This is a genomic window from Kribbella alba (genome assembly GCF_039529635.1).
Lineage (GTDB): Bacteria > Actinomycetota > Actinomycetes > Propionibacteriales > Kribbellaceae > Kribbella > Kribbella alba.
This window is the reverse complement of record NZ_BAAANE010000010.1, coordinates 1-56,249: the sequence shown is the minus strand read 5'-3', so window position 1 is coordinate 56,249 and position 56,249 is coordinate 1. Positions and strand designations below refer to the sequence as shown.

At 68.2% G+C, this 56,249-nt stretch carries 52 protein-coding genes (1 of these 52 running past the window's edge); 37 read left to right on the top strand and 15 right to left on the bottom strand.

The window, feature by feature from the left end; all coding sequences use genetic code 11:
• The 3 genes in view from pnuC to ribH are tightly spaced (at most 1 nt apart) and all read left to right on the top strand, a layout consistent with a single transcriptional unit that may run on beyond the window.
• On the top strand, nt 1–545 hold the 3' portion of the coding sequence (gene pnuC, locus ABD210_RS27420) for a nicotinamide riboside transporter PnuC (protein ID WP_344115200.1). It extends 136 nt beyond the left edge of the window; the window shows 545 of its 681 coding nt (coding positions 137–681); its start codon lies off the left edge, out of view; the stop codon is at nt 543–545.
• A 1-nt stretch (nt 546) separates the two neighbouring features.
• The gene (locus ABD210_RS27415; protein ID WP_344115198.1) at nt 547–1,785 is read left to right on the top strand and encodes a bifunctional 3,4-dihydroxy-2-butanone-4-phosphate synthase/GTP cyclohydrolase II; all 1,239 of its coding nucleotides are present in this window, start codon (nt 547–549) and stop codon (nt 1,783–1,785) included.
• Nucleotides 1,785–2,255, top strand: coding sequence for a 6,7-dimethyl-8-ribityllumazine synthase (ribH, locus tag ABD210_RS27410; protein ID WP_344115197.1), 471 nt, complete (start codon nt 1,785–1,787; stop codon nt 2,253–2,255). Before ABD210_RS27415 ends, ribH begins: the two co-directional genes overlap by 1 nt.
• A gap of 46 nt (nt 2,256–2,301) precedes the next feature.
• Here ribH and ABD210_RS27405 read toward each other — a convergent pair whose 3' ends face one another.
• Entirely contained in the window at nt 2,302–3,258 is a 957-nt protein-coding gene (locus ABD210_RS27405) for a hypothetical protein (protein ID WP_344115195.1), read from the bottom strand.
• 61 nt (nt 3,259–3,319) lie between these two features.
• Between ABD210_RS27405 and ABD210_RS27400 the strand changes: the two genes are divergently transcribed.
• Complete coding sequence (locus tag ABD210_RS27400; RefSeq protein ID WP_344115193.1) at nt 3,320–4,294, top strand: helix-turn-helix transcriptional regulator; 975 nt, start codon at nt 3,320–3,322, stop codon at nt 4,292–4,294.
• Here the strand turns inward: ABD210_RS27400 and ABD210_RS27395 are convergent.
• The gene (locus tag ABD210_RS27395) at nt 4,282–4,716 is read right to left on the bottom strand and encodes a MarR family transcriptional regulator (protein WP_344115191.1); all 435 of its coding nucleotides are present in this window, start codon (nt 4,714–4,716) and stop codon (nt 4,282–4,284) included. The genes ABD210_RS27400 and ABD210_RS27395 overlap by 13 nt on opposite strands.
• Nucleotides 4,717–4,857: 141 nt before the next feature.
• On the opposite strand from ABD210_RS27395, the gene ABD210_RS27390 reads away from it, so the two are divergent.
• Nucleotides 4,858–5,685 (top strand): NAD(P)H-binding protein, encoded by an 828-nt coding sequence (locus tag ABD210_RS27390; RefSeq protein WP_344115188.1) that lies wholly within the window; start codon nt 4,858–4,860, stop codon nt 5,683–5,685.
• Nucleotides 5,682–6,227 carry an anthrone oxygenase family protein gene (locus tag ABD210_RS27385; protein ID WP_344115187.1) on the top strand — a complete coding sequence of 182 codons (546 nt, stop codon included), beginning with the start codon at nt 5,682–5,684 and terminating at the stop codon, nt 6,225–6,227. The genes ABD210_RS27390 and ABD210_RS27385 overlap by 4 nt, the downstream gene beginning before the upstream one ends.
• On the opposite strand, the gene ABD210_RS27380 is transcribed toward ABD210_RS27385, so the two are convergent.
• Nucleotides 6,193–7,290 (bottom strand): P1 family peptidase, encoded by a 1,098-nt coding sequence (locus tag ABD210_RS27380; protein WP_344115186.1) that lies wholly within the window; start codon nt 7,288–7,290, stop codon nt 6,193–6,195. The genes ABD210_RS27385 and ABD210_RS27380 overlap by 35 nt on opposite strands.
• Nucleotides 7,291–7,565: 275 nt before the next feature.
• Here ABD210_RS27380 and ABD210_RS27375 point away from each other — a divergent pair, with 275 nt between their 5' ends.
• Genes ABD210_RS27375 through ABD210_RS27365 form a run of 3 tightly spaced genes read left to right on the top strand, consistent with a single transcriptional unit; the run spans nt 7,566 to nt 9,180 of the window.
• Nucleotides 7,566–7,829 (top strand): phosphoribosyl-ATP diphosphatase, encoded by a 264-nt coding sequence (locus tag ABD210_RS27375; RefSeq protein ID WP_344115184.1) that lies wholly within the window; start codon nt 7,566–7,568, stop codon nt 7,827–7,829.
• Between the two features lie 47 nt (nt 7,830–7,876).
• On the top strand, nt 7,877–8,725 hold the full coding sequence (gene hisG, locus ABD210_RS27370) for an ATP phosphoribosyltransferase (RefSeq protein ID WP_344115182.1): 849 nt from the start codon (nt 7,877–7,879) through the stop codon (nt 8,723–8,725).
• Nucleotides 8,713–9,180, top strand: a complete 468-nt coding sequence (locus ABD210_RS27365; RefSeq protein WP_344115181.1) for a PH domain-containing protein — start codon at nt 8,713–8,715, stop codon at nt 9,178–9,180. Before hisG ends, ABD210_RS27365 begins: the two co-directional genes overlap by 13 nt.
• Before the next feature lie 55 nt (nt 9,181–9,235).
• Here the strand turns inward: ABD210_RS27365 and ABD210_RS27360 are convergent, their stop codons facing one another.
• The 3 genes from ABD210_RS27360 to ABD210_RS27350 form a co-directional block, all read right to left on the bottom strand.
• Nucleotides 9,236–10,126, bottom strand: a complete 891-nt coding sequence (locus tag ABD210_RS27360) for an aldose 1-epimerase family protein (protein ID WP_344115180.1) — start codon at nt 10,124–10,126, stop codon at nt 9,236–9,238.
• Between the two features lie 113 nt (nt 10,127–10,239).
• A complete protein-coding gene (locus ABD210_RS27355; protein ID WP_344115179.1) occupies nt 10,240–10,890 on the bottom strand; it encodes a uridine kinase family protein in 651 nt (216 codons plus the stop codon).
• On the bottom strand, nt 10,877–11,377 hold the full coding sequence (locus tag ABD210_RS27350; RefSeq protein ID WP_344115177.1) for a hypothetical protein: 501 nt from the start codon (nt 11,375–11,377) through the stop codon (nt 10,877–10,879). Before ABD210_RS27350 ends, ABD210_RS27355 begins: the two co-directional genes overlap by 14 nt.
• A 231-nt stretch (nt 11,378–11,608) precedes the next feature.
• On the opposite strand from ABD210_RS27350, the gene ABD210_RS27345 reads away from it, so the two are divergent.
• The gene (locus ABD210_RS27345; protein ID WP_344115176.1) at nt 11,609–12,112 is read left to right on the top strand and encodes an SseB family protein; all 504 of its coding nucleotides are present in this window, start codon (nt 11,609–11,611) and stop codon (nt 12,110–12,112) included.
• A gap of 91 nt (nt 12,113–12,203) precedes the next feature.
• On the opposite strand, the gene ABD210_RS27340 is transcribed toward ABD210_RS27345, so the two are convergent.
• Nucleotides 12,204–12,641, bottom strand: a complete 438-nt coding sequence (locus ABD210_RS27340) for a DUF1707 SHOCT-like domain-containing protein (RefSeq protein ID WP_344115174.1) — start codon at nt 12,639–12,641, stop codon at nt 12,204–12,206.
• Nucleotides 12,642–12,799: 158 nt separating this feature from the next.
• On the opposite strand from ABD210_RS27340, the gene ABD210_RS27335 reads away from it, so the two are divergent.
• A complete protein-coding gene (locus ABD210_RS27335; RefSeq protein WP_344115172.1) occupies nt 12,800–13,522 on the top strand; it encodes a TetR/AcrR family transcriptional regulator in 723 nt (240 codons plus the stop codon).
• Between the two features lie 461 nt (nt 13,523–13,983).
• On the opposite strand, the gene ABD210_RS27330 is transcribed toward ABD210_RS27335, so the two are convergent.
• Both ABD210_RS27330 and ABD210_RS27325 read right to left on the bottom strand, forming a co-directional pair.
• Nucleotides 13,984–15,153, bottom strand: coding sequence for a glycoside hydrolase 5 family protein (locus ABD210_RS27330; RefSeq protein WP_344115170.1), 1,170 nt, complete (start codon nt 15,151–15,153; stop codon nt 13,984–13,986).
• Nucleotides 15,154–15,399: 246 nt separating this feature from the next.
• A complete protein-coding gene (locus tag ABD210_RS27325) occupies nt 15,400–16,419 on the bottom strand; it encodes a LacI family DNA-binding transcriptional regulator (protein WP_344115168.1) in 1,020 nt (339 codons plus the stop codon).
• Nucleotides 16,420–16,513: 94 nt separating this feature from the next.
• Here ABD210_RS27325 and ABD210_RS27320 point away from each other — a divergent pair, with 94 nt between their 5' ends.
• The 4 genes from ABD210_RS27320 to ABD210_RS27305 all read left to right on the top strand — a co-directional run bounded on the left by ABD210_RS27320 (nt 16,514) and on the right by ABD210_RS27305 (nt 21,095).
• Complete coding sequence (locus ABD210_RS27320; protein ID WP_344115166.1) at nt 16,514–17,806, top strand: ABC transporter substrate-binding protein; 1,293 nt, start codon at nt 16,514–16,516, stop codon at nt 17,804–17,806.
• 3 nt (nt 17,807–17,809) lie between these two features.
• Nucleotides 17,810–18,688, top strand: a complete 879-nt coding sequence (locus ABD210_RS27315) for a carbohydrate ABC transporter permease (protein WP_344115164.1) — start codon at nt 17,810–17,812, stop codon at nt 18,686–18,688.
• A gap of 76 nt (nt 18,689–18,764) precedes the next feature.
• Entirely contained in the window at nt 18,765–19,685 is a 921-nt protein-coding gene (locus ABD210_RS27310) for a carbohydrate ABC transporter permease (protein ID WP_344115163.1), read from the top strand.
• Between the two features lie 57 nt (nt 19,686–19,742).
• The gene (locus ABD210_RS27305) at nt 19,743–21,095 is read left to right on the top strand and encodes a galactose-binding domain-containing protein (protein WP_344115162.1); all 1,353 of its coding nucleotides are present in this window, start codon (nt 19,743–19,745) and stop codon (nt 21,093–21,095) included.
• 433 nt (nt 21,096–21,528) lie between these two features.
• On the opposite strand, the gene ABD210_RS27300 is transcribed toward ABD210_RS27305, so the two are convergent.
• Complete coding sequence (locus ABD210_RS27300; RefSeq protein WP_344115161.1) at nt 21,529–21,966, bottom strand: DUF1844 domain-containing protein; 438 nt, start codon at nt 21,964–21,966, stop codon at nt 21,529–21,531.
• 337 nt (nt 21,967–22,303) lie between these two features.
• Between ABD210_RS27300 and infC the strand changes: the two genes are divergently transcribed.
• The 10 genes from infC to ABD210_RS27250 all read left to right on the top strand — a co-directional run bounded on the left by infC (nt 22,304) and on the right by ABD210_RS27250 (nt 39,183).
• Nucleotides 22,304–22,993 carry a translation initiation factor IF-3 gene (gene infC, locus ABD210_RS27295; RefSeq protein WP_344115602.1) on the top strand — a complete coding sequence of 230 codons (690 nt, stop codon included), beginning with the start codon at nt 22,304–22,306 and terminating at the stop codon, nt 22,991–22,993.
• A 76-nt stretch (nt 22,994–23,069) separates the two neighbouring features.
• Entirely contained in the window at nt 23,070–23,264 is a 195-nt protein-coding gene (gene rpmI / locus ABD210_RS27290; protein WP_344115159.1) for a 50S ribosomal protein L35, read from the top strand.
• A gap of 79 nt (nt 23,265–23,343) precedes the next feature.
• Nucleotides 23,344–23,733, top strand: a complete 390-nt coding sequence (rplT, locus tag ABD210_RS27285) for a 50S ribosomal protein L20 (RefSeq protein ID WP_344115157.1) — start codon at nt 23,344–23,346, stop codon at nt 23,731–23,733.
• Nucleotides 23,734–23,768: 35 nt separating this feature from the next.
• Entirely contained in the window at nt 23,769–24,590 is an 822-nt protein-coding gene (locus ABD210_RS27280; RefSeq protein ID WP_344115155.1) for a TrmH family RNA methyltransferase, read from the top strand.
• 175 nt (nt 24,591–24,765) lie between these two features.
• On the top strand, nt 24,766–25,875 hold the full coding sequence (gene pheS, locus ABD210_RS27275; RefSeq protein ID WP_344115153.1) for a phenylalanine--tRNA ligase subunit alpha: 1,110 nt from the start codon (nt 24,766–24,768) through the stop codon (nt 25,873–25,875).
• Entirely contained in the window at nt 25,875–28,361 is a 2,487-nt protein-coding gene (gene pheT / locus ABD210_RS27270) for a phenylalanine--tRNA ligase subunit beta (protein ID WP_344115152.1), read from the top strand. Before pheS ends, pheT begins: the two co-directional genes overlap by 1 nt.
• A 7-nt stretch (nt 28,362–28,368) precedes the next feature.
• On the top strand, nt 28,369–29,718 hold the full coding sequence (locus ABD210_RS27265; RefSeq protein WP_344115150.1) for a gamma-glutamyltransferase: 1,350 nt from the start codon (nt 28,369–28,371) through the stop codon (nt 29,716–29,718).
• 168 nt (nt 29,719–29,886) lie between these two features.
• Nucleotides 29,887–30,867 carry a glycosyltransferase family 2 protein gene (locus tag ABD210_RS27260; RefSeq protein WP_344115148.1) on the top strand — a complete coding sequence of 327 codons (981 nt, stop codon included), beginning with the start codon at nt 29,887–29,889 and terminating at the stop codon, nt 30,865–30,867.
• Nucleotides 30,868–31,016: 149 nt separating this feature from the next.
• Nucleotides 31,017–33,257 carry a hypothetical protein gene (locus ABD210_RS27255; RefSeq protein WP_344115146.1) on the top strand — a complete coding sequence of 747 codons (2,241 nt, stop codon included), beginning with the start codon at nt 31,017–31,019 and terminating at the stop codon, nt 33,255–33,257.
• Nucleotides 33,258–33,357: 100 nt separating this feature from the next.
• On the top strand, nt 33,358–39,183 hold the full coding sequence (locus tag ABD210_RS27250) for an Ig-like domain-containing protein (RefSeq protein WP_344115144.1): 5,826 nt from the start codon (nt 33,358–33,360) through the stop codon (nt 39,181–39,183).
• 86 nt (nt 39,184–39,269) lie between these two features.
• Here the strand turns inward: ABD210_RS27250 and ABD210_RS27245 are convergent, their stop codons facing one another.
• The 4 genes from ABD210_RS27245 to ABD210_RS27230 form a co-directional block, all read right to left on the bottom strand.
• Nucleotides 39,270–39,794: a GNAT family N-acetyltransferase gene (locus tag ABD210_RS27245; RefSeq protein WP_344115142.1), complete on the bottom strand. Its 525-nt coding sequence runs from the start codon at nt 39,792–39,794 to the stop codon at nt 39,270–39,272.
• A 123-nt stretch (nt 39,795–39,917) separates the two neighbouring features.
• Complete coding sequence (gene sigJ / locus ABD210_RS27240) at nt 39,918–40,832, bottom strand: RNA polymerase sigma factor SigJ (RefSeq protein WP_344115140.1); 915 nt, start codon at nt 40,830–40,832, stop codon at nt 39,918–39,920.
• A complete protein-coding gene (locus ABD210_RS27235; protein ID WP_344115138.1) occupies nt 40,829–40,990 on the bottom strand; it encodes a carboxymuconolactone decarboxylase family protein in 162 nt (53 codons plus the stop codon). The genes sigJ and ABD210_RS27235 overlap by 4 nt, the downstream gene beginning before the upstream one ends.
• 76 nt (nt 40,991–41,066) lie before the next feature.
• Entirely contained in the window at nt 41,067–41,450 is a 384-nt protein-coding gene (locus ABD210_RS27230; RefSeq protein ID WP_344115137.1) for a hypothetical protein, read from the bottom strand.
• 600 nt (nt 41,451–42,050) lie between these two features.
• Here ABD210_RS27230 and ABD210_RS27225 point away from each other — a divergent pair.
• From ABD210_RS27225 to ABD210_RS27180, 10 genes are all read left to right on the top strand, one after another.
• Nucleotides 42,051–42,575 (top strand): hypothetical protein, encoded by a 525-nt coding sequence (locus ABD210_RS27225; RefSeq protein ID WP_344115136.1) that lies wholly within the window; start codon nt 42,051–42,053, stop codon nt 42,573–42,575.
• Nucleotides 42,576–42,723: 148 nt separating this feature from the next.
• Nucleotides 42,724–43,755, top strand: a complete 1,032-nt coding sequence (gene argC, locus ABD210_RS27220; RefSeq protein WP_344115134.1) for an N-acetyl-gamma-glutamyl-phosphate reductase — start codon at nt 42,724–42,726, stop codon at nt 43,753–43,755.
• On the top strand, nt 43,752–44,966 hold the full coding sequence (gene argJ / locus ABD210_RS27215; RefSeq protein WP_344115133.1) for a bifunctional glutamate N-acetyltransferase/amino-acid acetyltransferase ArgJ: 1,215 nt from the start codon (nt 43,752–43,754) through the stop codon (nt 44,964–44,966). Before argC ends, argJ begins: the two co-directional genes overlap by 4 nt.
• Nucleotides 44,963–45,940, top strand: a complete 978-nt coding sequence (argB, locus tag ABD210_RS27210; protein WP_344115132.1) for an acetylglutamate kinase — start codon at nt 44,963–44,965, stop codon at nt 45,938–45,940. The genes argJ and argB overlap by 4 nt, the downstream gene beginning before the upstream one ends.
• Nucleotides 45,937–47,193, top strand: coding sequence for an acetylornithine transaminase (locus tag ABD210_RS27205; protein WP_344115130.1), 1,257 nt, complete (start codon nt 45,937–45,939; stop codon nt 47,191–47,193). Before argB ends, ABD210_RS27205 begins: the two co-directional genes overlap by 4 nt.
• Entirely contained in the window at nt 47,190–48,122 is a 933-nt protein-coding gene (gene argF, locus ABD210_RS27200) for an ornithine carbamoyltransferase (protein WP_344115128.1), read from the top strand. The genes ABD210_RS27205 and argF overlap by 4 nt, the downstream gene beginning before the upstream one ends.
• Nucleotides 48,119–48,658, top strand: coding sequence for an arginine repressor (locus tag ABD210_RS27195; RefSeq protein WP_344115126.1), 540 nt, complete (start codon nt 48,119–48,121; stop codon nt 48,656–48,658). Before argF ends, ABD210_RS27195 begins: the two co-directional genes overlap by 4 nt.
• The gene (locus ABD210_RS27190; RefSeq protein WP_344115125.1) at nt 48,655–49,863 is read left to right on the top strand and encodes an argininosuccinate synthase; all 1,209 of its coding nucleotides are present in this window, start codon (nt 48,655–48,657) and stop codon (nt 49,861–49,863) included. The genes ABD210_RS27195 and ABD210_RS27190 overlap by 4 nt, the downstream gene beginning before the upstream one ends.
• 70 nt (nt 49,864–49,933) lie before the next feature.
• The gene (gene argH / locus ABD210_RS27185; RefSeq protein WP_344115123.1) at nt 49,934–51,370 is read left to right on the top strand and encodes an argininosuccinate lyase; all 1,437 of its coding nucleotides are present in this window, start codon (nt 49,934–49,936) and stop codon (nt 51,368–51,370) included.
• Between the two features lie 47 nt (nt 51,371–51,417).
• On the top strand, nt 51,418–52,095 hold the full coding sequence (locus ABD210_RS27180; protein WP_344115121.1) for a DNA-3-methyladenine glycosylase: 678 nt from the start codon (nt 51,418–51,420) through the stop codon (nt 52,093–52,095).
• A gap of 74 nt (nt 52,096–52,169) precedes the next feature.
• On the opposite strand, the gene ABD210_RS27175 is transcribed toward ABD210_RS27180, so the two are convergent.
• Entirely contained in the window at nt 52,170–53,129 is a 960-nt protein-coding gene (locus tag ABD210_RS27175; RefSeq protein WP_344115119.1) for an LLM class flavin-dependent oxidoreductase, read from the bottom strand.
• A 76-nt stretch (nt 53,130–53,205) separates the two neighbouring features.
• Here ABD210_RS27175 and ABD210_RS27170 point away from each other — a divergent pair, with 76 nt between their 5' ends.
• Together ABD210_RS27170 and tyrS are read left to right on the top strand one after the other, a co-directional pair.
• Nucleotides 53,206–54,243 carry an App1 family protein phosphatidate phosphatase gene (locus ABD210_RS27170; protein ID WP_344115117.1) on the top strand — a complete coding sequence of 346 codons (1,038 nt, stop codon included), beginning with the start codon at nt 53,206–53,208 and terminating at the stop codon, nt 54,241–54,243.
• 61 nt (nt 54,244–54,304) lie between these two features.
• A complete protein-coding gene (gene tyrS, locus ABD210_RS27165) occupies nt 54,305–55,609 on the top strand; it encodes a tyrosine--tRNA ligase (protein WP_344115116.1) in 1,305 nt (434 codons plus the stop codon).
• Nucleotides 55,610–56,249: the final 640 nt, after the last annotated feature.

Here is a 56,249-nt window from a genome sequence, read left to right as displayed (position 1 = left end):
CGGTCGGCATCATCGGCAACGTGCTGCTGTTCACGGTCTTCGTCGGCGGGCTGTTCGACACCCCGCAGGACAAGGATCTCTGGGGCCAGGCCGGGCGGCAGGTCTTCTTCGCCCTGGTCAGTCTCTACGGCTGGTACCGCTGGTACCAGACCCGCCACAGCGGCGCCGGCACCGGAGTACAGCCGCGTTGGGCGACGACAAGGGAGCGCCTGGAGTTGCTCGGCGTCGCAGTGGTCCTCTACGCGATCGCGTACCCCGTCCTGAAGGCGCTGGGCTCGTGGGGTCCGCAGTGGGACGCGTGGATCCTGACCGGCTCGATCCTGGCCACCTACGGGATGGCCCGGGGCTTCGTCGAGTTCTGGTTGATCTGGATCGCGGTCGACGTGGTCGGCGTACCGCTGCTCGTGCAGGCGAAGTTCTACCCGTCGGCCAGCATGTACGTCGTCTACGGGTTGTTCTGCGTCATCGGGTTCGCAACCTGGTCGCGGATCCAGAGCCGGGCAGCGGCGTCCGCGTCCACGCCCGAGCCAGTGGTGGTGGGCTGACATGGGCGAGGTGCTGAAGCTCGACACGATCGAGCACGCGATCGACGAGATCCGCGCGGGCCGTCCGGTCATCGTGGTGGACGACGAGGACCGGGAGAACGAGGGCGACCTGGTCTTCGCGGCCTCCAAGGCGACCCCGGAGCTGCTGGCCTTCCTGATCCGCTACAGCTCGGGAGTAGTCTGCGTGCCGATGGAGGCGGCCGAGCTCGACCGGCTCGGCATCCCCCTGATGACTCCGCACAACCGCGAGCGCCTGAGGACGGCGTACACGATCTCCGTGGATGCGCGGGACAAGGTGACCACCGGAATCTCGGCGGCGGACCGGGCCCGGACCATCCGGGTGCTCGCGGACTCAGCGTCCGAGTCCTACGACCTGGTCCAGCCGGGGCACATCTTCCCCCTCCGCGCGCGGGAGGGCGGCGTACTGGTGCGGCCCGGTCACACCGAGGCGTCCCTGGATCTGGCCAGAATGGCCGGGCTCAGGCCGTCCGCGGCGATCGCCGAACTGGTGAACGACGACGGCACGATGAAGCGTGGCGGAGATCTTCGGAAGTTCGCGGACGAGCACGGCCTGGTACTCATCTCGATCGAGGACCTGATCCGCTACCGGCGCCGGACCGAGAGCCAGATCAAGCGCGTCGCGACCACTACGCTGCCGACCCGGTACGGCGACTTCGTTGCCCACGGCTACCGGAACACCGTTGACGGCTCTGAGCAGCTGGCTCTGGTCCGTGGTGAGATCGGAGCCGGGCCGACGCTGGTACGGCTGCACTCCGAATGCCTGACCGGCGACGTGTTCGGATCGCTGCGGTGCGATTGCGGTCCCCAGCTGGACGAGGCGATGCGCCAGGTCGCGGCCGAGGGTGGCGTCGTGGTCTACCTGCGCGGACACGAGGGCCGGGGGATCGGCCTGCTGCACAAGCTGCAGGCGTACGAGTTGCAGGACGCGGGCCGCGACACGGTCGACGCGAACCTCGATCTCGGGTTGCCAGCGGATGCTCGTGACTACGGCACCGGCGCGCAGATCCTGGCCGACCTGGGGATCACCTCGGTGAAGCTGCTGACGAACAACCCGGACAAGCTGGCCGGCGTACAGGGCTATGGCATCGACGTGGTGGAGCGCCGGGGGATCTCGATCGATCCGACCGAACACAACCTGCGGTACCTGCGGACCAAGCGCGACCGGATGGGGCACCACCTGCCCGGCGGCGTACTGACTGACGAGAACGGAGCCGGCTGATGTCGGGTAGTGGAGCACCCACGATCGAGACTCCGCGCGCTGAAGGGGTCCGGGTCGCGGTCGTCGCCGCGCAGTGGCACCCGAAGGTGACCGATTCGCTGGTCGCCGGGGCCGAGCGGGCGTTGAGCGAGTCCGGAGTGACGGATTACAAGGTGATCCGGGTGCCCGGCTCGTTCGAGCTGCCGGTTGCGGCGTTGCACGCGGCCAAGGGTGGGTACGACGCGGTGGTCGCGCTGGGCGTGGTCATCCGCGGGGATACGCCGCACTTCGAGTACGTGTGCCAGGCGGCGACCGACGGCCTGATGCAGGTGTCGGTGACCACCGGCGTCCCGGTGGGATTCGGGTTGCTCACCTGTGACAACGACCCCCAGGCCCTCGACCGTGCCGGCCTTCCGGACAGCCGCGAGGACAAGGGCTACGAGTCCACCCAGGCGGCACTTTCCACCTTGCTTGCCACCCGCAACCTTTAGCGAGACCCCTGGCCCCTTCCTTCACGGACGGAAGGGGCCAGGAGGCTCAGGCGGTGCGGGTGTGGCTCATCTGCCAGTTGGAGATCCAGGTCTGGCCGCCGTCGGTGGAGAAGAGTTGCTCCCAGGAGGCCTTCTGGTCACCCGGGGTCCACACGAAGCGGACGTGGATGGGCTGACCCTCCCACTCGTCCGGACCCTCGAAGAATCCGACGCCGTCCGAACCGAACGCGCCGATCACCGGCGTCTCCAGGTTGCCGCGCAGGCTGTTGATCCAGTGGATCGACCACGTCTTCGCGACCGGGTCGTACAGCCGGAAGGTCGCGCCGCGGAAGCCCTCGGTCGGGAACCACCCCTCGTCGAAGCTGACCGCTCCGTCGAAGTAGGTGTAGCCCACCATCTTGGCGTCCATCTCGTACCACTCGGCGTTGTCGGCGAGTGCCGGCTTGCGGCGGCGGTTGTGGAAGTCCCACTCGCCGACCAGGAAGTCGAAGTCGCTCGTCGGCTTCGGTAGGTCGAGCCGTGGCGGGGCGGTCTTGCGACGGGTGAAGTCCATCGTCCAGTTGAGTTCCCAGGTCTCGCCGCCGTCGACCGAGAACGCCTGCACCCAGTGGGCCGTGCTGTCGGTGATGTCGCACCACCGGTAGCTCGCGAGGATCGGGCGACCTTCGTGCTCATCCTCGCCGACCAACCAGCATGATCCATCCGCCCAACGGCCGCGGACCGGCGGGAACAGCTCGTACGTCTTGCTGTTGATCCAGTAGATCGACCATTCCTTCTCCACCGGGTCGAACAGCCGCAGCGACATCCCGTAGAAGCCCTTGGCCGGGAACTGCATCTCGTCGATGCTGACAGCCCCGTCGAAGTGGGTCCGCGCGCTGCACGTGCCCAGATGCTCCTCCCACTCGTCGCTCCCGGTCAGCGGCTTGATGAGCTGCCGGTGCACCACGTCGAAGTGCCCGTTCAAGAAGTCGAAGTCAGCGGTTTCCTTGGTCCATGTGGTCATGTCCTGAGCCTGACCGGTAAACCTGACATCGAGTGGCAGTGTTCAGGGCTAACCTCGAACCATGCGTTCGAGTCGCTTGTTGTCGATCCTGCTCCTGCTGCAGACCCGCAGGCGGCTGAGCGCGCGCGAGCTGGCCGAAGAGTTGGAGGTCTCACTCCGCACGATCTATCGCGATGTCGAGGCGCTCGCCGCCGCCGGAGTGCCTGTGTACGCCGACCAGGGCCGCGCGGGCGGATACCGCCTGGTCGACGGCTACCGCACCAGGCTGACGGGGCTGACCGAGCAAGAAGCCGCCGCGCTGTTCATGGTCGGCATGCCTGGCCCCGCTGCCGCCCTCGGCCTCAGCGAGCAGACCAGTGGGGCTGAGCTCAAACTGCTGGCGGCCCTCGCGCCGGACCAACGCGACCGCGCCGGGCGCTTGAAGAACCGCTTCTACCTCGACATGCCGGCCTGGTATCGCGAGGCCGAGGACTCACCTCACCTCGCGGCGATCGCCGAGGCCGTGCTGCACGATCGCCGGATCAAGGTGCTCTACCGTCGCTGGGAGGCGCCACGCGAAGTCGAAAGACTCCTCGACCCGTACGGCCTCGTGCTGAAGAACGGCAGCTGGTACGTCGTAGCCGCCGCGCCCGGGGGGTTGCGGACGTATCGCGTCTCGAACGTCCTCGACCTGACCGCGACCGACGAGGTGTTCTCCAGACCACCGGCGTTCGACCTCGCGAAGCACTGGCAGGAACATCTCGACCAGTTCGAGGAGCGGCGATTCACCGCGCACGCCCTGGTCCGGATCTCGTCCGCGCTGGTGGCCCGGCTGACCGATCTGTCGGCCTCTCTGTTGCTGAAGGCAATTGCCGACGCCGCTGCCGAACCGGCCGAGGACGGCAGTATCACGGTCGCAGTACCGATCGAGTCCGTTGCCAACGCGGCGACGCAGCTTGTGCGCTACGGGAACGCGCTCGAAGTGCTGGAACCCCTTGAACTGCGGGCGGAACTCACCCGCCTGGCCCGCTCACTGGTCGAGCTCTACGAGTCCTGAGCCAGCTTGGCGGTCGACTCGCGACCAGCCTCGGCGCTGCGCTGGAGGAAGTCGGAGATCACCTCGAGCTCCTTCTCGCTGTAGTTCGCGCAGATCTCGTCCATCGCGCTGTTCATGCCCCGGTAGAGACGGAAGACCTCGACATTGCGGTCCGGCAGCGTCCGGATGCTGACGCTGCGGCGATCGGCCGGGTCGCGGTCGCGCGCGATCCAGCCGCCGCGCTCCAGGCGGTCCAGGATGCCGGTCAGCGTGGCCGGGTGCAGACCGACCTGACGAGCCAGCGCGCTCGGGGTCAGCGGCCCGTTCTTGCCGAGCACGTCCAGGCAGTCCAGGTCGATGTCCTTCAATGCGAGCCGACCGCCCACCTGGTGGTTCAGCAGCGCGAGCTGGATCCGCAGCTCACGCAGTGAGTCCTTGATCACGGTCGTCGCCCGGCGTCGGAGCCGCGCATCACTAGATTGTCTCGATTCCATATATTATGATTCCCATATTATACGACTTACGGAGCAGCTGATGCGGGAACCGTACCGCAGATCGGCCTGCGCCAGGAGAGAGAGCAACGGATGAAGATTCTGATCACCGGAGCGAGTGGAAAGGTCGGCCGTGAGCTGACGGACCTGCTGGTCGCCGGGGAGGTCGAGGTCACCGCGGTCACCCGCGACCCGGCGCGGGCCGCCCTACCCGAACCGGCACACGTGGTTTCCGCGCCGGTGTACGACGGCATCGACGCGATGTTCCTCAACCTCGCCGCTGTCGGAGCCGCGCTGCCTGACGTGCTGGCCGACGCCGCAGCTCACGGCGTACGGCGGGCTGTGCTGCTGTCCGCGATCACGGTCGAGTACGGCGGCGGATACCGCAGGTTCGCCGAGGCATTCCGGGCGGCGGAGGAGGTCGTGCGGTCCTCCGGGCTGGAGTGGACCTTCCTGCGACCGAGCCAGTTCGCCTCCAACGCGTTGGTGTGGGCGCCGCAGATCCGCGCGACCGGGAAGGTGCGCACGGCGTACGGCGAAGCGGCGTACTCGCCGATCCACCCCGTGGACGTCGCGGCGGTGGCAGCGCTGGCTCTGCAGGACGAGGAGTCTGCGGGGCAGGCCTATGCAATGACAGGGCCCGAGTCCCTGACGCAGCGGGACCAGGTCGAGCTGATCGGCAAGGCGCTCGGGCAGCCGGTGGAGTTCGAGGAGATCACCTTCGAGCAGGCGAAGCAGGCCATGCTCGACCAGGGAGTCCCGGCCGATATCCCGGACCGGATGTACGGATATCTGGCGGAGTGCCTGGCTCAGCCGGCGCCTTCCACGACGGCAGTCGCCGACCTGCTCGGCCGGCCGGCTCTCGACTTCGCGGACTGGGCTGTCGAACACTCGCCTGCCTTCCGGGCGGAGGTCTCGTGAGCATCAACAGCCCCCGTACTACGGCTGCCGGCGCTCAGGTGACAGTCAGGTCAGCGGGCGCCGGCGCCAAGTTGGTGCGTGGAGCGAGCCTCCTCTTTACGGGGCTGTTCTCGGGGTTCCTGCTTGGCGTGCTCGTCCTGGAGAAGTCGTTGCGGGCGGACGACGCCGCCGTCTACACGCAAGTGCGGCAGGTCGAGCTCGATTCGCTGGACAAGCTGGCGTCTGCCACCTTGATCCCGGCGCTGGTCTGCACCGCGATCGTCGCCGTCTTGACGATCAGGGCCAGAGGCAACGACCGGTGGTTCGTGCTGGCAGCAGTCGCGTTGCTGGTGCTGGTCTTCGCTACCTCGCTGGCGGTCAACCTGCCGATCAATGGGGATCAGGCGGACTGGTCGGTGCAGGCTCCGCCGGCGGACTGGGCGAGCGTGCGGGACCGGTGGCAGTTTGCCCATGCGGTCCGCACCGTCTCGGCAGTGCTGGCGTTCTGCTCGCTGATCTTCGGCCTGCTCAGGTCAGGACGCCGGCCGTCCTCAAACGACTGAGCAGTACGTCGTGGGGGAGTGCGTGGCGGGTGTTGCCGCGGAAGCCGGTGACGGTGTGAGCCATGGTCAACGAGTTCAACAAGGCCTCCTCGGTCGCCTCCATCACCGCCTGGAACAGACTGAACAACTCCCGCTCCGGCACTCCACCGCTCGCCGGAGCCGCACCGTTCGCCGGAGCCGCAGCGCTCGCCGGAGCCGCAGCGCTCGCCGGGGCAGCACCGCTCGCCGGGGCCGCAGCGCTCGCCGGGGCCCCGGCGGCGACCGACGGGGCCGTGCTGAAGGCAATGGCGTAGTCACCGCTGCCGGGCGCGAAGTCCGAGCCGACGCGGCCCATCGCGAAGACTGCCCGTCGCGCGATCCGGCCGAGTTGGCGGGCGTCGAGCGGCAGGTCGGTGGCGACGACGATCATGCACGAGTTTCCGGTTGGTACACCCAGCACATCCCGCGCCGGGATCGGTGTGCCGAGCACGGTCAGCGTCCCGGAGAAGTTGGCCTGCACCAACACTCCGACCACACCACCTGCGGCCTGGCGGGACGACGTACCGATGCCGGCCTTGAAACCGAGGGCTGTTGTGCCGGTGCCGGCGCCCACGCAACCTTCGGCCGGCAGGTCGGACGAGGCCGACTCGAGCGCGTCGAAGACGTGCTGCGGGCTGATCGGACGGCGACGGATGTCCGAGAGGAAGCCGTCGTTGGTCTCTCCGACGACCGGGTTCAAGCTGGTCGCCGTGGGGTCGCGGTCGAGCAGCCAGGTCAGCAGGGCGTCGGCGACCCGGAAGACCGACAACGTGCCCGTCAGCAGGATCGGTGTCTCCACCACGCCGAGCTCGTCGATCTGCGTGGAGCCGACCAGCTTCCCGTAGCCGTTGCCTACTGCAACCGCCGTGGGGAGACCGGTGGCGAACCCAGCCGGCACGATCGCCGTCACACCGGTGTGCAGCTCGTTCCCGTCGTCGATCGTCGTCTGGCCGACCCGTACTCCCGGTACGTCGGTGATCGCGTTGAGTGTGCCTGTGGCCAGCGTGCCTGGGATGACTCCCAGGTCGCGAACTCGTGATGGCACCTGACCGGGGTGGTGGGGTGGGGTCGGCATTCGCACAGTAGCCATCGTCTCCCGAATGGCGGTTCAAAGTGGTTCTCCCGCACCGCACCTTCGAGGTCAGCCTCGAGCCGGCGTTCGGCGTACAGCTGCGGCGTGACGCCTGATCAGGGAAGTCCGCGCCTGGTAGGTCGGCGCCCACTCGGCGTCCCGATCGCCCACAGCCGCGGCCGCCGATGGTCCGGAGAACGAGACCTGATCAAAACCTCCGAGCAGCCGACGTTTAGGCTGGTCGGGCGATGAAGACCTTTGACGAACTCTTCGCCGAGCTGGGCGAGAAGGCGCTGACCCGACCGGAGGGCTCCGGCACGGTGGCAGCGCTGGATGCCGGCGTGCACACGATCGGCAAGAAGCTGGTCGAGGAGGCCGCCGAGTCCTGGATGGCCGCCGAGTACGAGGGCAAGGAACGGGCCGCGGAGGAGCTGAGCCAGCTGCTCTACCACGCGCAGGTGATGATGCACGCGCTCGGCCTGAGCCTCGACGACGTGTACCGACATCTGTAGGAGCCCCTACAGATCCCTCGGTTCACACCTTCAGAAAGGCCGTTTCCATGCTGCGCGTCGCAGTACCCAACAAGGGCTCGCTGAGCGAGGCCGCCACCGACATCCTGACCGAAGCCGGCTACAAACAGCGCCGGAGCACCAAGGACCTCGCGCTCACCGACACCGCGAACGAGGTCGAGTTCTACTACCTGCGCCCGCGCGACATCGCCGTCTACGTCGGCGAGGGGACCCTCGACGTCGGCATCTCCGGCCGTGACCTGGTGCTCGACTCGCACGCGGACGCGGAGGTGATCGTGGAGCTCGGGTTCGGCGCGTCCACCTTCCGGTTCGCCGGGCCGCCCGGGATCGCGGACTCCGTGAAAGACCTGTCCGGCAAGCGGGTCGCCACGTCGTACGCGGGAGTCCTCAAGGACCACCTGGCCGAGAACGGCGTCGAGGCGAGCGTGGTCCGGCTGGACGGAGCCGTCGAGAGCGCGGTCCAGTTGGGCGTCGCCGATGTGATCGCGGACGTCGTCGAGACCGGTACGACGCTGCGGCAGGCCGGGCTCGAGGTGTTCGGCGACCCGATCCTCAGGTCCGAGGCGGTGCTGATCAAGCGGCAAGGGGTGGAGACGCCGCCGAACGGGCTCGACCAGCTGGTCCGCAGGTTGCAGGGCGTCCTGGTCGCGCGCAACTACGTGATGATGGACTACGACATCCGCGTCGAGGCGGTGGACGCCGCGAACGAGGTCGCCCCGGGCCTCGAGTCGCCGACGGTCTCGCCGCTTCATCGGGAAGGCTGGGTCGCCGTCCGCGTGATGGTGCCCCGAGCCGAAGCCCAGCGGATCATGGACCAGCTCTGGGACATCGGCGCCCGCGCGATCCTCACCACCGATATCCACGCGTGCCGGATCTGACCCTGATGACGCCGCGGGCCCCGAAGGCCTTGTGGAGCTTCCATCCGAGGATCGTGGCACTGATGACGACCGTGATGGGGTTGTCGCTGATCGCCGTCTTCGGGGTGATCTGGTTCCGGCTGTCGGCGGAGTCGCGGGACACCTTCACCTGGTTCCAGCGGCTCACCCTGCTGGCGTTCTTCGGGGTCATCCTGTGGTTGCTCTACCGGATGGCCACGGTCCGCGTCACGGCGTACGACGACGCTTTGTCGATCCGCAACGTGTTCAAGTCCTACCGGATGCAGTGGACCGACGTGAAGGCGTTGCGGTTCAACGCGGGTGATCCCTGGCTGCAGCTGTTCGATGCCGACGGCAACCGAGTCGGAGTACTCGCGGTGCAGGCCTCCGAAGGCGCCCGGGCAAGCCGAGCGGCCAAGGAACTCGCCGCGGTGGCTCGCGCACACGGTGCTGGTTGACCGGACCAAGGCCGAGGCCGCGGGGTCCCGAAGCTGCGGGGTCAGCCGGCGCTCGTCAGGCGCCGACTCTGAAGCTCGTGCTGTGCTCGTCGCCGGGCTTCAGGACGATCAGGTCCTCGCCGGTCTTGAAGGAATCAGGCGGGCAGGTCTGCGGCTCGACCGCCAGGCCGATGCGGCCGAGCGCGCCGGCGGTGTAGAGCACCATCCACGGAGCGTCGCTGATCAGCCTCGCCTGGTTGCCGGTGTCCGGATCGGTCAACGTGACTTCCCAGGGCGTCGGCAAGCCGGTGAACGGGTTGTCGATGTCGAGGTCTTGGATCTTCCGCCGTTCCCGGAAGTCGAACTGCGACCCCTCGACGGGCGCCAGACCGATGGGAGCCAGCCGGTCCGGCGTCAGCTCCATCCAGCTCTCCGCGGTGAACCGCAACTCACACTCGTCGAGCTTGCGGCCCACCGTGAGGTACGGATGCGTGCCATACCCGTACGGCGCGTCGTTCGCGCCGACGTTCTTCGCGTTCGCCGTGACCGTGAGCCCCTGCTCGGCATCGAGCTGATAGGTGATGCGCAGGTCCAGCTGGTGCGGATACCCCGGCTGTGCGTGCAAACGGTGCGCAACCTCGACCACCGCCTCATCGGACCTGTCGTCCACCCGGTCCCAGTTCGACCAACGGGTCAAGCCGTGGATCGCGTTGAACCGGGCCGGCTCGGTCAGATCCAGCTGCCGCTCCTCGCCCTGAAAGCGGTATTTGCCGTCGATGATCCGACCGGGCCACGGAACCAGTTGCTGCCCGATCCCCGCCCGCGCCGGCTCGTCCTCGGGAAACCCCACCAGCACGTCGCGTCCCGCGAAGGACAGCCCCCGAAGGCCACCCCCCACACTCACCACTGTCCCGGTATACTCCCCGGCCCGAATCGTCCACTGCTCACCAGACGGCAATACGCTCATGCGTCCAATCCTGCCGGTTGGTTCGCGGTGGTGAGTCGAGGGGGGATGTCGAGGGTTCCGGCCTCCCGAAGAGAACACGAGAGCCTCACGTTGACCGGGCTCAGACTCGGTCGTCAGGACGCGGCGGAGTCGTGCGGGACGAGGCGTACTGAGGTGGCGACGAGCTCTGTCTCGGGGTCGTGCGGCTGCGTCGGGCTGCCGTCGACTATCACGTCCGCGCGGCCTCGGGTGTTCTCCGCGGCGAAGTGGTCGCGTTCCCAGCGCATCCAGTCGAGCCAGTGGTCGCGGAGGGCTTCGCCGTCGCGGGCGATGCCGCGGTCCAGGCGGATCTCGTTGGTGGTCTCGATCCAGACGCGCAGGGACTGCCACGCGTCGGCGTCGCGGTCGGCCGAGGTGACTCCCTCGACGATGAGCAGGTCGAGCGTCACCGGGACGACGTGGAGCTCCGCATACGCACCGAGGTTCCAGTCGTACCGGCGGTACCGACCTTCCCGGCCGTCCGCCAGGCGCTTGAGGACGTGGTCGCGCAGCAGGCCGAATCCCCGGACGGCGCCGTTCCAGCCGTCGTACAGGTCGTCCATGTGCAGGACGAGGGTGTGCAGGCCGCGCGCCTCGGCGCGGGCGGCGATCCGCCCGGCCAGGCTGCTCTTGCCGGAGCCCGCGGGACCGTCGACGCTGATCAGCCGGGTCCGGCCGAGCCGGGCGGGGGCTGCCTGGACGTGGTCCAGCAGGCTGTCGATGGTCAGGGCGTCAGTTGATTCCATGGCGCTTCAGGATGTCCTCGATCTCGTCGAACTCCGACGACTCCTGCTTCGAGGCCTTCGCTGCCTTCTCGGCCTTGGCCGGCTTGGCGGCCGCGGAAGCGGGCGCGGGGCCGGTGCTGGTCAGCTCACCGATCGCAGCAGAAGCGGATTTGGTCTTCGGCGCCTTCTCCGGAGCGTCACCGCGACGTCCGCGGGCGACACCGGACACGACGTACAGCACGACTGAGACGCCGAACAGCGCGACGCCTGCCCAGACGGTCGGGGAGAAGATCAGGTGCGTGACCCAGCTGACGGTGGACTTCACCACGTTCCAGAGCAGCTCGAGCAGACCGGTCAGGTAGAGCGACACCGGCAGCAACGACCAGGCCACTCCGCGGATGCCGGTGGCCAGCCCGCGGCGCCGCCAGGCGACCCACGAACCGATCAGGCCGAGCAGCGTGAGACCGACACAGAGCGGCAGCAGCGTCAAATCGTTGAAGTCAGGCACATACCCAGGCTCGCACAGGTCACCGTGGAACCAAGGGGGAACAGCCCTGACACCACCCTGAAACCCCGCCCGCCAACCCGCACCGACCCACCCGCGAGTCGCACCGGCCCGGACGCCCAGCACTCACCAAGCCCCGCCTGCGCCCGCCCGGAGACGTCCGCTGAGCGTGCGGGTTCGCGTCGAGCGCTGGTTGATGAGTGCTGGAAGTCCGGGGTGCGCGAGAATGCCGATGTGCAACCAGAGCGACGTCTTGCTTTCACCGGGTTCGACAACGACGACGGGTCGGCCGATCCTGCGCTCAGCCGGGCGCTGGACGAGCAGGATCAGGGGGCGATCCTGCAATCGCTGACGAAGGCGCGGCTGCTGGTGCCGGTGGTGGCGATGCTTGGAGAGGTCGAGCACGACGAACGCGGGCTGGCGCACGACAAGACCTCAGATATGGCGGTGGCGCTGTTGCAGGGGCAGGACGGGCGGACCGCGTTGCTCGCGTTCACGAGCACGGAGAGTTTGGCCCGGTGGAGTCCCGAAGCCCGGCCGATGCCGGCGCAGGCGCAGTTGGTGGCGACCGCCGCGATCCAGGAAGGTGTCGCAGCCATCGTGCTCGACGTCGCCGGGCCAGCGCCCGCAGTACTGGAGACAGACGACGTAAAGCGCCTCGCAGCCGGCCTGCAGGTGGTTCGCCTGGAGGACGGCGGCTACGCCTGGATCACCACCGCCGACTCAACCGACGGGTGAGCTGACTCTGCGTCGGCAATCCGGCGGCGGTGTGCTCGGCGGGCAGTAGAAGGGACTCATACGCGGACGTCGATCAGCGCGACCGGCGCGCTCATCGGCCGACCGCGCTCAGCTGGGACTTGCGGTGGTAGGACTCGTTCGTCCACCACAGGACTGCCACGCCGAGGCCGAGCCCGAGGTCGGACCACAGCCACCACGGCCCGTCGAAATGACCGAAGACTGCCAGGATCACCCAGATCAGGAACTGCATCACGCAGACCAGCAGCCAGCCGGCGGAGACGATACGGAGCGCCAGGGTCAGGCCGGACGGCGGCACCGCGTCGTGCAGCCCGTGGAACACATTGCGAAGTTCGCCGCGGGTTCGAGCGGCACCCAGCTGGTCGTGGCGGTCGGTCGCCTGGTGGCTGGTCAGCGCGCCTTGATGGACGGCGCTGTCGAGCCTCGCGTGGGCGGTCTGCCTATCGGAGGCGGTGAGCGGCAGTTCGTCGGGCGAGAGCAGCGGGCCGAGGGTACTGGTCAGGGAGTTCATCGTCGTTTCCTTCGCTTCGGAGGAGTGCCTACGATGAATAGCGTATGGATTGAACAGTTTCTCCCGGCAGCGGTCCAGGACCCCTTCGCGGGGTGGTGCTAGCCCCACTCTTTGCCGTTGCGCGCCGGTGGGGAGGGGAATTGGGGAAGGATGTGGACATGAGCGAGGACCGCGTGCAACTGCCGCCGGGCCTCGCGCTGTCCTGGGGCGTTCAGCCAGTGCAGCGTCGTGGCCCGAAGCCCGCGTTCACCGTCGAGCAGATCGTGGCCACGGGGATCGAGTTCGGTGACAGCCAGGGGTTCGAGGCGATCTCGCTGCAGAAGATCGCCGCGCATCTCGGCGTCAGCACCAACGCGATGTACCGCTACGTCAGCTCGAAGGACGAGTTGCTCGTGCTGGTCGCTGATACCGCCTGGGGGACGGCTCCGCGCTCCATCCTGGAGGCCGATGGATGGCGCGCCGGCGCGCAGGCGTGGGTGCAGGCGCAGGTCGACCGGTACGCCGAGCGCCCGTGGTTGCTCGATCTACCCATCCGCGGGGCGCCGGTGACGCCGAACCTGCTGCACTGGCTTGAGATTCTGCTGCAGGTACTGGCCGGGACCGGACTGAGTCAGCACGACGCGCTCGGGTGTGCCGTGCTGTTCGACGGATATGTGCGCGGCTACGCGAACCTGATTCGGCAGTTGGCCGCTAGCGACACCGCGCCGGTGGAGTCGCCAGAGGTGTTCGGCTTCCTGGTGCCGCGCCTGCAGGCAGGCGACTACCCGATGCTGACGGCGATGTTCACCAACCAGGAGTACGAGGACACTGTCGACGACGACCTCGAGTTCGGCCTCACCCGCATCCTCGACGGCATCCAGGTCCTGATCGACACCCGCTGACCCCTCGCCGCTCGCCGAGCCCCCGCAGTACGGGTGTTTGCGTCCGAACGGCGGTGGGGCAGGGCCCTCGCCTCTTCGGACGCAGCCGTCGGGATCGCGGAGTGCGAGTGCTTGCGTCCGAACGGCCGTGGGGCAGGCCCCTCGCTGTTTCGGACGCAGTGGTCGGGCCGCGGAGTACGGGTGGTTGCGTCCGAGCGGCCGTGGGGCAGGGCCCTCGCTGTTTCGGACGCAGTGGTCGGGCCGCGGAGTACGGGTGGTTGTGTCCGAGCGGCCGTGGGGCCGGGCCCTCGCTTCTTCGGACGCAGCCGTCGGGATCGCGGAGTGCGAGTGCTTGCGTCCGAACGACCGTGGGGCCAGGGCCCTCGCTGTTTCGGACGCAGTGGTCGGGCCGCGTAGTGCGGGTGGTTGTGTCCGAGCGACCGTGGGGCAGGGCCCTCGCTTCTTCGGACGCAAGCGCGTTGTCAGGAAGGGAGGATGATCCGGACGGGGGCGTGAGAGCGGGCGGCGACCCAGGCCAGGTGGAAGGGGCTGCCTGGAGCGATCTCGGCGCGGCGGTGGGGCTCGGTTCGGAGGTTGACCGGGCTCACCAGGGTGGTCGCCGGCTGCGGCTGGACGCCCGCGGATCGCACCTCGGCGATCACCTCGGCCAAGGCGGCAGCGGCCGGTTTGCGCTGGTGGTCGACGGTGAACAGCCCGAGGTCGTACTCCCGGTCCGGGAAGTCGAGCAGCCGCCGATCGATGTCGTGCGACGACCACCAGGTGACGCCCCACAGCGCCGGGTTGTGGACGACCAACTCGACCGTGCGACGGGTGAACTCCGCCTGCAGGTCCACCGGAATGTCAGGACCCGGTACGCCGATCTCCTGCAGCCAGACGGGTCTCGCCGGATCCAGCGAGGTGGCTGCCGCCAGTTCGACCAGGTAGTCCGCGTGGGTCAGCGTCGCCGGGCCGAGCGGCCCGTCCACTCGGGAGACCCCGTTGAAAACCCACGAGTGGACGGTGCTCAGCTCACCCAGATCGACCACGTCGACCGGGTAGAAGGGGTGGTCCGGCTGGTACCAGACGTCGTCGAACACCGAGTGCAGAGCGAGCAGGTCCGGCGCCGCCTTCTTCACCGTGACCAGCAGGTCTTGCGCCCAGCCCGTAGAACTGTCGGGTGTCGTGGAACTGTCCGGCCACAGGTTGTTCACCTCGTTCCCGAGAGTGATCGCGAAGACGTTCGGGCGGGTGGAGACCGCGCGCGCCACAGCATCGACGTACGACGTCAGTCCGTCGCGGACGGCTGGATCCTCGAAGAGGCTGCGGCGGTGCCACGTGAGCACCCAGGACGGGAGGAAGTCGAAGCTGGAGAGGTGGCCTTGGATCAGGTCGACGGCAACGGTCAGGCCGTGCTCGGCGGCCGCGTCGATCAGATCCAGCAGGTCGTCGATCGCGGCCTCCCGGATGATCGCGCGGTTCGGCTGGATCCACGGCCAGACCGGGAACACGCGGACGTGGTCCAGGCCCAGGCCGGCCAGGTCCGCGAAGTCGCGGCGGACGGCTGCTCCGTCGTAGTCGAGCCAGCTGTAGAACCAGCCGGACGACGGGACGTAGTTCGCGCCGAACCGGGGCGTGGCGGGATCCGAGAGCATGACAGGGATGCTAAATCGGTTTAGTCAATTACGCCAACTGCCGCATTGTCGCCAGCCCCCGACTGCTCGCGAGCTGCCGGCCTTTCGCCCGCCGTCGACTCCTCGCGGGACGTCGGCCCCTCGCCGCCGTCGGCCCCTCGCGGGCCGCCGACCCTTCGTTACCCGCCGACTCCTCGCCAGCCGGCCGACCCACTCGCCGGGCGACCCCCTCGACGGCCGACGCCGTCGCCAGGCGGGACGGCGGCCCTAGTGTGACGGGGGAGCGGTGGACTCGCGGACGGTCAGGACCGGATCGGCGGTGCGGCGGTTGATGACGGCGGACGGATCGGCGATCACCTCGAGGAGAACCTCGGCCGCCTGCCGGCCGAAATCGAAGGTGTCGCGGGACAGGGCGGTCAGCGCCGGGTGCATCAGCTGGGTCAGGATCGAGTCGTCGAATGCCACGATCGACAGGTCTCCCGGCACCGAGACGCCCATCTCCATCGCGACCCCGAGCCCGGCCACCGCCATCACGTCGCTGTCGTAGATGATCGCCGTCGGCCGAACGGACTGGGAGAGCAGCTTCCGGGTGGTCGCGGCACCTTCCGCGTCGCTGAAGTCGGTCGGCAACGACGGCGCGTCGGTCAGTCCGAGCCGCGGCGCGGCATCGCGTAGAGCTTTGATCCGCCGCTGGGTGTGCTGGAAGTTCGGCGTGCCGGCCACGTGGGCGATGCGCCGGTGTCCGAGCGCGGCAAGGTATTCGACGATCGACAGCATCGCGTCGCGGTCGTCCGCCCAGACCGAGGCGAGCGCGTCCTTCCCGCCGCGTCCACCGACCACGACCGCGGGAAGTTCGAGGGCTTTGAGGGCGTCGACCCGCGGGTCGCGCACGGTGAGGTCGACCAGGATCACGCCGTCGACCCGGTGCTCCGAGGACCACCGCCGGTACACCTCGATCTCGGCCACGGTGTCCTCGACGATCAGCAGTTGCAGCGAGATCGACTGCGCGGACAGGCCCGACTGCAGGCCGGAGAACAGGTGCGCGAAGAACGGCTCGACGCCGAGCGTGCGGGCCGGGCGGGCGATCACCAGGCCGACCGAGTCCACCCGGGAGGCGCCCAGCGCGCGAGCGGCACTGTGCGGCCGCCAGCTCATCTGCTCGGCGATCTCGAGGATCCTGGCGCGGGTCGCGTCACTGACCCCGGGACGTCCGTTCAAAGCGAACGAGACGGCTCCCTTCGAGACGCCTGCGCGGTCCGCGATGTCGGCGATCGTCGGTCGTGCCATCGGCCCCTCCTGCTCTGTTCGTCCCCTTGACAGCGGATTCTACGATGTGGATAGTGCAGGAGCTATACCGGTTTATCACTTCAGGAGAAACCTTATGCGTAGTCGTCGTCTGACACCGGTGGCAGCTCTTGCCGTCGCGGTCCTCACCGTCGCAGGTTGCGGCCTCGGCTCCTCCGGCGATTCGTCGTCCGGCAGCCAGCCGACGGTCGATGCGAATGCCAAGGTGACGGGCGAGGTCAGTTTCCAGACCTGGGCGCTGAAGCCTAAGTTCACCTCGTACGTCGAAGGGGTGATCAAGGCGTTCGAGGCGAAGTACCCGGGCACCAAGGTGACCTGGCTGGACCAGCCGGGTGACGGCTACGACAAGAAGGTGCTGAGCCAGGCGTCCGCCGGCCAACTGCCAGACGTGACGAACCTGCCGCCGGAGTTCGCGCTGCCGCTGGCCAAGCAGAACCTGCTGCTCGACGTCGCCGCCGCCGACCCGGCCGTGAAGACCGACTACGTCGAGGGCGGCCTCACGGCGTACCAGTACCAGGGGCTGAGCGGCACTTTCGGCTACCCGTGGTACCTGAACACCGACATCGACTACTGGAACGCGACCAAGTTCGCCGCGGCCGGGTTGGACGTCAAGAACCCGCCGAAGACCTTCGACGAGCTGCTCGCGGCCGCCAAGGTGTTGCACGACAAGTCCGGCGGCAAGGAATACCTGATGAGCCGGCTGCCCGGCATCGGCGACTTCACCAACGCGGGCGTCAAGATCGTCTCGGACGACGGCAAGAAGTTCGTCTTCAACACCCCCGAGGCGGCCGCGCTGCTGGACAAGTACCGCGAGGCCTACAAGAACGGCTACCTGCCGCGCGACATCCTCACCCAGGAATACCTGGGCAACTCCAAACTCTTCACCCAGGGCAAGGTGGCCTGGACCACCGGCGGTGGCAACGCGATCGTCGACTTCCAGAAGGACAACCCGTCGCTGAAGGGCAAGGTCGTCCCGTCGCCCGCGCTGGACACTCCGCCGCTGTACGTGCAGGGTCTGTCGGTCTCGGCGAAGAGCAAGAACCAGGCCGCCGCGATCGCACTGGCCCGGTTCGTCACCAACGCCGAGAACCAGGCCGCGTTCGCCAAGATCGTGAACATCTTCCCGTCCACCAAGGCGTCGGCCGACGACCCGTACTTCTCCAAGAGCGACGGCACGGTCGAGAGTGACGCGAAGGTGCTCGCCTTCGAGTCGCTCGCCAAGGCCAAGTCGCTGCAGCCGGCCGTCATCAGCGGCGCCACCAACGACTTCATCAACCAGCAGATCTCGCTCGCCATCTCGGGCAAGATCACCTCGCAGCAGGCCCTCGACGCAGCCGTCGCGAAGGCCGACCAGCTGCTGGCCCAGTAGTCGATGCGCTACCACCGCTGGTTCTCCCCGTGGGTGCTGGTCATCCCGGCACTCGCCTGGTTGCTGGTGTTCAACCTGTGGCCGTCGATCAACACCGTGATCCTGTCGTTCACCAACGCCAGGCCGATCGGCGGCGGGACCTTCGTCGGGCTGAAGAACTTCGAGGCCCTGCTGCACGACGAACAGCTCCGCTACGCGTTGCTGAACAGCGTCATCTACATGCTCGTCTGCCTTCCGCTGCTGACGATCCTGCCGTTGGCCCTGGCGGTCCTGGTCGAGAAGAAGGTGCCCGGCATCACGTTCTTCCGGACCGCCTTCTACACGCCGGTGGTGGCGTCAGCCGTCGTGGTCGCGCTGATCTGGCAGTGGATCCTGGACGATCGCGGTCTGGTCAACGGCCTGGCCGAGAAGCTCGGCGTGATCTCCGGACCGCTGCCGTTCCTCAGTGACCAGTGGCTGCTGCTGTTCAGCGCGATCAGCCTGACCGTGTGGAAGGGCATCGGCTACTACATGATCATCTACCTGGCCGCGCTCGGGAACGTCGGCCGCGAGTTGCACGAGGCCGCGGCCGTCGACGGTGCGTCCGCGTTCCGCCGGTTCACCAACATCACCATTCCCGGGGTGCGCGGCACGATGATCCTGGTCTCGATCCTCATCTCGGTATCGGCCCTGCGGGTCTTCTCCGAGCTCTACATCCTCAGCGGCGGCAACGGCGGCCCGGGCGGCCGGGACAGTTCCGTGGTGATGCTGATCCAGCAGTACAGCCAGGGCTTCGAGGGCAACCTCGGTTACGCGTCCGCGCTGTCGATCGTGCTGTTCTTCGTCACCGTCGTACCGATGCTGGCGCTGGCCCGGCTGAACCGGAAGGCGGCGGACGCATGAACGAGCGGATCGAGTTCATCATCAAGCACGGTCTGGCCGGCGCCTCATCCGCGCCCGGAGCGAAGCGAGGACGCGGATGACTGTGGTGACCGACCCTGCGCGGCCTGTCGCAGTACCGGACGAACCCGGTACTGCGCCGCCTCGGCGGAAGCGTGGTTCGTTCGGGTTCAACTCGATCTCGCCGGCAGAGAAGGCAGTGCGCTACCTGCTGCTGGTCTTCGTGCTGCTGATCACGATCGGGCCGTTCCTGTGGCAGCTGTCCACCTCGCTGAAGGGATCCGGGGAGGACATCTACACCCGGATCCCGAAGTTGTTGCCGTCCCAGCCGACGCTGTCGCACTACGGCGAGGTCGCGAACACGATCCCGGTGTGGGACTACGCGCGCAACTCGCTGGTGGTCGCGGTACTGGTTGTCGGCGGCAACATCATCGGCTCGTCGCTGGCCGGATTCGCCTTGTCCCGTTTGCAGTTCAGGTTTCGGCGTTTGGTGCTGGGGCTGTTCCTCGCGACCCTGGTGCTCCCTGGCGAGGTGACGATCATCTCGCAGTACGTGACGGTGCGGGAGTTCGGGCTGGCGAACACGCTGCTCGGTGTGGCGCTGCCCGGCATGATCGGCGCGCTGAACGTGCTGCTGATGTACAACGCCTTCCGCTCGCTGCCGGTCGAGGTGGACCAGGCCGCGATCGTGGACGGCGCGAACGTCTGGCAGCGGTTCCTCTACATCGGCCTGCCGAGTGTCCGCGGCACCATCAGCGTGGTCGCGATCTTCGCCTTCATCGGCGCCTGGGACGACTTCCTCTGGCCGTTGATCGTGCTGACCGACCCCAACAAGTACACCTTGACGGTCGGCCTGCAGTACCTTTCCGGAACCTTCAGCAACAATCCCCGGCTCATCGCCGCGGGCACGATGATCGCTTTCATCCCGATCGTGATCGTGTTCGCGACGCTGCAGCGATTCTTCTTCAAAGGCGTGGAGGAGGGCGCCGTCAAGGGGTAGGCACTTGTTCGACCATCCACACCGCCCATCTTTGGTTTGGTTCGAAGGAGTTACTCGATGTTTCGTAAGGCACTGGCTATCGCGACCGCCGCCGTCATCGGTGTCGCGTCCCTGACCGCTCCGGCGTCGGCAGCGGAGAACCGTCACACGGCTGACAGCAAACGCGTCGTCGTGTACTACCAGACGCAGTACGTGAATGGTGTCTACGTCTCGCCCAAGGCGCTGACCGACAACAACACCGGCGTCACCGACGTCCTGGTCGGCGCGATCCACCTCGATCCGGACGTCGTGCACCTGAACGACGACCCGCCCGAGTCGCCCAAGTTCACCCAGATGTGGGCGGACCTGCACGCCATGCAGGCCAAGGGCGTCCACGTCTCGGCCTTCGTCGGCGGCGCCGCGCAGGGGAGTTTCCAGCGGCTCGACACAGACTTCGCCACGTACTACCCGCGGCTGAAGAACCTCGTCACGACGTACGGGTTGAACGGGCTCGACCTCGACGTCGAGGAGAGCATGTCGCAGGCGGGCATCAACCGGCTGATCGACCAGCTCACCACCGACTTCGGCACCGGCTTCATCATCACGCTGGCGCCGGTGGCGACCGCGCTGAGCGGCGGCGGCAACCTGTCCGGCTTCAACTACGAGACCCTCGAGCGCGATCGCGGCGCGAAGATCGACTGGTACAACGCGCAGTTCTACTGCGGCTGGGGTTCGATGGCGAACACCACCGGCTACGACAACATCATCAACCGCGGCCTGTTCACCCCGAACAAGGTCGTCACCGGCGTGGTCACCAACTCCGCCAACTGCAGCGGCTACGTGGCGCTCCCGACGCTGAAGAACACACTGGCCGCGTTGGTCGCGAAGTACCCGACCTTCGGCGGCGTCGACGGCTGGGAGTACTTCAACTCCGACCCGGGCGGCACCGCGGCGCCGTGGCAGTGGGCGCGCGAGATGACGTCCGCGATGTCGGGTGGTTCCACCGGCCCGGTCAACCTGGCGCTCAACAAGGCGGCGACCGGTTCGGCTGCCTGCGCGACCTCCGAAGGCCCGGCAAAGGCTTTCAACGGCAGCGTCTCCGGCGGCAACTCCGACAAGTTCTGCTCGCTGGCTTCGTCGAAGTGGTTGCAGGTCGACCTGGGCGCATCGCAGGCGCTCGGTTCCGTCGAGGTATCCCACGCCGCGGCCGGCGGTGAATCCGCGTCCTTCAACACCCGCGCCTTCACAGTGCAAACGTCGACCAACGGGACCAGTTGGACCACCCGGTCGACCGTCACCAACAACACCGCCGCCGTCACCACCCACTCCATCACCGGCGTCACCGCCCGCTACGTCCGCCTCAACATCACCACTCCCACGCAGGGCACAGACCCAGCCGCCCGGATCTACGAACTGAAGGTCTTCGCCTGACCTTCCCCCTACCGAGCGGCCCGGTCATTCCCCCCGACCGGGCCGCTCACCTGTACTTCGAGCCGCCGCGCGTCCGTCGGCCTCCTCACGGCGCGCCCGTCCGAACCCGCTCAGAGGTGTGGGCACACAGCCGGGGGTGACACGTCCGGCTCAGGCCCAGGGCGAAAATCGGCGACCTTGTGCACGGCCCAGTCGTTTCCCGGGCCGCGAAACGACTGGGCCGTGCACAAAGTGGCGGTCCGGGGCGGTCCGGGGCGGTCCGGGGGCGGTCCGTGGGTTGGGGTGTACCGACGGACAGGACGTGGTCGCCGCCTGGGGCCGGCGTACCGCTTGAGGCGGCGGCGCGATCACCGGATCGCGGGACTACTACCTGTCGGTCGGTACGGCAAACCGCCTGGCGGGCCTTGTGGAGCGCCGAGGTGAGAGGGGCGGGTCAGCGCTGGGAGGCCGACGGGTGGACCGCGCCGGTGTACTTCTCGCCGGGGCCGGTGCCGGGCTCGTCGGGGATGGTGGAGGTTTCCTTGAAGGCGAGCTGGAGGGAGCGGAGGCCGTCGCGCAGGGGAGCGGCGTGATGGTGGCCGAGGCTCTGGGCGGAGGCGTCGAGGAGGCCGGCGAGGGCGTCGATCAGGGAGCGGGCCTCGTCGAGGTCGCGGTGCTCGGGGAGGTCCTCGGCCAGGCCGAGGTGGACGGCGGCCGCGCTCATCAGGTGCAGGGCGGCGGTCGAGATGATCTCCACGCTCGGTACTTCGGCGATGTCTCGCGACACTGTGGAAAGCGGGTCCGCGCGAGGCCCGTCATCACCGGCAAGTTCACCGGCCGCGAGGTCGGGGTCCGGGGTGGTCGACGGCGGAGTGGAGACTGGGTCGCTCATGCTGCTACCCTTGCACGGCGACCGACTCGGTCCAGCGGTGGCCCCTGAGGAATACTCGGGGGGTTCCGGTGGTTTGAGTCTAAAGCGGAGGGCCACCTCCCACCCAGACCGATGCAGAGTCGGCGGGTCCCGGTCACGCCGCAGTTTCCGGTTCAGGCCGAAGACAACGGCGAATGTACGGCGTATCTCCCGGTGACGGGGGCTCCGGCCGTCGATCTGGGAATTTGGGCCTTCGTGTGGACGCACGGAGGCCTTTGTCGTTCCTGACCAAGAAGCGACGAGGCAGCCGCGGCGCTCACGAGGTGGCACCCAGTCAACGAACAACCCAGGAGGACCCATCACCATTGAACTGCGCGTCAACGAGCGCATCCGCGTTCCTGAGGTGCGCCTGGTCGGACCGAACGGTGAGCAGGTAGGCATCGTCCGGATCGAGGACGCACTTCGGTTGGCACAGGAAGCCGATCTCGACCTGGTCGAGGTTGCGGCCACGGCACGCCCGCCGGTCTGCAAGCTGATGGATTTCGGCAAGTACAAGTACGAGACCGCGCAGAAGGCGCGGGAGTCTCGCCGGAACCAGACCAACACCGTCATCAAAGAGATGAAGCTGCGGCCGAAGATCGACCCGCACGACTACGAGACCAAGAAGGGTCACGTCGTCCGGTTCCTGCGTGCCGGTGACAAGGTCAAGATCACCATCATGTTCCGCGGTCGTGAGCAGTCCCGCCCCGAGCTGGGGTTCCGGCTGCTGCAGCGGCTGGCCGAGGACGTCAGCGAGCTCGGCTTCGTCGAGTCGTCGCCGCGTCAGGACGGCCGGAACATGATCATGGTGCTCGGACCGCACAAGAAGAAGTCCGAGGCGCGCGTGGACGTGGAAGCCGAGAAGGCCAAGAAGCTCGCCGAGCACGAGGCCGAGCAGGAGGCCGAGCGTCTGGAACGTGCTGAGCAGTTGCAGCAGCACGAGGCCGAGAAGGCCGCCGGCGCCACGAAGAAGCCGAAGGGTCCGGCAGACAACCTCGACCCGGAGTGATGTGCCGCTCCGGTCGGGAGGCCGGAGCCCGTCACACCAGTCGAGTCAACGCAAGAAACCACAGGAGTACATAGCCATGCCGAAGATGAAGACCCACTCGGGGACGAAGAAGCGCGTCAAGATCACGGGATCGGGCAAGCTGGTTCGCGAGCGCACCGGTCGTCGCCACCTGCTCGAGGTGAAGTCGAACCGTCGCAAGCGTCGCCTCGCCGGCACCGTCGACGTCGCGCCGACTCACGCCAAGAAGTTCAAGAAGCTGCTCGGCATCTGAGTCTCGCTTTCCCTCCCCCCGAACATCCCGCCGTTCAGATGTCCTCTCTCCGGCGCAGAAATACAAGGAGTAACACCTCATGGCACGCGTGAAGCGGGCGGTCAACGCCCACAAGAAGCGTCGCGTCGTACTCGAGCAGGCCAGCGGCTACCGCGGCCAGCGTTCGAGGCTGTACCGCAAGGCCAAGGAGCAGGTCACCCACTCGCTGGTCTACGCCTACCGCGACCGCAAGGCGCGCAAGGGTGACTTCCGCAAGCTGTGGATCCAGCGGATCAACGCCGCGGCCCGCGCCGAGGGCCTGACCTACAACCGCCTCATCCAGGGCCTGCGCCTGGCCGAGGTCGAGGTCGACCGCAAGATCCTGGCCGAGCTGGCTGTCAACGACGCTCCGGCGTTCTCGGCACTGGTCGCGGTGGCGAAGGCGGCCCTGCCGGCCGACCTGAACGCCAAGAGCGACGCCGCGGCCTGAGCCGCAGCGAACCAGTAGCTCAGAAGCACACCGAAGTGGCGAGCCCAGGTCTGCTGACCGCACAGTCCGTGCGGATCAAACAGGCCCGGAGGCTCGCCACTCGTGCGTTCCGGCGCAAGACCGGCCGCTTCCTGGTCGAGGGACCCCAGGCGGTCCGCGAAGCCCTGGAGCATCGCGAACTGGTGATCGAGGTGTACGCCGAGCCCGACGTCGCCACCCGGCACCGCGATCTGCGGGATCTCGCCAGCGCAGCCGATGTTCCGTGGTACGACGTGAACCGCGCGGCCATCGAGGCCCTCAGTGAAACCGTCACCTCACAAGGCGTTGTCGCCGTCTGCTCCCTGGTCGACGTCCCGCTCGAAGACGCAGTACGCCGTACTGCGCGGCTGGTGGCCGTTGGCGTCCAGGTGCGGGACCCGGGGAACGCGGGCACGCTGATCCGTACTGCGGATGCGGCCGGCGCCGATGCCGTCGTACTGTCGGCCGAATCGGTGGATCCGCACAATCCCAAGGCGGTCCGGGCCAGTGTCGGCAGCCTCTTCCACCTGCCGATCACCGTTGAGGCGGACATCGTCACGGCCGCCAAGTCGTGGCGGGACCAGGGGCTCCAGGTGCTCGCAGCCGACGGGTACGGGAGTTCCGACCTGGACGACTGCATCGACGACGGAACCCTGGCCAAGCCGACCGTCTGGCTGTTCGGCAACGAGGCACACGGCCTGCCCGACGGGTTCGACGCGATCGTCGACCGCTCGGTGAAGGTCCCGATCTACGGCCGCGCCGAGAGCCTCAACCTGGCCACTGCGGCCGCCGTCTGCCTCTACGCCTCCGCCCGCGCCCAACGCCGCAACGAGAGCTGACCTCGCCGTGCAGTTGGTCCTGGCTCGTCCAGAGCAGAAGCGGCAGCTGTGCGAAAGCTGTCGAGCGCAGCCGCGAGCCAGCCTGTGGACGACCGATTCACGCTCAGGCGCCGGGGGTTCCTAGACTGCCAGCAGCAGTTTCCGTTCCGTACCCGAACACTCCGGAAAGAGAGCCATGTCCGGTCCCAACAAGAACTACGACCCCGTCGAGGTGACACCTCTGCACGCCGACGAGGTCGAACGGACGCGAGATGAGGCTCTCGACGCCTTCGCGAAGGCGACCGACCTGGCCGCGCTGCAGGAGGCGAAGCTCGCCCACCTGGGTGACCGGTCGCCGATCGCGCTGGCGAACCGGGAGATCGGCGCGCTGCCGCCGCAGGGCCGCAAGGAGGCCGGGCAGCGGATCGGCTCGGCCCGCAAGGCGATGAACGAGGCCTTCGCGGCCCGGCTCGAGGTGCTCGAGGCCGAGCACGAGGAGCGGATGCTCGCCACCGAGCGGGTCGACGTGACGCTGCCCTGGCACACCCCGGAGCTCGGTGCCCGGCACCCGTTGTCGCTGATCTCGGAGCAGGTCGCCGACGTGTTCATCGCGCTCGGCTGGGATGTCGCCGAGGGGCCCGAGGTGGAGGCCGAGTGGCTCAACTTCGACGCGCTGAACTTCCAGCCCGACCACCCGGCGCGGCAGATGCAGGACACCTTCTTCGTCGAGCCGGTCGGCTCCGGCAAGGTGCTGCGGACGCACACCTCGCCGGTGCAGGCGCGGTCGATGCTGACCCGCAAGCCGCCCATCTACGTGATCTGCCCGGGCCGGGTCTACCGCACCGACGAGCTCGACGCGACGCACACGCCGGTCTTCTACCAGGTCGAGGGCCTGGTCGTGGACGAGGGCATCACGCTTGCACACCTCAAGGGCACACTCGACCACTTCGTCGTGTCGATGTTCGGCGAGGGCCTGGAGGCGCGGCTGCGGCCGAACTTCTTCCCGTTCACCGAGCCCTCGGCCGAGGTCGACCTGAAGTGCTTCGTCTGCCGCGGCGAGTCCGTCGGCAACCCGGACCGCCCCTGCCGCACCTGCGGCAGCGAGGGCTGGATCGAGTGGGGCGGCTGCGGCGTGGTCAACCCGCGCGTCCTGCAGGCCTGCGGCATCGACACCGACCGGTACTCCGGGTTCGCGTTCGGGATGGGCCTGGAGCGGACCCTGATGTTCCGCAACGGCGTCGAGGACATGCGCGACATGGTGGAGGGTGATGTGCGGTTCAGCCGCCAGTTCGGGATGGAGATCTGATGCGGGTCCCACTGTCATGGCTTGGTGAGTACGTCGAGCTGCCTGCCGGGGTGACCGGCCGGGACGTCGGCGAGAAGCTGGTCCGGGCCGGCCTCGAGGTGGAGACCGTCGACGAGGCGGGCGCGGGACTGACCGGGCCGCTGGTCGTCGGCCGGGTGCTGAGCTACGAGCCCGAGCCGCAGAAGAACGGCAAGACCATCCGCTGGGTCTCGCTCGACATCGGCAAGGACGAGCCGCAGTGGGTCGTCTGCGGTGCGGACAACTTCGAGGTCGGCGATCTCGTGGTCGTCGTGCTACCCGGTGCCGTGCTGCCCGGCGGGTTCGCGATCTCCGCGCGCAAGACCTACGGCCACGTCTCCAACGGCATGATCTGCTCCAGCTCCGAGCTCGGGCTCGGCGACGACGGCTCGCACGGCATCGTCGTCCTGGAGCCGGGTGAGGCCGTGCCGGGTGACGACGCGATCGAGCTGCTCCAGCTGCGCGACGACGTGCTCGACATCGCGGTGACGCCCGACCGCGGGTACTGCCTGTCCATCCGTGGTGTCGCCCGCGAGGCCGCCACGGCGTACGGGGTGGACCTCAGGGATCCGGCCGCGCTGACCCTGACCGGGTCCGGCAGCGGCGGCTACCCGGTGCGGGTGGATGACGCCGAGGCCTGCAGCGTGTTCGTCACCAGGACCGTGACGGGCATCGACCCGAAGGCGCCGTCGCCGCGCTGGTTGCAGCAGCGGCTGGTGCTGTCGGGGATGCGGCCGATCTCGATCGGCGTCGACGTGACCAACTACGTGATGCTCGAGCTGGGCCAGCCGATCCACGGCTACGACAAGGACCGGCTGAACGGCCAGATCGTGGTCCGGCGGGCGACCGCGGGCGAGAAGCTGATGACGCTGGACGACCAGACCCGCGAGCTGGACCCCGAAGACCTGCTGATCACCGACGACTCCGGCCCGATCGGCATCGCCGGGGTGATGGGCGGCGCGTCCACCGAGATCTCCGAGTCGACCACCGACGTGGTGATCGAGGCCGCGCACTTCGACCCGATCGTGATCGCGCGGTCCTCCCGGCGGCACAAGCTGTCGTCGGAGGCGTCGCGCCGGTTCGAGCGCGAGGTCGACCCCGAGCTGCCGCGGTACGCCGCGCAACGGGTCGCCGACCTGCTGGCCGAGCTGGCCGGCGGCACGATCGAGGCCGACGAGACCGTCGTCGACACCCACCTGCTGCCCAAACGGGTGGCAATCCGCGCCGACCACGCGGCTCGGGTCGCCGGCGCGCCGATCTCGGTCGAGGAGACGATCACGCACCTGCGCTCGGTGGGCTGCGTCGTCGCAGAGCCCCAGCAGGACGGGATGCTGCTGGTCACCCCGCCGTCCTGGCGGCCGGATCTGCGCGATCCCAACGACTTCGCCGAAGAGGTCATCCGGCTCTACGGTTTCGACAACGTGCCGTCGGTCCTACCGCCCGCCCCGGGTGGTCAGGGCCTGACGGTGTCGCAGCGTCGTCGCCGCCGGATCGCGACCGCGCTGGTCGGGGCCGGGTTCACCGAGGTCGTTTCGTACCCGTTCGTGGGTGACGCCGACTTCGACGCGCTGGGCCTGCCCGCGGACGACAGCCGCCGGACCACGGTGAAGCTGGTCAACCCACTGTCGGACGAAGAGCCGTCGATGCAGACGACGCTGCTGCCGACCTTGCTCAAGACAGCCGAGCGCAACGCCGGCCGCGGCGCCACGGATCTGGCGATCTTCCAGACCAGCCTGGTGTTCCTGCCTCGCCCCGACTCGAAGCCCGCGCCGCTGCCGTCGGTCGACCACCGCCCGAGCGACGAGGAGATCCAGGCGCTGAATGACGCGCTGCCGGACCAGCCGCTCCATCTCGGAGTCGTGCTGACTGGTTCCCGGATCCCCACCGGCTGGTGGGGCAAGGGACAGCCCGCAGGCTGGGCCGACGCAGTGCAGGTGGCTCGGACCGTTGCCAAGGCGGTCGGCGTAGAGCCCGTACTGCGCAACGTGGAGCTGGCACCGTGGCATCCGGGCCGGTGTGCCGAGTTGTCCGTCGAGGGCAAGGTCGTCGGTCATGCCGGCGAGCTGCACCCGAAGGTGTGCCAGGCCTTCGGGCTGCCGGCCCGTTCGAGCGCGGTCGAGCTCGATCTGGACGCGCTCATCGCCGCCGGTCCGCAGTCGGTCCAGGCCAAGCCGTTCTCGTCCTACCCGGTGGCCAAGGAGGACGTGGCGCTGATCGTCCCCGCCGAGGTTCCCGCGGCGGACGTCGAGGCGGCCCTGGTCGAGGGTGCAGGGGAGTTGCTGGAGTCGATCCGGCTCTTCGACCTCTACACCGGCGAGCAGATCGGCGAGGGCAGGAAGTCGCTCGCGTTCGCGCTGCGGTTCCGCGCCCCGGACCGGACGCTGACCGAGACCGAGGTCGCGGCGGCCCGGCAGGCCGCAGTGCAGGTCGCTGTGGATCGGTTCGGCGCGGTCCAGCGGGTCGGCTGAGAAACCCATGACGAGTCCCAGGGTCGCGGTCGCCGCACCTAACGCGGCGGCGGCCGAGGCCGGCGTCCGGGTCGCCGCCGAGGGCGGCAACGCGGTGGACGCCGCGATCGCCGCGATCATGGTGACGATGGTGAACGAGATCGGCGTCGTCTCGCCTGCCTCGGGTGGGTTCGTCACCCTGCAGGTGGCCGGCGGTGAAGCGGTCACCATCGACGGCTGGGTGGAGATGCCCGGCCGCGGCCTGCCGACAGACAAGTTCGGCCGGGGCGTCTGGGATGTCACCACCGAGTACGGCGGCGGCACGACGACCAGCGTCGGCCACGGGTCCGTCGCCACTCCGGGCGGGATGAAGGCGCTCGACCTGGCCCACCAGCGGTCCGGCAAGGCTCCCTGGCGGGAGGTCGTCCGACCCGCGATCGAGGTGGCCCGGGAGGGGTTCCCGCTCAGCCGCACCTCGGGTTACTACCTCGGCTACACCCACGAGATCATCTTCGGCTGGCACCAGCCGAGCCACGGGGTCGTGCACGATGACGACGGCGTGGTGATCAAGGCCGGCACGACCGTGGTGATCCCCGAGCTCGCGGAGGCGCTGGAGCTGATCGCCGAGGCCGGTGCGGAGACGCTCTACACGGGCGAGCTGGCCGACCTGCTGGTCCGCGACATGGCGGACAACGACGGCATCCTGACCGCGGAAGACCTCGCCGAGTACGAGGCGGTGGTACGACCGGCTCTGATCGTTCCGCAGAACGGTTGGCACCTGGCGACCAACCCGCCGCCGGCGGTCGGCGGGGTCGCGATGGCCGCGATACTCGCGCTGCTGGATGGTGTTCCCAAGCAGGGCAGCTGGAGTCCGTCGGAGCTCGAGCGGCTGGTCGAGGTTGAGCATGCTGTGCTCGGTCGGCGACTGGCTGAGTTGGACGAGGAGGATCTGCGCAGGCAACTGGTGCACGGCGGCCCGCACAGCCTCACGCCAGGCACCCGGCTCACCTCGAACATGGCGCCGAGCGTGGCGCGACGAGACAGCGATGGGGCCGTGCTGGCGATCAGTTCGCCCGGTTCCGACCGGATTCCGACCGCTCTCGCCCAGGTCTACGCGCTCTACACGCACGGTGGTCTGTCGCTGGAGGAGGCGGTCGAGCACCCCCGGGTGCACGTCCGGGTTCGCGAGGATGTGGTCGTCGATTACGAGGACGACCTGCCGGTTTCGGGCTCGGCGCACCTGCCGACCAGAGCGATGCCGCCGCACTCGATGTACTTCGGCGGGGTGGCCGCCGCCTTCTGGGATCCGGCGGACGGACTGCTGGCCGTAGGGGACCCACGCCGGACAGGAGCGATCGCCGTGTCAGCATCCCCGTGAAACAGTGCCCCTCTCGGCCTGTAACACTGGCGCGGTAGAACTGGCGGCGCAGTGCACCCCGGGGGAGCGCGGCCGACTACTGCCAGTTCTTCGCTCGAACACGTCCTTCTCGAGGTTCGGCGCGTTCAACTCACTGAAGCTGTATTGATTCTTGGAGGCTTGCCGGACATGCGGGAAATCGACCCCGATCTCTCCGTCGTCGTACCCATGTACGACGAGGAAGAGGTGCTGCCGATCTTCTTCGAGCGGATGCGTCCGCTGCTGGACGGGCTCGGCGTCAGCTACGAGGTGCTGGTAGTCGACGACGGCAGCCGGGACGCGACCGCGTCGATGCTGCTGGCCGCTGCGGTGGACTGGCCGGAACTCCGGCTCGTCCGGCTGCTGCGCAACAGCGGGCACCAAGCGGCCTTGTCGGCGGGATTCCGGCGTGCGCGCGGTAACCACCTGGTCACGATCGACGCCGATCTGCAGGATCCGCCCGAGGTGATCGCCGAGCTGCTCGCCGCGGTCCGGACGTCCGAAGTGGATGTCGTGTACGGCGTGCGCTCCGACCGCTCGAGTGACAGCTGGGGGAAGCGGACCACGGCCCGGATGTACTACCGGTTGATGTGCCGCCTGGTCGGCAAGGACATCCCGTTCGACGCGGGCGACTTCCGGCTGGTCTCGCGCCGGGTGGTGGACGCCGTGAACGCGCTGCCCGAGGACGGCCGCGTGTTCCGGCTGGTGATCCCGTGGCTCGGCTTCCCGAGCACCGAGGTCAAGTACGTTCGCGCCGAGCGCGCAGCCGGCACCACGAAGTACAACTTGTCCAAGATGTTCCGGCTCGCCTTCGACAGCGTGACCGCGTTCTCGGCAGCACCGCTGCGGCTGGCCACCTGGCTCGGTCTGCTCGGCGGTGTCCTGTCCGCGCTGTTCGTGGTCGGCGCGCTGGTGGTCAAGCTGGCCGGCAACAGCGTCCCGGGTTGGACCTCGACGGTCCTGGCGGTCAGCGTCATCGGTGCGATCCAGTTGCTGTGCCTCGGTCTGCTGGGGGAGTACGTGGCCCGCCTGTTCCAGTCCAGTCAGAAGCGGCCGCAGTTCCTCGTCGGCTACGACAGCCTGGAAGACCAAGGCCACAAGGCCCTCGAAGAGGAAACCGTCAGTTCCTGATGAGCACTGGGGGTAGCGGTACCGACGTGGTCAACACGGGCTCGGAGCAAGTCGCCTCGAGGTCCGGGGCGGCAGCGTCGTCGGGTGCGCATCGAGCGGGTTCCGCGGCGGGGGGTCGCTTCGGGACCGGTGCGCCACTGTTGCGGTTGGTGGCGTGGGTACTGCCCGGTCTGGTCGCGCTGATCGGGCTGATCTCGCTGGACGTCCCGCTCGGACCGATCGTGAAATACGGCGCCTACTTCGTGCTCGGCGTGGTTCTGCCGGGAATCCTGCTCCTGCGCGCGCTCTGGCGAAGTACTGGGAACTGGGCGGAGGACGTTGGGCTCGGAGCGGTCACCGGCATCACCTACCAGCTGATCGGTTGGGCCGTGTTCACCGCGCTCGGCTGGCAGAGCTGGCTGGCGGTCTGGCCCGCCCTGGTGCTCGCGGCCTTTGCGGCAGTGCCCGGTCTGCGCAGGTACTGGCGGATCGCGGACCCCGAGCCGCTGCCGTTGCTGTGGACCTGGGGAATGGCGGTCTCCGTCGCTGTGCTCCTGGGCGGCGCCACCTTCGGTGTGATGGCGTACCACCCCATGCCGCCGAACGGTATGGCGTACTACCCGGACCTGCTCTACCACTTGTCGATGGTGAACGAGCTGACCCGCTCGGTGCCACCGCAGTTGCCGCAGGTGGTGGGGGAGTCGCTGGACTACCACTGGTTCGCGAACGCCGACATGGCCGCGGCGGTGGACATCACCAAGCTGTCGCCGGTCATCGTGCTCTACCGGCTCTGGCTGCTGCCGATACTCGTTGTCGCGCTGCTGGTCTTCGCGACGCTGGCCCGGACGGTCAGCCGCACGTGGTGGACCGGCATCCTCGCCGCGGCGTTCTTCGCGGGGTCGCAGCTGGCCATGTGGTGGGACAACGACGTCGACCTCTCGCCGCCGCTGAGCCTGCTCAGCCCCTCCCAGACGTTCGGGATGATCGCGGGGGCGGCTGCGGCGGTGTTCCTGATCGAGCTGCTCTTCCGGGGTGAGCGGCGCAAGGGACTCTGGGTGCTGGCGTTGACCGTGTCGGTCGTCGGCGGCGGTTCGAAGCCGACGATCCTGCCGATCCTGGTCGGAGCGGTCGGTCTGGCCGCGCTCTTCCTGCTGATCCGGGACCGCAAGCTGCCGTTGCGCTTCCTCGCGGCCGGCTCGTTGCTGGTGGCCTCGGCCGTCGGCACCATCATCACTGTCGCGGGCAGCACGAGCGGGTCCGGCATCGAACTGCTGGCCGTGCTGAAGGTGCAGGTCGGCTACCGCGCGGCCACCCTCGACAGGACTCCGGCCGGTGAGGGTGGCTTCATCCTGCCTGCATTGACTTCGGGCAGGGTCCTGTCCGTGGTCGGCGTGCTGGTCCTCCTCGCGCTGGCGGTGATGTCGCAGCTGGGCGCCGCCGTCGGCTACGGAGTGCTCGCCAATCGGCAGCTCAGGCGCGAACCGCTCGCCTGGTTCCTGCTCGGCGCGTTGATCGCCGGGTGGGCCGCCTTCCTGCTGGTGGATCACCCGTCGGTGAGTGAGACGTACTTCGTCCGCAGCGCTGTCCCGTTCAGCCTCGCCGCGGTCGGCTGGCTCGCCGCCGTCCTGGCCAAGAAGCGGCGGCCGTCGTTGCTGCTGGTCCCCGCTGCGCTGTTGCTCGGATCGTTCTACGCCTTTCTGCTGCTGTGGACGGGAGGCAAACAGACCGGACACTCGCAGGCCGACAGGATCCTGCTGATTGCCCGCCCGGTCATCGTCGTGCTCGCGGTCACCGTCGTACTGGTCTTCGCTTGGCGGTTCATCGCCAGGCAGTGGCCGAAGCTCGCCGGGCTCGGCGGCGTGCTGGCGGTGCTGACGGTCGTGGTGGTGCCCGTCGCCGGAGTCGTCGCGCGCAACTTGTATATCGGCAGCCATGTTCGTGTGGACACTTTCACGTCGAAGTTGTGGCAGGTCTATCCGGACGAAGCTGGTGCCGCGCTTTGGCTTGCCGGTCACTCCAGGTCGACCGATGTGGTCGCGACCAACACCTGGTGCCGCCCTGCCGGACCACAGCGACCCGGTTGCGACGCCCGCGGCTACATCGTCAGCGGCATCGCCGGGCGCCGTACGGTCATCGAGGGCTGGGCCTACACCTCCCAAGCCATGGCCAACCACGGTGTCGGCGGCAAGCGCTACACCCAGCAGCCATCGCCGTGGCCGGACCGCGTCGCTATTACCGACCAGGCGCTCTACGCGCCCACCCCCGCGGTCTTGCAGCGCCTCCGCCGCGAGTACGCCGTTCGATGGCTGTACGCCGACCTCCGCGACGGGCGCGTGTCCCCGAGACTCGCGCAACTGGCCGCCCTGCGACACAGCCAGGGCCAGATCCGGATCTACGAACTCAACCGGTGATCGCCCCGTAACGTAGGGTCAGCGTGGAGCGTTAGCTCTACGCTGGCCCGCCCGCCCCGTGGCCGACCTGTGCGGCAACGTGTGACTAGGGGCGGTGGGAATGGCGGGGAGGCGGTTCGGCCGGCGATTCGCTGTGGCCTTCCTGGTCTGCCTTCTCGGCCTCAGCCCGTTAGCAGCCGGTGCCTACCAGGTGCCCTCGGCGCCCTTCGGCCAAGGCGCCACCGCTACCGCTACCGCCACGATGCCAGGTTCAGGCCTGACCCAGACCATCTCGGCGAGCGGCCAGACCGAGTTGCTCGACGCAACGACCGCGGGAGTGCGCGGGACCACCGGCAGCACCTACTCGCCGGCCATCGCCAAGACCACGCCCGCTCAGGACATCGTCGTGAACACCGGCACCTGCGCGTCGACCGGGAGTTGCGGAAGTCGCGGCTCGGTGGTCGTCGCGTTCTCCCAGCCGGTCCGTGACCCGATCCTGCACTTCGCGGGCATCGGCGGTGCGGCCACCCAGACCGTGAACGGCCGGCCCAGCGCGCAGTCAGAGTTGCACGCGATCCTCAAGCTCACCACGGCCGGTCTGAGTCTCGGCAAGGTCGGCCAGGGCAACAACCTCGCCGTCACGACCGACACGATCACCGCGGCGAACCCCGATGCCGGACCGAACTGCATCAACACCAAGACCGGCACCGGACCGAATGCGGGCGCCACCGCCGCCTGCGGTTCGGTCCAGGTCAACGGCGTGGTGAAGTCCGTCGCCTTCGACCTCACCGCGGCCTTCACCAAGAACGCGACCCTTCCGGCTTTCAATACCCCGACCTCCGGAGATGTCTTCTCGGTCGTCGCATCGGTGGGCGAGGACTTCGGTGACGCACCCGCTTCCTACGGCGCGGCGTGGTCAGTCCTCAGCGATGTCCGGCTGGGCAAGGACGCCTCCGAAGACAACGCGATTGTCGCCAACGGCACCACCGGCCCGACCTCGCCGGATCAAGCCGACGACGGTGTGACCTTCAAACCGCTGCTCACCAGAGCAAAGACGTACTCCGCGTCGGTCGCCCTCACCGCTACGTCGAAGGCCGGCCGGGTCTGCGCGTGGATCGACCTGGACAAGAGCGGCAGCTTCGAGCCGGGCGAGCGCGCGTGTGCCACCTTCGCGGCTGGGCAGAGCACCGTGACCCTCAACTGGGCGAACCTCCAGGGCCTCACGGCAGGAACGTCGTACGCGCGGGTGCGGGTCGGGTACACGCCCGCGCAGGTCGAGAAGCCGACGGGTGCGGCGGATTCGGGTGAGGTCGAGGACTACCCGTTCATCATCGCGCCGCCGCCCCCGCCGGTCGCGGTGAACGACACGGCGACGACCGCGTTCGACACCGGCGTGACTACTGACGTGCTCGGCAACGACAGACCGGGCGATCCGGCCACGCCGCTCGAGCCCGACTCGCTCTGCCTGCTCGACGGCGACAACTGCAGGCAGATGGTCAACATCGTCGGCGAGGGCAAGTACGTGGTCACCGCGGAGAACGAGATCGACTTCGACCCGGTGCCGGGATTCGTCGGCAAGGGCCAACCGGTCACCTATCGCGTTGCCGACAGCAACGGGATCACCGCCAAGGCGACGCTCACGATCACGGTCGCGCTGCCGGCGCGACCGGTGGCCACCCCGGACACCGCGACCACTCCGCAGAACGTCAGTACTGCGCTCAGCGTGCTCGCCAACGACAAGGCCGCTCCGGGCGTGACGCTCGACCCGGCCTCCGTCGTACTGCGGGATCCGGCTGACGCCAGGTTCAAGAAGTCCGTGGTGGTCCCGGACGAGGGTACGTACACCGCGAGGTCGAACGGACTTGTCGACTTGGTCCCGCTGCCGCGGTTCACCGGTGTGGCCACGACCCTTGGCTACCGGGTCACCGACAGCACCGGGCAGTTCGCCGAGTCCAACCTCGCCGTGACGGTGACCCCGGTGACTCCGAAGGCGGTCGGCGATTCTGTGGCCACACCGTTCAACACGAACGTGGTCGTCCCGGTCCTCGACAACGACCTGCCGGGTTCGCCGGACGCCCCGCTGAACCCGGACAGCCTGAAACTGGTCGATCCCGCCGGTCAGCTCGTCGCCAAGTTGATCATCGCTCGTCAGGGTTCGTACGAGGTTACCGAGGGCAAGGTGACCTTCCAGCCGGTGGCAGGATTCCAAGGCACCACCACCGCGGTCAGCTACCAAGTGCTTGACAAGAACGGCACTGCCGCACGCGCTCAACTGACCGTCTCGGTGGACGCGCCCGGGCCGCCGGTCGCCAACCCTGACACGGCGACCACCTTGCAGGGCCAGGCGGTGTTCGTCGCCGTACTCGACAACGACAAGCCAGGCCCAACCGGCTCTCCGCTGGATCCAGGCACTGTCCGGCTGATCCCGCCGGTCAAGAGCGAGCCTGTGACGACGCTGGTGGTCGCCGGTCAGGGCCGGTACAGCGCGAAGCCGGACGGCCGGATCCTGTTCGAGCCGCTGCCTACCTTCAGCGGCAAGGCGACACCGGTGACGTACCTCGTTGCGGACGGCAACGACGCGATCGGTATGTCGACTCTCGAGGCGGAGGTGACCCGGGTCCAGCCGGACGCGACGGACGATACCGTGACCACGGCGTACGACACCGACGTCACCGTTGCCGTCGTGGCGAACGACACGGCGGGCGATCCGGCGGTGCCGTTGGTGCCGGGAAGCGTACGGCTGATCGACCCGCAGACGCAGCAGCCGACTCCCCGCGTGACTGTCGCGGAGCAGGGGATCTTCGTGGCGCAGCCCGACGGCACTGTCGACTTCGATCCGCTGCCGCCGTACACGGGCCAGGTGACGCCCCTGACCTACACGGTCTCGGACGTCAACGGCACCACCGCGAAGGCGACGCTGACGATCACCGTGGCGAAGCCGCCGGTGCCTGAGGCGAAGCCCGACACAGCGACCGTCAAGCAAGGTCTACCGGTCACGCTCGACCCGCTGGCCAATGACGGGGCCGGGCTGGACCCGCTCAGCCTGGCCTTGATCGACCCGGCGGACGGCTCGCCGAAGAAGACAGTCGAGATCGCGGGCGAGGGCAGCTACCGGGTGAACGCGGCAGCCGCCGGGCTGAGTTCCTCGGGCGGCGCCGTCACCTTCAACCCGCTGCCGACCTTCACCGGTACTGCGACCGCCGTGACGTATCGGGCCACTGACAAGTTCGACCAGGTGGCCCGATCGACGATCACGATCAGCGTCACGCCGATCGAGCCGACGGCGACAGAGGACCACGCGGTCACACCGTTCGACACGATGGTCAAGCTGAACGTGCTCGCCAATGACATGGCCGGCGACCCGAGCGCGCCGTTGGTGCCGGGATCATTGCGCCTGAAGGATCCCGCCGACGGGCTGTTGAAGACCAAGGTGACGATCGATCGCGAAGGCGTCTACACGGCAGCGGCCGGTCTGGTGACCTTCGACCCCGCGCCGACCTTCACCGGTTCGACCGCCGACCTGTCCTACCAAGTTGCCGATGGCAACGGGACCACTGCTTCCTCGGTGCTGAGGATCACCGTCGGTGCGCCGCCCGTCGCCCGTCCCGACGAGGCATCGACGTTGCAGGGCATCACAGTGACGGTGAATGTCCTCTCGAACGATTCGCCGGGCACCGATGCGAAGCTCGATCCGACCTCAGTGGTGCTGCGTGATCCGGGTACGAGAGGGGACGGCTTCAGCAAGACCGTCACCGTCGCGGGCCAAGGTACCTACACCGTGCAGCCCGGTGGAGCCGTCGTTTTCGGTCCGCTGCCGTCGTTCCACGGGGCGGCCCGGCCGATCACGTATCGCGTGGCCGACTCGAACAAGAGCACCGCGACCGCGCCCCTCGGAATGAGCGTCACCCAGGTCGTGCCGTTCACCGTCGACGACTCGGCGATCACCCTCTTCAACCAGCCGATCACCGTGAAGGTGCTGGCCAACGACAAACCGGGCGATCCGACTGTGCCGCTGGTGCCGGGCAGCCTGCTGCTGAAGGACCCGGTCGACTCGACCTTCAAGAAGACCGTGACCAAGGCCGGGGAAGGCCGCTACGCCGTGGACCCGGACGGCTCGATCACCTTCACTCCGGCCAAAGACTTCCGGGGCGCGACCAGCCCAACGGCGTACCGGGTGAGCGACGCCAACGGAACCACCGCGGACGGCCTGCTGTTCCTGACCGTCGGCAAGGGCCCCGAGGCGAAGCCGGACACCAGTACTACGAAGCAGAACCGCGACGTCACGGTGGATCCGCTGGGCAACGACGAGGCGGGCACCGGAGCCGAGTTGGTGAGGACCTCGGTTCGGGTCTTCAACGGGCGCAGTTGGGTCACGGGACTTTCCATTGCCGGCCAGGGGAAGTACCAGGTCGACGCAGTGACGGGGAAGATCACCTTCGACCCCGTGCCGTCGTTCAGCGGGCCGAGTTCGGTCGCCTACCAGGTCGCGGACTCGGCCGGGAACAAGGCAACCTCGACCTTCACGGTGCTGGTGATGCCGATCGTGCCCGATGCGGTGGACGACACGGCATCCACGGCCTTCGGTGCCGCGGTGACTGTGCTGGTCCTGGCGAACGACAAGCCGGGGGATCCGAGCGCGCCGCTGGTGCCGACCAGTGTGCGGGTGATCGACCCGGCGACGGGTGATGCGGTGGCGAGCCTGGGGGTACCCGGGCAGGGGACCTTCACCGTTCAACCGGACGGCGGAGTCCGGCTGATGCCGGAGGCGGCATTCACCGGTGCGACCACGCCGGTGACCTATCAGGTGAGCGATGCCAACGGGAGCTCCGCGACGGCGACGCTGATCGTGACCGTGGGGTCGAAGCCGGTGGCCTTGCCGGATCTGGCGCGGACGAAGCAACACCTCGCCGTGACGTTCGACCCGTTGGCGAACGACGAACCCGGGGCAGGCGCCTCGCTCGATCCGGCGACGCTGTTGCTGGTCGATGCTCGGCGCGACCTCGTCGGCAGTGTCACCGTGCCGGGGCAGGGGACCTACACCGTTGCCAATGGCAAGATCACCTTCGCTCCGGTGGCAGGATTCACCGGCACGACGCGACCCACGGCGTACGAGGTGAAGGACAGCAACCGGAACGCGGCGCGCTCCACCGTCGCAGTGATGGTGGCCCCCGTCCGACCCGATGCGGTCGATGACGTGGCGACCACTGCGTTCGGTGCCGCGGTGACCGTGGCAGTGCTCGCGAATGACAGCGCCGGTGATGCATCCGCGCCGCTGGTCCCGTCGTCGGTCGTGCTCCGCGACCCGGCCGATGGGAAGGACAAGACTTCGGTGACAATCCAGGGCGAGGGGACTTTCGTGGCCTGGCCGGACGGCACCGTCGGATACACCCCGGTGAAGGGTTTCGCCGGTACCGCCAGATCGCTCACCTACCGGGTGCGCGACGCGAACGGGACGTCGGACACGGCCCGCCTGGAGATCACTGTGCGTGGTCCCAGCGGGGCGAAGGCCATCCCGGACAGTGGTACCGGCAGTCCCGGCAACCCGGTGGTCGTGAACCCGCTGCTCAACGATGCCGCGACCCAGGGCGCGGTCTGGGAGCCGGGCAGTGTCTGCCTGGTGACCGGACCGGCCACCTGTGGGAAGCGGGTGGCCGTACCGGCCGTCGGAACCTGGACGGTCGGTACCGACGGGACGATCAGGCTCGTTCCGGAGCGGGACTTCATCGGTACGGCGAAGCAGGCGTACCGGGTCGCTGACACGAACGGCGTGACGGTGGACTCGCAGGTGAAGGTGACCGTCGGGGCCCAGCCGGCCACGCAGGTCCAGGTGGGCAAGACCGACCTGCCGGACACCGGCGGCCCCTCGGTCCTGTTCCTCACGCTGGGCGGACTGCTGGCCGCACTGGGTGCCACGCTGACGGCAATAGCCCGCCGGGCCCGCCGATAGTGGGTGCTCCAATTGCCGCTCAACACCTTGAACCGGTCGCGTCTTACTTGGTCGCGATGCTCTGATCGATGGAGACGGCTTGCCCCTCAGCGGGTGAGATCGGTGACCAGCATGATCTCGTCGCGGTAGTCATCCGGCGCGACCCGGACCGCCCGGGGGTGGCGCCCGACGACGCGGTAGCCGAGTGGCTCGTAGAACTTCTCCAGGTTGCCGCCGTCGCGGATCGTCAGCATCAGCTGCTCCAGACCGAGGTCGACGGCTGACTGCCTCAGACCGCTCATCAGCTGCCTGCCCGCACCGCCGCCCTGGTACTTCGGGTGGACCATCACCCGGAGCACGGTCCGCCAGTGCGGGTTCAACGCACTGTCCTTGCCGACCAGCAGGCCCATCCCGACGTACCGCTCGCCGTTGTGCAGCACCCCGAGCAGATCCTTGCCCCCGGCAACACGTTCGAGCGCCAGGTCGAGCGTGTCCGCGACCAGATGCACCGGCGCCGGCGCGGTGAACCCCACACTCCCACCCGCATCGGTGGCCGCGATCCACGTATCCAGCAGATCCGCCCGCAACCCGGCGTCGAACACCCCGTCCGGATCCACCACGACGTACTCCATGCGCCCTCCCAGATGCGACTCAGTTGCAGGAAGCCTACCCGCTGCCGGGTGTCCCGGACCTGCGCCACTCACCAAACCCCTGCCGGGGCCGGTGCTGCCGCGCTGCTGAGCGGGGGAGCTGGGTCAGGAGCCGGGTTGGTGAGTGTTGGCGGTCCGGGGTGGGATGGCGGTGAGCTTGTCGGGGTTGCGGATCACGTAGATCTCGTAGATCCGGCCGTCCTCGTCGAGCTCCAGGTAGCCGACGGTGTCGACCTCGTCGCCGGAGTACGCGATGAACGCTTGCTCGCCGTTGAGTTCGGCCAGTTGGGTTTCGAAACCGGCGGCCCCCGGTCCGGTGGCGTTGCCGATGATCCAGCGGGCGATCTTCTCCGCGCCATGCAATGGGCGGAGTGCCGCCTGGCGCTTGCCGCCACCGTCGCTGACGAGCACGACATCCGGCGCGAGCAGCGATACCACCTGGTCGAAGTCCCCGGACCACGCGGCTGCCAGGAACTGGCTCGTCACTTCGGTGTGCCGTGCCTTGTCGACCTGGTGCCGGGGTTGGCGCGCGTGCACGTGCTCGCGCGCCCGGTGCGCCAGTTGCCGTACTGCGGACTCCGACCGGCCGAGGGTACCCGCGATCTCGCTGAACGGCAGGTCGAAGACCTCGCGCAACACGAACGTGGCGCGCTCCAACGGCGACAGCGTCTCGAGTACCACGAGCATCGCCATCGAGACCGAGTCCGCCACCTCCGCGACCGCGGCCGGATCCTCCTCAGCCGGGGTGGACGCGAGAGGCTCGGGCAACCAAGGTCCGACGTACTGCTCGCGCCTGGACTTCTGCTGCCGCAACCGGTTCAGCGCGAGCCGGGTGGTGATCCGGATCAGGTACGCCCGCACATCCCGGACCTCGGCGCGATCAGCCGCGGCCCACCGCAACCAGGTCTCCTGGACGACGTCCTCGGCGTCGACCACACTCCCGGCCACCCGGTACGCCGCCCCCACGAGCACCGGCCGATGCTCGTCGAACTCCGCCGCCAACTCCTCCTCGGGATTCACGCCGGCCTCCGCTCGGGTGTAGCCGTCATCGCCTCGGCGTAGTCCGTCACCGCGTGCTCCAGATCCGTGTAGACGTCGCTGCTGCGCCACTCTGGCACAGCCTGCGGGTTGATCGGGTCGACGCCGCGGTGGTGGCAACCCCAGTAGCCGAAGTCCATTCGTCCGCCTCCTTCAGTCACTCCTCCGGACACGCGGACCACCGCCGGTTGTGACATGACGCCCGTCACAGCCGCGTCAGCGCGAGCCGAGCGCGAGGTAGGCCAGAACGAGGGCGATGCCGGCGGCAGTGGTGAAGAAGCCGGTCGTGCCGGTGGCGAATGAACTCAGCTTCAAGCGATTCAGCAAGGCTGTCACCGCCAGGCCGAGGATGAGTTGTGCCAGCAGGATGTACAAGCCGAAGATCCAGCCGAGGAAGAGCAGCAGTTCCCGGTCGCTGAAGCACCAGTCCCCGCTATCGCAGCCGAACGGCTGTTGGTCGGACGCCAGCGCCACTGCAACCCCGAAGACGACCAGCGAGGCCGCGATCCAGCCGAGGAACACGACAACGCTGTTCGAGGTCCTGAGCTGGTCTTGATCCCTGTACCGCTCTGCACGCTTGGCTGACTTATCGGTATCCATGCCTCTAACCTGGCGGCCGGCGGCGCCTTCCGCCTGAGTGAATCTACTGATCTTCTCGCGTTACGGCGGCGGGGTCCTCAGGGCGATGCTGGGCGGGAGAGCCGGGGCGCCGGGCGGGACTGTGCGACCGGGTTCCGCACGCGTTACACCGGCAGCGTTCTCGTAACATCGAATTAGTCCGGATGGCATGCTTGCGAAACTGGCTCTCGATCAACTATCAATGGCTGAATTGTGTTGAACGAGAGTACCCACCGCGATCAAATCCACGGTGGGCTTTCCCGGCGAAAGGAATCAACGCATCGAATCACGACTGTTTCGACGTCGCGGTGAAATCCGGTTTCCCGCCGACGTGAGAGCGAGGGCCGCCGACCAGGCCTGACCTGGTACGTCTTGCGTGGTCAGCGGCCCACGCGATGTCACAGCTGTCCTGAACCTCATTGATCAACGGTGCCCGAGTGTGCATTCGTACGCCGTTGGTCGACCAGGGCATGGCCGCAACGCCCCCAAAATAACACAATCCTGGCGGCGTGCAGCCTTCGCCCGATCTCTTCCGGCCCAATCCGGGCCGGGTGACTCGAAGAATCAACGAAGGGAATTGTCATGCCGCCAATCACGGTCATTTTCGTGGTCTCGGGGCTTGCTGTCTGGATGAATGGACTGGCCTTTCTCGGGCTCGGGTCCAAGCGTGCCGAAGGGGCACCGGATCCGTTGGCCACGGTCGGCTGGATCACCCTGGTCGCCGGCGTCGTGGACCTGCTGCAGGCAGCGGTGATCATCGGGACCGTTCCGCCCGCCACCGGTGTTCCGCTCGGGGGGCTGGTCACCTTCTACGGAACCTTCTTCACCGGCCTCGGAGTCTCCCTGGTCAAGGGCCTGGATCTCCGTCCGATCGGGAACCTCGCCGTCGCCGTGGCCATCGTGCCGCTGTTCTGGTGGAAGTTCTTCGACGGCAGTTGGATGTTCCAGTCGATCCTCGTCGTGTGGGTGATCGCGTTCCTCGCAGTGGCCGCGACCACCTACGGCAAGCTCCCCGGCAAGGTGCTCGGCGCCATCCTTACCCTGACCGCCGTCTACACCTTCCTCGTCCCCGCTGCCTTGCTGGCCCTCGGGAAGTCCATCCCCTAACCGGCCCCCGAGGCGCGTCGGAGTCCCTGCCGGCCCTCCGGCGCGCCTCGGCTGTCGGCAGTCCGAACCCTGTGGATAACGTGGAGGTGATGCTGTTCGGCGGCAGTGCTCGTTGGATATTCTTTCAGGGTGTGACATACTCATTCATATGAGCCTGAAGGTTGCGGTGGCTGGGGCCAGCGGATACGCCGGGGGAGAACTGCTCCGGTTGTTGTCCGGTCATCCCGGGGTGGAGGTCGGCACGCTGACGGCCGGCGGCAACGCCGGTACGACGCTGGGCGAGCACCACCCGCACCTCGTCCCGCTGGCCGGGCGCACTCTGGTCGAGACCTCGGCCGAGAACCTCGCCGGCCACGACGTGGTGTTCCTCGCCCTCCCGCACGGACAGTCCGCCGCCATCGCCGAGCAACTCGGGGATGACGTCACCGTGATCGACTGCGGCGCGGACTTCCGGCTGATCGAGGCCGAGGCGTGGGTGGAGTTCTACGGCGGCAAGCACGCCGGCCACTGGCCGTACGGTCTGCCCGAGCTGCCCGGCCAGCGGGAGAAGCTCCGCGGCGCGAACCGAGTCGCAGTACCGGGGTGTTACCCCACCGTGTCCACCCTTGCCCTGCTCCCCGCCGTACAAAGTGGTCTCGTCGATCCCGGCCAACTGGTGGTGGTCGCGGTCAGCGGGACGTCCGGGGCGGGCAAGGGTCCCAAGACGCACCTGATGGGCGCCGAGGTGATGGGCTCGGCGACCGCGTACGGCGTGGGCGGCGTGCACCGGCACACGCCGGAGATCGAGCAGAACCTCAGCCTCGTCACCGACGAAACAGTCAGTGCATCCTTCACGCCGGTGCTCGCGCCGATGGCCCGGGGGATCCTGGCCACCTGCAGCGCGCCGATCACCGAAGGCACCACGATCGAGGCCTTGCGACAGGCGTATCTCGACGCCTACAGCGACGAGCCCTTCGTGCACGTGCTGCCCGAGGGCCAGTGGCCCCAAACACAGGCGACGCTCGGCGCCAACACCGTGCAGCTGCAGGTCGCTCTCGACCAGCGCGTCGGCCGCGCCGTGATCGTGGCCGCCATGGACAACCTCACCAAGGGCACCGCCGGCGCCGCCGTGCAGTGCATGAACCTGGCCACCGGTCTCGACGAGACCCTGGCCCTTCCCCTCGTAGGAGTAGCACCATGACAATCCGGGGGACCGTCGCAGTCAACCCGGACACCCAGGTCGATCGGAGCGCCGGAGTGACCGCGCCGGCCGGCTTCCGTGCGGCCGGGGTGATCGCCGGGATCAAGCCGGCCGGCAAGCCGGACCTCACCGTCGTCGTCAACGACGGCCCGTACTACGGAGCAGCGGGCGTCTTCACCACGAACAAGGTGAAGGCGGCTCCCGTGCTGTGGTCGCAGCAGGTCCTCACGGCCGGCAAGCTGAAGGCGGTCCTGCTGAACTCGGGCGGCGCCAACGCCTGCACCGGGCCGGAGGGTTTCCAGGACACGCACAAGTCCGCCGAGAAGCTCGCCGAGGTGCTCGGTGCCGGCGCCGCCGAGATCGGCGTGTGCTCGACCGGGCTGATCGGTGAGCGGCTTCCGATGGACAAGCTGATTCCCGGCATCGACGCGGCGGTGGCTGCGCTGGGCGCCACCGCCGACCACAGTCTCCAAGCCGCGACCGCGGTGATGACCACGGACAACGTCCCGAAGCAGGCGGTGCTCACGCATCCGGACGGCTGGAGCATCGGCGGATTCGCCAAGGGTTCGGGCATGTGCGCGCCGAACATGGCGACCATGCTCAGCGTCATCACCACCGACGCCGTGCTCGACCAGCCCCACCTCGACCACGCGCTGCGGAACGCGGTCGGCAAGACCTTCAACCGGCTCGACGTCGACGGGGGCACGTCGACCAACGACACCGTGCTGCTGCTCAGCTCGGGCGCCTCGGGAATCACCGTCGCGGCGGATGCCTTCGAGGAGGCGCTGACCGCGCTGGCCGCGGACCTCGTCAAGCAGTTGCAGGCGGATGCCGAGGGTGTCACCAAGCACGTCAGCATCACCGTGCGGAACGCGGCCAGCGAGGCCGAGGCAGTCGCCGCCGCGAAGGTGGTCGCGGAGGACAACCTCTGCAAGACCGCCTTCTTCGCCTCCGATCCGAACTGGGGACGGATCGCGATGGCCGTCGGCAACGCGCCTACCGCCTTCGACCCGGCACTGCTCGACATCACCCTCAACGGCGCCGCGATCTGCGTTGCCGGCGGCAAGGGTGTCGACCGGTCCGAGGCCGACCTGAGTGGTCCGGAGATCGAGGTCGTGATCGACCTGCACGCTGGTTCCGCCAGCGCGACCGTGCTCACGACGGACCTGTCGCACGCGTACGTCGAAGAGAACTCGGCCTACTCCTCATGACCACGACAAGCCCCCGGCCGACCAACATGACGACGAACCCCACGACTGACACCACCACCAGCCTCGGGACCAGCCCCACGACGGGCCTCGGGACGACGGCCGGCCAGGCGAGCGCGGTCGAGAAGGCCGCGGTCCTCACCGAGGCGCTGCCCTGGCTGAAGGAGTTCCACGGCAAGACGATCGTGGTGAAGTACGGCGGCAACGCGATGGTGGACGACGAGCTCAAGCGGGCGTTCGCCTCCGACATCGTGTTCCTCCGGCACTGCGGCGTGCGGGTCGTCGTCGTCCACGGCGGCGGTCCCCAGATCAGCGCCATGCTCGCGCGGCTGGGCATCGACAGCGAGTTCCGCGGCGGCCTGCGGGTCACCACGCCCGAGACGATGGATGTCGTCGGCATGGTCCTGGTCGGCAAGGTCGGCCGGGAGCTGGTCGGCCTGCTGAACGCACACGGCCCGTTCGCGGTCGGCATGTCCGGTGAGGACGCGGGCCTGTTCACCGCTGAGCGGCGCGGCGCGATGATCGACGGCGAGTCGGTGGACATCGGCCTCGTCGGTGACGTCGTCGAGGTCCGGCCCGAAGCGGTGATCGACCTGATCGACGCCGGCCGGATCCCGGTCGTGTCGACGATCGCGCCCGACGAGGACGGCCTGGCGCACAACGTGAACGCCGACACCGCTGCCTCCGCGCTGGCGGTCGCCCTGGGCGCGGAGAAGCTCGTAGTACTGACCGATGTGGCCGGGTTGTACCGCGACTGGCCCGAGAGCGACGAGATCATCACCCAGATCGACGCGGCCGAGCTCGCCGAGCTGCTGCCGTCGCTGGCGTCCGGGATGGTGCCGAAGATGGAGGCCTGCCTGCGGGCGGTCCAGTCCGGCGTCTCGCGGGCGACCGTGATCGACGGCCGGGTGCCGCACTCGCTGCTGCTGGAGATCTTCACCGACGCCGGAAGTGGAACCCAGGTGATTCCGTCATGACCGAACTGCTCACCGTCGATGGCACCGGAGCCGCGCTCACCGAGCGGTACACCAATGCCCTGATGAACACCTTCGGCCCGCCGAAGCGGGTGCTGGTCCGCGGCGAGGGTGCCTACCTGTGGGACGCCGACGGGCGGAAGTACCTCGACCTGCTCGGCGGGCTGGCGGTGAACTCACTCGGGCACGCGCACCCGTTCGTGGTGTCCGCGGTGACGAGTCAGCTCGCGACCCTGGGGCACGTATCGAACTTCTTCGCCTCCGCACCACAGATCGCGCTCGCCGAGAAGCTGCTCTCGCTCTTCGATGCCGAGGGCCGTGACAGTGGCCGTGACACTGGCCGGGACACTGGCCGTGACACTGGCAAGGTGTTCTTCACCAACTCCGGCACCGAGGCGAACGAGGCCGCCTTCAAGATCACCCGCAAGACCGGCCGGACCAAGATCGTCTCCACCATCGGCGCGTTCCACGGCCGCTCGATGGGCGCGCTCGCCATCACCTGGAAGCCCGCCTACCGGGAGGAGTTCGCGCCACTGCCAGGCGACGTCACCTTCGTCCCGTACGGCGATGCGGCCGCGCTCGCCGCCGCGGTGGATGACCAGACGGCGGCGGTGGTTCTCGAACCGATCCAGGGCGAGAACGGCGTCGTCGTACCGCCGGACGGCTACCTGCGGGCGGCTCGGCAGATCACCTCGGAGCACGGCGCGCTGCTGTGGATCGACGAGATCCAGACCGGTGTCGGCCGGACGGGCGACTGGTTCGCCTTCCAGGCCGAGGGGATCACTCCGGACATCGTGACGGTGGCGAAGGGCCTCGGTGCGGGGATCCCGATCGGCGCGTGTCTCGGGTTCGGCCCGGCTGCCGAGCTGTTGCAGCCGGGGAACCACGGGACCACCTTCGGGGGCAACCCGGTCGCGGCGATCGCCGGTCTCGCAGTACTGACGGTGATCGAGCGGGACGGCCTGCTCGCCAATGTGAATGCCATCGGCAACCAGCTGGTGTCGGCGATCGAGGCGCTGGACCACCCGCTGATCTCCGGTGTCCGGGGGCGCGGCCTGCTGCTCGCGATCCAGCTGACCAAGCCGGTCTCCGACCAGGTGACCGCGAAGGCGCTGGAGGCGGGGTTCGTCATCAACAACCCGATTCCGGACGCCATTCGCTTGGCACCGCCGTACATCCTGAGCAAGGCTGATGCCGACAGTTTCGTCGCCGCCCTTCCCGGGCTGCTCGACGCAATCAACCTGGAGGCCCCGTGACCAGGCACTTCCTGCGGGACGACGACCTCAGTCCGGTCGAGCAGGACGAGGTCCTGACGCTGGCCCAGCAGCTGGCCGGCGACCGGTTCGGGCACAAGCCGCTGGCCGGGCCGCAGACCGTCGCCGTGATCTTTGACAAGACCTCGACCCGGACCCGGATCTCGTTCGCGGTCGGCATCTCCGAGCTCGGCGGCGTACCGCTGATCATCGACGCGCAGACCTCGCAGCTCGGCCGCGGCGAGCCGATCGCCGACACCGCTCGCGTGCTGGACCGGATGGTCGGCGCGATCGTTTGGCGGACCTCCGGGCAGACCCGGATCGAGGAGATGGCCGGGGCCGCGCAGGTGCCGGTGATCAACGCGCTGACCGACGAGTTCCACCCTTGCCAGATCCTGGCCGACCTGCTGACCGTGCGGCAACACAAGGGGTCGACCGCTGGCTTGAAGCTGGTCTACCTCGGCGACGGCGCCAACAACATGGCGCACTCCTACCTCCTCGGCGGCGCGACGGCTGGGATGCATGTGGTCGTCGGATCGCCTGCCGACTACCAGCCGGATCCGGTTGTGCTGGCCAAGGCTGCCGAGATCGGCGCTGCCACTGGTGGCTCCGCATCGTGGACCGAGGACGCTTTGGAGGCGATCGCTGGTGCGGATGTCGTTGCCACCGACACCTGGGTCTCGATGGGCCAGGAGTTCGAGGCGGAGTTGCGCGAGGCGCCCTTCGTTCCGTATGCGGTGACCGAGCAACTGATGTCCAAGGCAGACGCCGACGCGATCGTGCTGCACTGCCTGCCCGCCTACCGGGGCAAGGAGATCGAGGCCGCGGTGATCGACGGCCCGCAGTCAGTCGTCTGGGACGAGGCGGAGAACCGGCTGCACGCGCAGAAGGCGCTGCTGTCCTGGCTGCTGGCGAGGAACTTCAGCTCATGATGATCGCCGTACCGACCACGAAGACCGCGCGACAGCAGCGCATCGTCGACCTGCTCGGCCGGCAGCCGGTGCGCTCCCAGACGGAGCTCGCCGACCTGCTGGCCGCCGCCGGCCTCGTCGTCGGTCAGGCCACCTTGTCCCGCGACCTGGTGGAGATCGGTGCGGTGAAGGTCCGCGACTCGGCCGGCCAACTCGTGTACGCAGTACCAGGTGAAGGCGGCGACCGTACGCCGCGCGCGGGTGAGGCGGCGGCCTTCGAGGCCAGGCTCGCCCGGGTCGCCTCCGAACTGCTCGTCTCGGCGGAGGGGAGCGCCAACCTGGTGATCCTGCGAACACCGCCGGGTGCGGCCCAGTACTTCGCGTCGGCGATCGACCACGTGGGACTGGACGACATACTCGGCACCATCGCCGGCGACGACACCGTGATGGTGGTGTCGCGGGACCCGGCCGGGGGAGAGTCGCTGGCGGCCCGGTTCCTCCAGCTCGCGGCCCGCAACGACTTCAGGCAGGACCACCAGCAGGGAGAACCAAAGTGACGGACCGGATCGTTCTCGCCTACTCCGGTGGGCTGGACACCTCTGTGGCTATCCGTTGGCTCGGCGAGGAGACCGGCGCGGAGGTCGTTGCCGTCGCCATCGATCTCGGACAGTACGGCGGCGAGGCCTCCGGTGATATGGAGGTGGTCCGCCAGCGCGCGCTCGACTGCGGAGCGGTCGAGTCCATCGTGGTCGAGGCCAAGGACGAGTTCGCCGAGGGCTTCTGCCTGCCCGCGCTGAAGGCCAACGCGCTCTACATGGACCGCTATCCGTTGGTCAGCGCCCTGTCGCGGCCGTTGATCGTGAAGCACCTTGCCGAGGCCGCCAAGATGCACGGCGCGACCATCGTCAGCCACGGCTGCACCGGCAAGGGCAACGACCAGGTCCGGTTCGAGGTCGGGATCGGCGCGCTGGCCCCTGCGCTCAAGGTGATCGCGCCCGTACGCGACTACGCGTGGACCCGCGAGAAGGCGATCCGGTACGCCGAGGAGCGGAACCTGCCGATCGACGTGAACAAGAAGTCGCCGTACTCGATCGACCAGAACGTCTGGGGTCGCGCGGTCGAGACCGGTTTCCTCGAGGACATCTGGAACGGCCCGATCGAGGACGTCTACTCCTACACCTCCGACCCGTCGCAGCCGCGCGAGGCCGATGAGGTCATCATCAGCTTCGAGGCCGGCACCCCGGTCGCCATCGACGGCCAGAAGGTCACCGTGCTGGAGGCGATCCAGCAGCTGAACAAGCGGGCCGGCGCCCAGGGCATCGGCCGGCTCGACATGGTCGAGGACCGGCTGGTCGGCATCAAGAGCCGCGAGATCTACGAGGCGCCGGGCGCGATCGCGCTGATCACCGCGCACCAGGAGCTCGAGAGCGTCACCGTCGAGCGGGATCTCGCCCGGTACAAGCGAGGCGTCGACCAGCGCTGGGGCGAGCTCGCGTACGACGGCCTGTGGTACTCGCCGCTGAAGAAGGCACTGGACGCCTTCATCGAGGAAGCCCAGCGCCCCGTGACCGGCGACGTCCGGATGACGCTGCACGCAGGCAGGGCAGTCCCGACCGGTCGCCGCTCCGACCACGGCCTCTACGACTTCAACCTAGCCACGTACGACGAGGGCGACGAGTTCGACCAGTCCCTGGCCAAGGGCTTCGTAGACCTTTGGGGCCTCCCCTCCAAGATCGCCGCAAAACGCGACGCCCACCTGTGACGCGCGCTCTGCTCGAACCGGGGCCGGCGGTTAGTGCTGACGTGGCGATGCTGATTGAGAGGATGACGGTGTGACTGGGCACTCAGGACAGGGAAGCAAGGGCGAGAGCGCGGCACTCTGGGGTGGGCGGTTCGCGGGCGGTCCGGCGGATGCATTGGCGGCGCTGAGTAAGTCGACGCACTTCGACTGGCGACTGGCGCCCTACGACATCGCCGGCTCCAAGGCGCACGCGAAGGTCCTGCACCGCGCCGGCCTCCTCACCGACGACGACCTCACCAAGATGCTCGAGGGCCTCGACAGCCTCCTGGCCGACGTCCTCGCAGGCACCTTCCTCCCCGCCGAGGACGACGAGGACGTGCACACCGCACTCGAGCGCGGCCTCCTCGACCGGCTGGGAGCCGAGCTCGGCGGCCGACTCCGCGCCGGCCGGTCCCGGAACGACCAGGTCGCCACCTTGTTCAAGAGCTTCCTGCGCGACCACGGCCGGATCATCGCTCGCCTGGTGCTCGACCAGGTGAACACCATCGCCGACCGGGCCGAGCAGCACCTGGGCGTCGCGATGCCCGGCCGGACCCACCTCCAGCACGCCCAGCCGGTACTTCTCTCGCATCACCTGCTGGCGCACGCCTGGCCGTTGGTCCGCGATCTCGACCGGCTGGCCGAATGGGACAACCGCGTCGCCGCGGACTCGCCGTACGGGTCGGGTGCTCTTGCCGGTTCGTCGCTGGGCCTCGACCCGCAGTTCGTCGCGACCGAGCTCGGCTTCACGAACTCCTCGCCGAACTCGATCGACGGCACCGCCGCGCGCGATTTCGTGGCGGAGTTCGCGTTCATCACCGCGCAGATCGGCGTCGACGTGTCCCGGCAGGCCGAGGAAGTGATCATCTGGGCGACCAAGGAGTTCGGCTTCGTCGAGCTGGACGATGCGTTCTCGACCGGGTCGAGCATCATGCCGCAGAAGAAGAACCCGGACATCGCCGAGCTCGCCCGCGGCAAGTCGGGTCGGCTGATCGGCAACCTGACCGGGCTGCTGGCGACGCTGAAGGCTCAGCCGCTCGCGTACAACCGGGACCTGCAGGAGGACAAGGAGCCGGTCTTCGACTCCGTCGACACCCTCGAGGTGCTGCTGCCGGCGTTCACCGGCATGATCCGCACCCTGCGGTTCAACACCGAGCGGCTGCAGGAGCTCGCGCCGCAGGGGTTCTCGCTGGCGACGGACATCGCCGAGTGGCTGGTGAGGCAGAAGGTCCCGTTCCGCGTCGCGCACGAACTCGCCGGCGCCTGCGTCCAGGCCTGCGAGAAGCGCGGCATCGAGCTCTGGGACCTCTCCGACTCCGACCTTGCGGCGATCTCCCCGTTCCTCACCCCCGATGTCCGCTCGGTCCTCAGCGTCGAAGGCTCTATCGCCTCCCGCAACGGCCGCGGCGGCACCGCAACCCCCCGAGTAGCCGAACAACTGACCGAACTCCGCAGCCGCGCAGCCACCCACGCCACCCGCCTTGCCTAGTCCTGCGGCCGCTGTTCTCGTTTGACTCCTCGCTTAGAGTTCCCGGCATGCCTGTACGCCGTGCGCTCCTGGCTGAGCCGGTTCTCGAAGTCGCGCCGAGGTTGCTCGGGATGGTCCTGCGCAGCTCGACCGACGAGGGCACGGTGGCGGTCCGTCTCACCGAGGTCGAGGCGTACGACGGACCCACTGACCCCGGTTCACACGCCTATCGGGGTCAGACCGCGCGCAACGCCGTGATGTTCGGCCCGTCCGGGCACCTCTACGTCTACTTCACCTACGGCATGCACTTCTGCATGAACATCAGCGCGGGCCCCGACGGCCAACCCTCAGCGGTCCTCCTCCGCGCGGGCGAAGTCATCGAAGGCGCCGAGCTGGCCCGAGCCCGCCGCGGGAACATGGTTGGCCGGAGCCAGGCCGCGAGTTTGAACGGCCGCGGCAGCGGGAGCAGTGAGCGGACGATCGCCGATCGGGATCTGGCCCGCGGACCGGCTCGGTTGTGCGTTGCTCTCGGCGTCGACCGCGAGTCCAACGGCGCCGACCTCTTGGATCGGGGGTCCCCGATCCAACTACTCTCCGGCCCCGGCTTCGACGGCATCCCCTCAACCGGCCCGCGAGTGGGCCTCCGCGAAGCAGCCGACCGCCCCTGGCGCTTCTGGATCCCCGGCGACCCAACCGTCTCGCCGTACCGCCCCCACATCCCCAAACGCCGCCCCACCACCCCGTAACACCCCCACCTCGTTGCGTCCGAACAGCCGCGGGGCCGACCCCGCAGTTGTTCGGACGCAACGAGGTCGGGACCTCAGCGGTTGGCTAGTTCGAGGACCTGGTCGAGTTGGGGAAGGCCGTGTTCTACCTCAGGGTCGGGGAAGAGGCCGATGTGGTGCACGCCGGCGGCTTCGAGCGCGTCCAGGTGCGCGGCTGCGTCGTCGATGGTGCCGATCGGCCCGATCTCTGCCCACCACTCCTGCGGCATGCTGATGAGCCCGGGCAGGCCCGACTCGTCGTACCGGCTGATCAGGTCGTCGTAGAAAGGCACTGTCAGCAGGGCGGGGTTCTTCTGCTCGAGCTGCCCGGCGAGCCACGGCGCTGTCCACTCGTACGCCGCTTTGCGGTCGCTTCGCACGCAGAACGCGCTGAAGACCGCCATGACGAATCCCTCAGGTGACCCTGCCTGCTCGAACGCGGCGCGCACATAGGACGGGGTAGCCGGCTCCGCGAGCACCACGCCACCAGCGACGCGACCGGCGAGCGCCATGGACTTCGGACCGCGGACGCCCAGCAGGATCGGCGGCGCTTCGGCCGGCGGCGCATCCAGCTTCACATCGCGCAGGGAGACATACTTGCCGTCCATCGTCACGTTCTCACCAGCGAGCAGCCGGTTGACCGCGACGGTCACCTCTTCCAAGGCGGTCAACGGCGACTTCGGCCGGACGCCCATCTGGTCCATCCACTCCTGCACGCCGTGGCCGATCCCCGGCAGAAACCGCCCGGGCGCCAGCGCGTCCAGGGTGGCGAACTCCATCGCGGTGACAGCGGCGGTCCGGACCACGGCAGGCACGATGCCGAGACCGACAGTCAGGCGCTCCGTGACACTCAACGCGGCGGAGACCAGTGACGGCCCGGCCGTGAAGAAGCAGTCCTCGATCACCCACAGTTCGTCGGCGCCACCGCCCTCCAGACGACGGGCGACATCCTTCACCAGGGCGGCGGGATAGGTGCGCGGGAAGCACATCCCGAGAGCAGCAGAGGTCCGAGTCATATCGAGACCGTAAAGGTCGCCGCCGACAGTCTGGCGAACAGGCGTACGGAACCGTCGGACGGGTAGGTTTCCTGACATGGCCCGTCCGCACTACTCCTCCCGGCTGGAGGACTGGTTCAATGCCGGCGTGCAGGCGATCCTGCGCCGCCGCGGCTGGCGCGAACGGATCATCCCCCACGTCGGCTACGGCACCCAGGAGTTCACCAGGGTGCTGGCCCGCGTCGTCCTCAGCCGCGACCCACGCAACCAGCCCCGGTACGACGAGGACCAGGTGGTCCGCGGCTGGAAGGTCTTCGTGACGGCCCCCGCGACCGGAGTACAGGTGTCTGTGACGGTGGCCGGGCAGACCTTCGAGGCGGTCACGGACCGGGGCGGGTTCGTCGACCTGTCCGTGCCGGTCGTGCTGGCGCCGGGCTGGCACGAGATCAGCCTGGGCGTGCGCGGCGAGCGCCAGGCGCGTGGCAAGGTCTTCGTGCCGGACCCGGACGCGACTTTCGGACTGGTCAGCGACATCGACGACACGGTGATGCTGACGATGCTGCCGCGTCCGATGATCGCCGCTTGGAACACCTTCGTCCGCGACGAGTCCGCGCGACGGGTGGTGCCAGGCATGGCCGAGATGTACTCGGAGTTGCTGGCCGACCATCCGGGTGCGCCGATCTTCTACCTGTCGACGGGAGCCTGGAACACGGCACCGACGCTGACCAGGTTCCTCGCGCGCCACGGCTATCCGGCCGGCCCGATGCTGCTGACTGACTGGGGGCCGACGAACACCGGCTGGTTCCGAAGTGGTCGCGAGCACAAGCGCACTGCGCTGCGACGACTGGCGACGGAGTTCCCCAATGTGCGGTGGGTCCTGCTAGGCGACGACGGCCAGCACGACCCGCAGCTGTACGGCGACTTCGCCCAGACGGATCCCGACCACGTGCGAGCCATCGGCATCCGCCAGCTGACCCCTGCAGAGCAGGTGCTGTCACACGGTCTGCCGGTGCCCAACCCGGACCCGGGTGCACACGATCCACATCGACCGACTGCCGCCACGGTGCACGGCCCGGACGGGCACGCGCTGGTAGCTCAGCTCCGCGCGGTCCTGTCCCGCCCTGAGGCCACCTGACGCCCTCTGGGGAGCTACTGGCACGCTTGTGGTTGATCCGACGTACACGAGGAGAGACCAAGTGACCGACAGCGGGACCGCAAGCCGCACCCAGGTGCTCGACGACCTGGACAGCCGTGGCCTGATCGCGCATTCCACCGATCCCGATGCTCTGCGAGCCGCGATGGCGGCCGGCCCGATCACCTCGTACGTCGGCTTCGACCCGACCGCGCCGAGTCTCCACATGGGCAACCTGCTGCAGCTTCTGACCCTGCGGCGGCTGCAGTTGGCCGGCCACAACCCGATCGGCCTGGTCGGTGGAGCCACTGGCCTGATCGGTGATCCCAAGGAGTCGTCCGAGCGGGTGCTGAACCCCAAGGACGTCGTGCAGCAGTGGGTGGAGCGTGTCCAGAGCCAAGTGGAGCGGTTCGTGGACTTCGACAAGTCCCTGCCGAACCCCGCGCGAATAGTCAACAACTACGACTGGACCAAGGACCTCAACACGCTCGACTTCCTCCGGGACATCGGCAAGCACTTCCCGGTGAACCGGATGCTCGGCCGCGAGGTGGTGAAGGCCCGGCTCGAGCAGGGAATCAGCTACACAGAGTTCAGCTATGTGCTGCTGCAGTCGCTGGACTACCTGGAGCTGTACCGGCGGTACGGGTGCACGCTGCAGACAGGTGGCAGCGACCAGTGGGGCAACCTCACGGCGGGGGTCGAGCTGATCCGGCGTACCGAGTCCGGCAAGGCACACGCGTTGGCGACGCCGCTGGTGACCAAGGCGGACGGGACCAAGTTCGGCAAGACCGAGTCGGGGACCGTCTGGCTGGACCGGGAGCTGACTTCGCCGTACGCGTTCTACCAGTTCTGGTTCAACACCGATGACCGTGACGTGATGCAGCTGGTGCGCTTCTATACGTTCCGCTCGGCTGAGGAGATCGCTGAGCTCGAGAAGGCAACCTCGGAGCGCCCGTACGCGCGGGAGGCCCAACGAGTCCTCGCCGAGGACGTGACGACGCTGGTGCACGGTGAGGAGGAGACCCGACGCGTCCAGGAGGCGTCGAGGGCCCTCTTCGGCCAGGGGGAACTGGCAGCGCTCAACGGCGAAACGCTGGTAGCCGCGCTACGAGAAGCACCGCATGTAGAGCTCGCGGCCGGCGAGCCGATGCCGACGTACGGCGACCTCCTGGTGAAGGCCGGGCTGGTAGCCAGCAAGTCGGCCGCGCGGAGGACTGTCGCGGAGGGCGGGGGATACCTGAACAACGCGAAGGTCAGCGACCCCGAGTACGTGCCTGGCGCGGACGACCTGCTGCCCGGCGGTGCGCTCGTACTCCGGCGTGGGAAGCGTTCGTTTGCAGGGGTTCTGGCCTCGCCGGCCAAAGGATGAGCTGGTTGTCCGTGGTGGGTCGACCTATCCCACAAAGTCGATGCCGCGGGCAAATTACACCCCTGTGATTCAGCCCACCGGGAACCGATTTGACCGCCACCTGCAAGCCACGTAATGTTCTTCTTGTTGGAGCGAGTGCGGGACGCGAAAGCGGCCGGACGCTCCAAACCCCCCAAAGGCTAACGCAGCCGAAACGCGCCTCCGGGCTCGGGTCGGCAGTTCAGACGCGGGGTGGAGGGTCAGAAAGTCGAGCTTGACTCGGTTGATCTGATCCGGTAGAGTAACGCAGGTTGCCCCGGAGTCCTGGCTGGGAAGCTACGGACGCGGTGTGCGCCCGATTCTTGAGAACTCAACAGCGTGCCGAAAGTCAATGCCGAAATATGCATTAACCCCGTTCACGGGTCTCGGTGTAAGTGGGTCTAGTGGCCTCTTCGAGGTTGGTAGATCTGGTTCATCGTTGATTCGTGTCGGAATTCCTTTGTAATTTTTCTGGATTCAAGTCAGTTTGATTTGTTTCTGATTGCATCGGATCGTTTTTCGTTAGTCTGTTATCCACGCTTCGGTGTGGTTGACATATAGATTTCAACGGAGAGTTTGATCCTGGCTCAGGACGAACGCTGGCGGCGTGCTTAACACATGC

What these genes read in the sequence shown, in the direction of transcription:
- ABD210_RS27415 (WP_344115198.1), top strand. Translation starts at nt 547, where the DNA reads ATGGGCGAGGTGCTGAAGCTCGACACGATCGAGCACGCGATCGACGAG.
- ribH (WP_344115197.1), top strand. Translation starts at nt 1,785, where the DNA reads ATGTCGGGTAGTGGAGCACCCACGATCGAGACTCCGCGCGCTGAAGGG.
- ABD210_RS27405 (WP_344115195.1), bottom strand. Translation starts at nt 3,258, where the DNA reads ATGACCACATGGACCAAGGAAACCGCTGACTTCGACTTCTTGAACGGG.
- ABD210_RS27400 (WP_344115193.1), top strand. Translation starts at nt 3,320, where the DNA reads ATGCGTTCGAGTCGCTTGTTGTCGATCCTGCTCCTGCTGCAGACCCGC.
- ABD210_RS27390 (WP_344115188.1), top strand. Translation starts at nt 4,858, where the DNA reads ATGAAGATTCTGATCACCGGAGCGAGTGGAAAGGTCGGCCGTGAGCTG.
- ABD210_RS27375 (WP_344115184.1), top strand. Translation starts at nt 7,566, where the DNA reads ATGAAGACCTTTGACGAACTCTTCGCCGAGCTGGGCGAGAAGGCGCTG.
- hisG (WP_344115182.1), top strand. Translation starts at nt 7,877, where the DNA reads ATGCTGCGCGTCGCAGTACCCAACAAGGGCTCGCTGAGCGAGGCCGCC.
- ABD210_RS27360 (WP_344115180.1), bottom strand. Translation starts at nt 10,126, where the DNA reads ATGAGCGTATTGCCGTCTGGTGAGCAGTGGACGATTCGGGCCGGGGAG.
- ABD210_RS27355 (WP_344115179.1), bottom strand. Translation starts at nt 10,890, where the DNA reads ATGGAATCAACTGACGCCCTGACCATCGACAGCCTGCTGGACCACGTC.
- ABD210_RS27340 (WP_344115174.1), bottom strand. Translation starts at nt 12,641, where the DNA reads ATGAACTCCCTGACCAGTACCCTCGGCCCGCTGCTCTCGCCCGACGAA.
- ABD210_RS27335 (WP_344115172.1), top strand. Translation starts at nt 12,800, where the DNA reads ATGAGCGAGGACCGCGTGCAACTGCCGCCGGGCCTCGCGCTGTCCTGG.
- ABD210_RS27330 (WP_344115170.1), bottom strand. Translation starts at nt 15,153, where the DNA reads ATGCTCTCGGATCCCGCCACGCCCCGGTTCGGCGCGAACTACGTCCCG.
- ABD210_RS27325 (WP_344115168.1), bottom strand. Translation starts at nt 16,419, where the DNA reads ATGGCACGACCGACGATCGCCGACATCGCGGACCGCGCAGGCGTCTCG.
- ABD210_RS27320 (WP_344115166.1), top strand. Translation starts at nt 16,514, where the DNA reads ATGCGTAGTCGTCGTCTGACACCGGTGGCAGCTCTTGCCGTCGCGGTC.
- ABD210_RS27315 (WP_344115164.1), top strand. Translation starts at nt 17,810, where the DNA reads ATGCGCTACCACCGCTGGTTCTCCCCGTGGGTGCTGGTCATCCCGGCA.
- ABD210_RS27310 (WP_344115163.1), top strand. Translation starts at nt 18,765, where the DNA reads ATGACTGTGGTGACCGACCCTGCGCGGCCTGTCGCAGTACCGGACGAA.
- ABD210_RS27305 (WP_344115162.1), top strand. Translation starts at nt 19,743, where the DNA reads ATGTTTCGTAAGGCACTGGCTATCGCGACCGCCGCCGTCATCGGTGTC.
- ABD210_RS27300 (WP_344115161.1), bottom strand. Translation starts at nt 21,966, where the DNA reads ATGAGCGACCCAGTCTCCACTCCGCCGTCGACCACCCCGGACCCCGAC.
- rpmI (WP_344115159.1), top strand. Translation starts at nt 23,070, where the DNA reads ATGCCGAAGATGAAGACCCACTCGGGGACGAAGAAGCGCGTCAAGATC.
- rplT (WP_344115157.1), top strand. Translation starts at nt 23,344, where the DNA reads ATGGCACGCGTGAAGCGGGCGGTCAACGCCCACAAGAAGCGTCGCGTC.
- pheS (WP_344115153.1), top strand. Translation starts at nt 24,766, where the DNA reads ATGTCCGGTCCCAACAAGAACTACGACCCCGTCGAGGTGACACCTCTG.
- pheT (WP_344115152.1), top strand. Translation starts at nt 25,875, where the DNA reads ATGCGGGTCCCACTGTCATGGCTTGGTGAGTACGTCGAGCTGCCTGCC.
- ABD210_RS27265 (WP_344115150.1), top strand. Translation starts at nt 28,369, where the DNA reads ATGACGAGTCCCAGGGTCGCGGTCGCCGCACCTAACGCGGCGGCGGCC.
- ABD210_RS27260 (WP_344115148.1), top strand. Translation starts at nt 29,887, where the DNA reads ATGCGGGAAATCGACCCCGATCTCTCCGTCGTCGTACCCATGTACGAC.
- ABD210_RS27250 (WP_344115144.1), top strand. Translation starts at nt 33,358, where the DNA reads ATGGCGGGGAGGCGGTTCGGCCGGCGATTCGCTGTGGCCTTCCTGGTC.
- ABD210_RS27245 (WP_344115142.1), bottom strand. Translation starts at nt 39,794, where the DNA reads ATGGAGTACGTCGTGGTGGATCCGGACGGGGTGTTCGACGCCGGGTTG.
- ABD210_RS27235 (WP_344115138.1), bottom strand. Translation starts at nt 40,990, where the DNA reads ATGGACTTCGGCTACTGGGGTTGCCACCACCGCGGCGTCGACCCGATC.
- ABD210_RS27230 (WP_344115137.1), bottom strand. Translation starts at nt 41,450, where the DNA reads ATGGATACCGATAAGTCAGCCAAGCGTGCAGAGCGGTACAGGGATCAA.
- ABD210_RS27225 (WP_344115136.1), top strand. Translation starts at nt 42,051, where the DNA reads ATGCCGCCAATCACGGTCATTTTCGTGGTCTCGGGGCTTGCTGTCTGG.
- argC (WP_344115134.1), top strand. Translation starts at nt 42,724, where the DNA reads ATGAGCCTGAAGGTTGCGGTGGCTGGGGCCAGCGGATACGCCGGGGGA.
- argJ (WP_344115133.1), top strand. Translation starts at nt 43,752, where the DNA reads ATGACAATCCGGGGGACCGTCGCAGTCAACCCGGACACCCAGGTCGAT.
- argB (WP_344115132.1), top strand. Translation starts at nt 44,963, where the DNA reads ATGACCACGACAAGCCCCCGGCCGACCAACATGACGACGAACCCCACG.
- ABD210_RS27205 (WP_344115130.1), top strand. Translation starts at nt 45,937, where the DNA reads ATGACCGAACTGCTCACCGTCGATGGCACCGGAGCCGCGCTCACCGAG.
- ABD210_RS27195 (WP_344115126.1), top strand. Translation starts at nt 48,119, where the DNA reads ATGATGATCGCCGTACCGACCACGAAGACCGCGCGACAGCAGCGCATC.
- ABD210_RS27180 (WP_344115121.1), top strand. Translation starts at nt 51,418, where the DNA reads ATGCCTGTACGCCGTGCGCTCCTGGCTGAGCCGGTTCTCGAAGTCGCG.
- ABD210_RS27175 (WP_344115119.1), bottom strand. Translation starts at nt 53,129, where the DNA reads ATGACTCGGACCTCTGCTGCTCTCGGGATGTGCTTCCCGCGCACCTAT.
- ABD210_RS27170 (WP_344115117.1), top strand. Translation starts at nt 53,206, where the DNA reads ATGGCCCGTCCGCACTACTCCTCCCGGCTGGAGGACTGGTTCAATGCC.